The following is a 49,206-nucleotide window of genomic DNA, read 5'->3' on the forward strand; positions in this document are numbered from 1 at the left end:
CGGGCGCGTATCTGGATCGGCACGGGCTGCACGTCGACCCGAACGATGTTGTGATCACGACGGGTTCGTCAGGCGGGTTCCTGTTGACGTTCCTGGCCTGTTTCGACGTCGGCGACCGGGTGGCGATCGCCAGTCCCGGCTATCCGTGTTACCGAAACATCTTGTCGGCGCTCGGCTGTGAGGTCGTCGAGATTCCCTGCGGCCCCGAGACCCGTTTCCAGCCCACTGTGCAGATGCTCGAGGAGCTCGACCCGCCCGTGCGGGGCGTCATCGTGGCCAGCCCGGCCAACCCGACCGGCACGGTGATCCCGCCTGACGAACCCGTCGTGATCACAACATCGTTCGGGTCGACGTGCAGCCCGTGCCGATCCAGATACGCGCCCGCGATCGCGACCCGCAGTTCCGGAATGCCGAGCGCGACGGTGTAACCGAGCACCGTGGTGTCCAGCGCTTCCCTGGCCGCCGCCCGCACCGCCGCGGGCGCGCCGGCACTGGGCTGCCCGGCGGAGAGGTTGACCAGGTCGCCGTGGCTGCGCTGGCGTTCCGCGGCGGCCAGCCACACGTCCATCACGTAGAACGGCGGAACCCCGGACCGCAGCGAAGTACTCACGCTGTAACGCTAGAACACCTGCGACTCGAGCCGCCGCAGATATTCGCGCGGCGGCCCGAGCAGCTGCGCGCTGCCGTGCGCGCGCTTGAAGTAGAGCTGGATGTCGTGTTCCCAGGTGATCGCTATGCCGCCGTGCATCTGCACGGCTTCGGCTGCCACCTTTATGAGTGCTTCACTCGCCGAGAACCGGGCCAGCGCAGCAGATGTCGCCGACGGCGTCGCCATCGCCTCGTCGACGACGGCGCGTGCGGACTGCACCGCCACGTACAGGTCGGCCATCCGGTGCTTAAGCGCCTGAAAACTGCCGATCGGCCTGCCGAACTGCACCCGGTCCTTCGTGTACTGCACCGTGAGGTCGAGGCACCGGCTGGCCGCGCCGATCTGCTCAGCGGCGAGCAGCAGCGCGGCGGTGTCGGCCAGGCCGGGGTCGGCACCGATGTCGACGGTCTCCTGCGGCTCGACGCGTGCCAGCCGGCGCGTCAAGTCCATCGCCTCGACACGATGGGCCGTGAACTCCGTCCACCTGGCAAGCCGCTCACCGTCGGCGGCGATCACCACGTCGGCGACGTCACCGTTGACGACGTAGCCGGCGTCGAACACGACCGCGCCGAGCTTGACGCCCTCGGTCAACCCTTCGAGCGCGCCGGTATCCGGTTCGTCGGCCGCCAGCAGCGCGAGCTCGGCGAGCGTGGTACCGAGCAGCGGCGTCGGCACCAACGCCTTGCCCAGTTCCTCGAGTACGACGGCCGCGTCGGCGAGTTCACCACCCGCCCCGCCGAGCTCTTCGGGCACCACCAGCGCCGCCGCACCGACCTGCTCACACAGCAGCGTCCACAGCGATTCGTCGTATCCGCGTTCGGATTCCATCGCCTCGCGGACCGCGGCGGGCGAGGCATGTTTCTCGACAAGCGCCGCGACGGTCTCACGCAGAAGTTGCCGTTCTTCACTCACGAGAGGCCCTCCAATACTCGCCGACGGTGCACACTCGGGTCACCCCACGCCGAGCGCAAGGCCTGAACGCGCAGCAGCCACAACGACAGATCGTGCTCCTGGGTGAAGCCGATCGCGCCGTGCGTCTGCAACGACGAACGCGCTGCGAGCAGTGCTGCTTCGGAGGCGGCGACGTTGGCGGCGCTGACGTCACGCGCGGTGTCGGGCGACCCGTCGGCCAGCGACAGCGCCGCGCCGTATACCAGCGGGCGAGCCAGCTCCACCGCGATGTGCACGTCGGCGAGTTTGTGCTTGATGGCCTGATAGGTGCCGATGGCCTTGCCGAACTGGCTGCGCTGCTTGGCATATTCGACCGACATGTCCAGCATCGCCTGCCCGGCGCCGACCAACTGGGCGGCGATAGCAAGCACACCGAACTGGTAGGCGCGCGCTACATCGGCCGGGTTTGCGTCCCCGGACGCGTTGACGTCGAACAGCTTTCGGCTGGGGTCGACGGACTCGTGCTGGGCACCCGGGGTGGCGTCGCGCACTTGACCGTCGGCTGCCAGCAGGATCAGCCCCGCGGTGTCGGCGTCGACGGCACGCGGCACATGCGGCGGCATGGCCACGGTGGCGATCAGCTCGCCTGATGCCAAGGCTGCACTTCGTTCGTCCTCGCGCAGCAGCAGCGGTGCGACGGCGATCGATTCGGCAACCGGCCCGGGCACGCACCACCGGCCGAGCCGTTCCAGCGCGACCACCAGGTCGACCGGATGCGCCTCGATTCCGTCGTACTTCTCGGGGACGACGAGCGCGGTGACGCCGAGCTCCGCCAGCTGTGCCCACACCTTGCGGCCGGGAGCGGGGTCACCTGCGGCCCACGCCCGAACCGCCCCCGGCATGTCGGCGGCGCCCAGCGCAGCGTCGATGCTGGCGGCGAAGTCGCGCTGCTGTTCGTCAATCTCGAAGTTCATCTGTCTACTTTCGGGGGAGTCCCAGCAGGCGTTCGGCGATGATGTTGCGCTGAATCTCGTTGGTGCCCGCGTAGATCGGGCCGCCGAGAGAGAACAACAACCCTTCGGTCCAGCTATCGGCGAGCTCGGCGTCTGCTCCGCGCAGATCCAAGGCCGTTTGGTGGATGGCGACGTCGAGGTCCGACCAGAACACCTTGGTCACGCTCGACTCGGCTCCCAGCTCACCGCCTGCGCTCACTCTGGTGACCGTGCCGAACGTGTGCAGGCGGTACGCCTGCGCCTTGATCCAGGCGTCGGCGACCCGATCGGCGAACGCAGCCTTCAAATCGGTGTCCGGGCTCTGCTTCCATTGCGCGACAAGCCGTTCAGCCGGGGCGAGGAACCGCGCAGGGCTTCGCAGCGACATACCGCGCTCGTTGCTCGACGTGCTCATCGCCGCGCGCCAGCCGTCGTGGACCTCACCGATCACGTCGTGGTCGGGCACGAACACGTCGTCGAGGAAGATCTCGCCGAAGCCGGTGTCGCCGCCGAGCTGGGCGATGGGTCGCACCGTGATCCCGTCGGCCGCCAGATCGAACATGAAGTACGTCAGCCCCTTGTGGCGCTGCGCCTCCGGATCCGAGCGGAACAGACCGAACCCACGCTCACCGAACGGTGCACGTGAACTCCAGATCTTCTGGCCGTTGAGCAGCCAGCCGCCGTCGGTCCTGGTAGCGGTCGACCTGAGCGAGGCAAGGTCGCTGCCGGACTCCGGCTCAGACCACGCTTGCGCCCAAATCTCCTCGCCGCTCGCCATTTTCGGCAGTACCCGATCGAGCTGCTCTTCGGTGCCGTGCGCGAAGAGGGTCGGTGCCAGCATCGAGGTGCCGTTCGCGCTGGCGCGTCCCGGTGCGCCCGCCCGGAAGTACTCCTCCTCGTAAACGACCCACTGCAGCAGGCTCGCGTCGCGGCCGCCGTACTTCTCCGGCCACGTCACAACCGACAGTCCCGCGTCGAAAAGCACCTTGTCCCAACGGCGGTGCTGCTCGAATCCTTCGGCCGTGTCATAGGACTTTGTCGGGAAGGAGTCTTTGTTGCTCGCCAGGAACTCGCGTACCTCCGCCTGGAAGGCCAGGGTCGCGTCGTCGAAATTCAGGTCCACATCAGGCCCTTTCAGTCTGGTTGCGCAACAGGGGCTTGACCACCTTGCCGCCCGGGTTGCGCGGCAATGCATCGAGGAACTCCACCGAACGCGGTGTCTTGAAGTTCGCCAGATGCTGACGGGTGTAGGTGATCACTGTCTCTTCGTCGAGTTCGAAGCCGGGCTTGGTGACGACGAATGCCTTGCCCACCTCGCCGAGTCGTTCGTCGGGCACCCCGATCACCGCGGTCTCGGCGACGCCGTCGAGCCGGGCCAGCACCTGTTCGATCTCGGCCGGATAGACGTTGAAGCCGCCGCAGATATACATGTCCTTGAGGCGGTCGGTGATGCGCAGGTTGCCGTTCGCGTCGAGGGTGCCGACGTCGCCGGTGTGCAGCCAGCCATCGGAATCGATTGCGGCGCTGGTCGCGTCGGGATCGTCGAGATAGCCGAGCATCACGTTCGGTCCGCGCAGCAGCACCTCGCCCGCGTCGTCTTCGCCGGCTCCGTCGATGCGCAGCTCGAAATCCGCGATCGGTCGTCCGGAGGTGGTGGCGACGGTGACGGCGTCGTCGTCGGCGCGGCACATGGTGCCGAAACCGCTTGCCTCGGTCAGGCCGTACGCGGTCAGCACGATGTCGATGTCGAGTTCGTTTTGCATCCGCTCGATCAGCACGACCGGGATCGTCGCCGCGCCGGTGACCGCGAAGCGGAGCGAGGACAGGTCGTAGTCGGCGCGTTTCGGGTGGTCGAGCAGCGTCTGGTAGATCGTCGGTGGCCCGGGCAGCACCGTGATCCGGTGTTCCTGCACGGCGGCCATCGTCTTCTCGGGATCGAACGTCAACTGCGGTATGAGCGTCGCGCCGGTCTGCAGGCAGGCCAGGATGCCGGCTTTGAAGCCGAAGTTGTGGAAGAACGGGTTGATGCACAGGTAGCGGTCGTCGCTGGTGAGTCGCCCGCACTCCGCCCAGGCCGCGGGCGCGTCGAGCGATTGCCGGTGCGCGCACAGCACACCCTTGCTGCGCCCGGTGGTGCCGGAGGTGAACAGGATGTCGGACACGTCGTCGGGTTGGATTGCGGCCGCCCGCGTGTCGACGGCGTCGAGGTCCGTGCCGGCAGCGGTGAACTCGTCCCAGGTGCCGTCGTCCTTATCGACCGGTACCCGCACCACGTGGCGCAGGTCGGGCAGCGCGTGGCGGTCCAGGGATGCTGCCCTGTCGGCGCCGAGGAACTCGCCCGATGCGAACAGCAGGGGAGCGCGCGTCCGCCCGAGAATGTCGGTGGCCTCGCTGGCGGTGTAGCGGGTGTTGAGCGGGACCACGACGCCGCCGGCGTAGTGGGTGCCCAGGCAGGCGACGACCCAGTGCCAGGTGTTGGGTGACCAGATCGCGACGCGGTCCCCCGCGTTGATCCCGAGGGCGATCATCGCGGCGGCGACGCGTCGCACCTCGTCGCGCAGTTCGGCGTAGGTGATCCGACGATCGTCGGTGACCAGCGCATTGTGGTCGGAAAACTGGTCGGCGATCCGGTCCAAGACCCGGGGGACGGTCCGCCGATCGGCAATCATCGATGCTCCTCTAACAAAGCAAGTGCTTGGTAGGTTAGCCTACAAGGGTGATTGAGGTCGAGGAGTTCCGGGCCGAGGTCCGTCAGTGGCTCGCCGACAACCTGGTCGGCGAGTACGCCGCGCTCAAAGGGCTCGGCGGCCCGGGGCGCGAGGACGAGGCGTTCGAGGAACGCCTGAAGTGGAACAGGCACCTCGCCGAGGCCGGTTACACCTGTCTCGGGTGGCCGGAAGAGCACGGTGGCCGCGGGCTCTCCGTCGCGCACCGGGTCGCGTTCTACGAGGAGTACGCGATCGCGAACGCCCCGGCGAAGGTCAACCATTTCGGTGAGGAACTGCTCGGCCCGACGCTGATCGCGTATGGCACCGCCGAGCAGCAGCAGCGGTTCCTGCCGAAGATCCTCGATGTCACCGAGCTGTGGTGCCAGGGCTACTCCGAGCCGGGCGCCGGCAGCGACCTCGCGAACGTGTCGACGACCGCCGAACTCGACGGCGACGAGTGGGTGATCAACGGCCAGAAGGTGTGGACCTCGCTGGCGCACTGGGCGCAGTGGTGCTTCGTCGTCGCCCGCACCGAGAAGGGTTCCAAGCGCCACGCCGGGCTGTCGTACCTGTTGGTGCCGTTGGACCAGCCCGGTGTCGAGGTCCGTCCGATCGTGCAGTTGACCGGTGACTCGGAGTTCAACGAGGTCTTCTTCGACGACGCGCGCACCGAGGCTTCCCTGGTGGTCGGTGAGCCGGGTGACGGCTGGCGGGTCGCGATGGGCACGCTGACATTCGAGCGCGGAGTGTCCACGCTCGGTCAGCAGATCGAGTACGCGCGCGAGCTTTCCGGCGTCGCCGAGTTGGCGAAACGCACTGGCGCCGCCGATGACCCGCTGATCCGCGAGCGGCTAGCACGGTCGTGGGCGGGGCTGCGCACGATGCGGTCGTATGCGCTGGCGACGATGGACGTGGAACAACCGGGTCAAGACAATGTCTCAAAGCTGTTGTGGGCGAACTGGCATCGCGACCTCGGCGAGATCGCGATGGACGTGCTCGGCCGCGATGGTCTGACGCTGACCGACGGTGACTTCGACGAGTGGCAGCGGCTGTATCTGTTCTCCCGAGCCGACACCATCTACGGCGGCTCCAACGAAGTGCAGCGCAACATCATCGCCGAGCGGGTGCTCGGCCTACCGAGGGAGCCCAAGGGTTGAACCTGTCAGAAGCCCCGAAAGAGATTGCCGGACACGGTCTTCTGACCGGCAAGGTGGTCGTCGTGACGGCAGCCGCCGGCACGGGTATCGGCGCCGCGGTGGCGCGTCGGGCGCTCGCCGAAGGCGCCGACGTGGTGGTGTCCGACCATCACGAGCGGCGACTGAACGAGACGCGTGACCAGCTGGCCGAACTCGGCCTGGGGCGCGTCGAGAGCGTCGTGTGTGACGTGACGTCCACCGCCCAGGTCGACGCGCTGATCGCGTCGACCACCGCGCGGATGGGCCGGCTGGACGTGTTGGTCAACAACGCCGGACTGGGCGGGCAGACGCCCGTCGTCGATATGACCGATGAGGAGTGGGACCGCGTCCTCAACGTCACGCTGACGTCGGTGATGCGCGCGACGCGGGCAGCGCTGCGGTACTTCCGCGAAGCGGATCACGGCGGTGTGATCGTCAACAATGCAAGTGTGTTGGGTTGGCGCGCACAGCATTCGCAGTCGCACTACGCCGCTGCCAAGGCCGGGGTGATGGCGCTGACGCGGTGCAGCGCGATCGAAGCCGTCGAGTACGGCGTGCGTATCAACGCCGTGTCGCCGAGCATCGCGCGACACAAGTTCCTCGAGAAGACCAGCAGTTCGGACCTGCTGGACCGACTCTCGGAGGGTGAGGCGTTCGGCCGCGCCGCCGAGCCGTGGGAGGTCGCGGCCACGATCGCCTTCCTCGCCAGTGAATACTCCAGTTACCTGACTGGAGAGGTGATTTCGGTGTCGAGCCAACGAGCTTAGCGAGGGCGTCTCACTCAAGGTGTCGTCGTTGGTGTCGTCCATATGCCTGCCGTTTCACGAGCCAGCGTTTGCAGCCGTGATATGAGCCTAGGTACGCGACTGAGAAAATCCCCACTGTCATAACCGACAGTAGTCCGAATTGAACCTGCTGACCCGATGCAAGTCGCTGAGCCGTGGCTGCATCGCGGTATCCGAATGATAGTGCGGCACCAATGATTACGACACATCCCGCAGTCGGTACCCAAGCGCCGGCTCCGGCCACGTAGTACACGATGGCAATAAGGATGATCATGGCCACCCCGAGGGTCGCCAGCCACCACGCTTTTTTGGCTGTGAGTCCGCCGCCGTAATCATCGATGCGATGACTATCGGCGAAGAGAGTGTAGGTCTTGCCGCCAATCGAGATGAATTCAGTGTTGATGTATGCGGTGACAACGGTGGCGCATCCGACGAAAAGCGACATCAGAAGTCCCGACTGCCATTCGGGCGGATAAGTCATCAAGAAGACGGATACGCATGCACAAGCCGTACCGATCCAGAACACGACTCGACCGGTGGCCAAAGGCATCCACCGCGCAGAGATTGCGGCGCCGAGGCCGACGAAGGCAGAAAGCATGAACGCGTCGTTCATCAACTGCCCATGATCCACGTGTACGCGGCTTCTCCGCCTTCCTCGCCGGCGATGGCACCGATTGTGCCCAAAATGAAAGCGCCCGCGAACACGCCAACTGGTCCCCCCGGTGCACCGAGGTACGCCCCGAGCGTTCCCATTCCCGCAGCGCCGCCCATGCTGCCGCCTGTCTTGGCGATGACCTCTCCCGCCGGCGTGCCGGTTCGCCATTCGTAAACACCGACACCAACGTCGATCAGATTCCCGGCGAAGCCGAGGTTTCCGCCGACCTTCTTGAGCACCTCGATATCACTGGTTGAAAACGTGGCTATTTCCGGTCGCCAATGACTACCAGTCGGCAATGACTCCGCGAAATGGTTGAACGCCTCTTTCCCGCCCGCGATCGGCTTGCCGGCTGCAGAGGCAGCAGCGACAAGCTCCTGTGGAACGACGCCGTTTGCCATGCTGCTCGTCGCGGCGGCTGCACCTTCTGGCGACATTCCGAATCGCTGAAGCTCATCCTGGACACGCGAAATTACCAACGCCCGAGCTTCCGCCTCACTTCGATTGATCATCGCGGTGGCTTGATCTGGTGGCATCGGCGCCGTGTCGAGTAGGCCCTGTTCAAGCTTGGCCTGCATCTCCAACCGCGTTCGTGCTTGCGACCGTGCGTTACCGCCGAGCACCGGATCTGTTGGCAGCGGGCCGGAGGTCGTGGTCAGGTGGTAGTCGTCGAGTCGTTGTCCGGCATAGCGCACCTGATCGAGGCTTGCCGTCGGATCGTTGATCGTTGCGTAGTCCCGCAGACGGGCGGCGGCTGCTTTCTTCTCGGGAGTCCACGGTCCAGGAGCGTCTAGCAGCGCCTGATCGGCGTCTCGTTGGCCGCTGCCGTACCGGTCGGCGTCCTGATGCGCCTCCTGTACCGCCGGCGCTTCCTGTTGCCCCTCGCTGCCTCTCATCGCGTCGGGTGAGTAGCCCTCGGCGGCCATCTCCAGACGTGACCTGTCCAACTGCTCCGAGTAACTGTCTCGAACAGACTGCACGGCCTCGAGCGCCTCGCGCGTCCTATCCACCGCCGCCCTTTCGAGCTCTGAGATGTCGACGTGCTCACCGTTGGCCGATGCATTGGCGATCTCACGGTCGATCTGGTTGTCGATCGCCCGCAGCGCGGACTCGAGATTGCCGACCGCGATGTCGCCGCTTCGTTGGGCTTCGGCCAGCGATGCGGAAACGGTCTGGAGATCGACCGCGACACGAGTGATCTGTTCGCGGCTAAGGTGCAACGACTCGGTCGCACGCTGAACCTCTGCTGAGTCATTGATCGGATGTCCACCGCCGTCTTGACGATCCCACGCTGCCCCGAATCGCTGCTTCGCGCTATTGAACTCGTCGCTGGTCTCGCCGGTGCAGACTCCGGCCTTGTAGAACGCGGTAGCGAGTTCGCTGATCTCACCGGGAGATCCACTCTGCACCATGCGGTTCAGCTTCCAAGGGTCGCCACCGGCTCTCGAGGTCAGCTCTCCGACGTCAAGGTGCTCTAGTTCGACCGTCATCCTCGCTCAGTCGAAGCCTTCACCGGCTACGCGCACCGCCGCTGCACCCGCGTCATCCTGCTTTACGAAGTGTGCAGCGCCGTCATTTGCCTTCTCGGCCAGACCGCTCAGCCCGGCGTGGTGCGAATGCATCGTCGCGACCTGTGCCTCATGCGCGCGCCCGAGAGCATTGTGAAACGCGTGTGCAGCATCGAAGTCGCCGAAGATGCCAGCCGGTACGGGCGTCGATGCAAGTTCTGCAGCGCCCCGTTTCACAATCTCGCCGGCGCTCTTCGAGAAGTCGGCGCCCATCCGCAGCAAGTCGGTGTCGACGAACATGCCCCCAGCCTAGGGGAACGCGATGTTAGCTCGATGCGCCGAATTCCCGCTCTACCGGATGTGGAAGTCATAGCGTTGCAGCGGTGTCAGAGGTGCGGCGCTGTCCCCCTCGGCCAACACGAGCCAATGCTTGTCCATGTCGTCGACGCGAGTGGCATAGCGATGCGGAATGCGCAGGTCGGCGACATCGTCGTCGAGTGCCGAGCCGTCGTCGTACACACCTATCACCATCGAGGCGCCGCTGCCGGGCGCAAGGCACACCGCGTAGTCCTCTGCTCGCGGCAAGGGTGATTCGGGCAAGTCCTGCATGGTCATCGCGCCGCCGCACGCCGCGACGATCCATGCGAAACCATAGGACGTTTGAAGGGGTGACGGGGCCGCTGACGTCGTCGCTCTTGTCGGCGAGGCGTCTGACACGACCGGGTCGGGTCGGGATTTCTCCACGTACAGCGCGGCGACGCCGAGCAGGATCACCAGAATGCCCAGATCGGTGATGAGGACGATTTTCGTGCGTCGGGAGAGTCGACTCCAGGGTCCCGGCTTTTGTGGCGAGTCGGTCACCGTACATGTTTACCGAAGGACTAGCCGGCCGGCCCAACTGTTGTAGCCGAGCAAGCGCTTGGTTGATAGGCTGTCGGAGTGGGTCAGGCACCGCCGAGTCAGCCGGCGAGCAGACGTGACGAGCTTCTCGAGCTCGCCGCGACGATGTTCGCCGAGCGCGGCTTGCGGGCGACCACTGTGCGTGACATCGCCGACTCCGCCGGCATCCTCTCGGGCAGCTTGTACCACCACTTCGCCTCCAAGGAGGAGATGGTCGACGAGGTGCTGCGCGGATTTCTCGACTGGCTGTTCAAGCGTTACCAGGAGATCGTCGACACCGAACCCAATCCGCTCGAGCGGCTCAAGGGTTTGTTCCTCGCCTCGTTCGAGGCCATCGAACACCGGCACGCCCAGGTCGTCATCTACCAGGACGAAGCCAAGCGGCTGGCCGGCCAGGAGCGGTTCTCCTATGTCGAGAAACGCAACCAAGAGCAACGCAAGATGTGGCTGGACCTGCTCAACCAGGGCATCGAGGAGGGCAACTTCCGGCCCGACATCGACGTCGACCTGGTCTACCGGTTCATCCGCGACACCACCTGGGTTTCGGTCCGCTGGTATCAACCCGGCGGGCCACTGACGGCCGAAGAGGTCGGCCGGCAATATCTGTCAATCGTGCTTGGCGGCATCACTAGAGAAAAGGACTGACATGGCTGGCTCTTCTGAGGCATACGTCATCGACGCCGTACGCACCGCGGTCGGCAAGCGCAACGGGTCGCTGGCCGGTGTGCATCCCGTCGACCTGGGCGCCGCGGCGTGGCGCGGACTGTTCGAACGCGTCGACGTCGACCCGGGCGCGGTCGACGACGTCATCGCCGGATGCGTCGACGCGATCGGGCCGCAGGCCGGCAACATCGCGCGGCTGTCGTGGCTGGCGGCCGGCTACCCCGAAGAGGTGCCCGGCGTCACCGTCGACCGGCAGTGCGGATCCAGCCAGCAGGCGATTTCCTTTGGCGCACAGGCGATCATGTCCGGCACCGCCGACCTGATCCTGGCCGGCGGCATGCAGAACATGAGCCAGATTCCGATCTCGTCGGCGATGACAGCGGGCGAGCAGTACGGATTCACCTCTCCGACAAACGAATCCAAGAGCTGGCTGCACCGGTACGGGGACCAGGAGATCTCCCAGTTCCGCGGCGCCGAGCTCATTGCGGAGAAGTGGAGCATCTCGCGCGAGGAGATGGAGGAGTACTCGCTGGCCAGCCATCAGCGCGCGCAGGAGGCGATTCGTTCCGGCTACTTCGAGAACGAGATCATCCCGGTCGACGGCTTCGTCACCGACGAGGGGCCCCGCGACACCTCGCTGGAGAAGATGGCCGGGCTCAAGACGCTGGTCGACGGCGGTCGGCTGACTGCCGCGATGGCCAGCCAGATCTCCGACGGCGCCAGTGCGGTGCTGCTGGCCTCGGAGCAGGCCGTCAAGGACCACGGCCTCAAGCCGCGTGCCCGCATCCATCACATCAGCGCCCGCGGTGCCGATCCGGTGTTCATGCTGACCGGTCCGATCCCGGCGACCGAGTACGCGTTGAAGAAGACGGGGCTGACGATCGACGACATCGACACCGTCGAGATCAACGAGGCGTTCGCGCCGGTCGTGATGGCGTGGCTCAAGGAGACCGGCGCTGATCACGCGAAGGTCAATCCCAGCGGCGGTGCCATCGCGCTCGGTCATCCGCTTGGCGCGACGGGTGCAAAGCTCTTCGCCACGATGCTGAACACGTTGGAGCGCACCGGCGGTCGCTATGGCCTGCAGACGATGTGCGAGGGCGGCGGCACCGCCAACGTGACGATCATCGAGCGCCTCTGAGCCTCTGTTCTTAGCGCGAGCGTGCGCGAAATGCTGTGCGCGAGCGGCGTGTCGCCGACAGACACGCACGCTCGCGCTCAGGGGAGGGGCCTTCAGTGGTCGTGGATGATCACGCCGCGGATGTTGCGGCCGGCGAGCATGTCGTCGTAGCCGTCGTTGATGTCGTTGAGTTTGTATTCGGCCGTGACGGTTTCGTCGAGCAGCAGCTTGCCGTCGCGGTAGAGGTTGAGCAGACGCGGGATGTCGGCGCGCGGATTGGCCTCGCCGTAGAGGCTGCCCAGTAGCCGCTTCTGGAACAGCGTCATCATCGCCATGGACAGCGTCGGGGTCACGTCCGCCATCGAGGCGATCGCGGTCATCACCACCGCTCCGCCTTTTCGGACGATGTTGAGCGCCTCGTCGATCATCCGGCCCTCGAGCACGCCCATCGTCAACAGCGCGGAGTCGGCCATCACGCCGCGGGTCAGCTCGCCGACGATTTCCATGGCCTCGGCCATCGACGTCACGAAGTGCGTGGCACCGAATTCAAATGCCTTGTCCCGCTTGGTTTCCACGATGTCCACCACGACGATGTGTTCCGCGCCGGCAAGTCGCGCGCCCTGGATCGCGCCGCTGCCGATGCCGCCGCAGCCGATGATCACCACCGTGTCGCCCGGGCTGATGTCGGCGGTGTTGACCGCAGACCCCCAGCCGGTCATCACCCCGCAGCCCAGCAGGCACGCGCGCGCCAGAGGAAGGTCGTCGTCGATCTTCACGACCGACGCCTCCGACAACGTGCCCAGCTGCGAGAAGCTCCCCACGCCCGACAGGATCCCGACGTCCTTGCCCCCGACCTTGCGACGATAGGTGCCGTCAGCCTGCAGACCGACCAGGATGAGCGCGCCGAGGTCGCAGAGGTTCTGGTGCCCGCTGGCGCACCAGCGGCAGCGTCCGCACGCAGGCAGGAACGAGGTGACCACATGGTCGCCGACTTTGAGATCACGCACGCCGGGCCCGACGTCGGCAACCACACCCGCGCCTTCGTGGCCGCCGATGATCGGCAGCGGCACACCGGCGAAATCGCCCGTGACGACATGGTGATCCGAATGGCACAGGCCGGTGGCCTCGAACGAGACCAGGACCTCACCCTCCTTGGGTCCGTCGAGGTCGATCTCCTCGATGCTCCACGGCTCGTTGAGTCCCCACAGGACGGCGGCGTTGGTTTTCATGGCCGCGAGTTTAGGAAAAGCGCGGCTGGAATACGGGCGAATCGAAAGGCTTACCGTTCAGTGTGCGAGAGCCAAGCCGCCGAGCGCGACGATCCAGCTCGCGAAGCTTCCGACGAGGAAGTACTCCGTCACGTCGTCGATGCCGATCACCCCGTTCTCGCGGGCCTTCTGCGCGTTGATCTCCGGGAAACGGATGACACTTTTCGCGGCGACGACGGCGGTGGCGGCGGCGAGCTGGCCGGCCAGGCCGAGGCCGACGATCAGCACGCGCTCCATCGGCCCGAGCAGGCGGCCGCCCTTCAACCGGTCCGACGCCTGCGGCTGCCCGGCGGGCTTCACCGCTCCGACGGAACCGAGCACCAGTCGCACGAGCTGATTCCCCGTCACGAGTTGCATCAACGTCACGCCGACGATCATCAGCAGCCGATCCGGGGGCACTGCGATACCGACCCACGACGGCCACCGGCCCAGCACACCCGCCACGTCGGAATCCCAGCCCGACAACAGGATCAGCACCGCCAGCGCGGTAGCGAAGACGAGCAACGGCGCCACCTGACCCCGGCCCATCCGCTCGGCGCGCGCGCCCCACACCACCCAGCCGACGCTCGCCAGCGCCGCGAAGGTCAACAGCACGATGTCGCCCAACCGCCACAGCCCGGCGAGTGCCGCACATGCCACGACAACGACCGGCGCCGCCGAAGCGGACACCCACAGCCGATCGGTCACCCGGCGGAGAACATCGGCGATGCCCATCGCGATCAACATCACCGCGACCGCGCTCACGGGACGCTCCGCAGGTAGCGCGAGGCCACCACGATCAGGTCCAGCCCGTCGCGGCCCGCGCGTTGCGACACCGCCGAGGCGCTGATGTGCTCAGCGGCGGCGATGTCCTTCTTCGTTCGATCGGTCAACAAGCCCTGCACAATCCGTAGTGAGCGGTCATCGAGCGATCCAAGCAGATGGTCCCGACACAACAGCGCGGCATTGACGGCATCGATGTCCGACCGGGTGCCTGCGTCCGCTCGAAAGGACGTCCGCACCAACGCCAGGCCCGGTTGCCGCTGCGCGTCCGCGGTCCATTCGATCGCCTCCCTGGCCGCCCACCACCCCGGGCCGTCCTGGATGCCCGCCTCGGAATCCAGGACCGCGACCCTGCCCCAACCGATGCCGAACCGGACATCGATGGTCGGGCTCACCGCCAGCCGGATGGTCAGAGCCGCTTCGATCGCCGCGCCGACGCTCGGATAGCTCCCCTGGAACTCGTCGCCGACGGTGAAGGCGGGGGGATGGATCGCCTCGTGGGCGGCGCCGGCCAGCGCCTCGTTGATCGAGTGGTGCGCAGCGGCCCTGTCGGCGACACGGCGTGACCCCACGACATCGCCGATCAGCGTCGCCCGCGGCGCTGATGAAGAAGGACGCTTCACCTCCGGCATATGAAGAGTATAGCTTCACAACACCGAATTTAAGCTAGGAGCTTCACTCCACGTAGGACTGAGCTTGCCGCAGCTGTCTGACGGCGTCCGCGACGATCGTCTCGATCAGCTCCGCGCACGACGGCAAATCGTCGAGAATGCCCGCGACCTGCCCTGAGGCCAGCACGCCCGCGTCGGTGTTGCCTTCGACGAGACCGGCCTTCAACAGCATCGGGGTGTTGGCCGCCATCACGACCTGCGACCAGGTGAGCTCCTTGCCGTGGCGCATCTCGAGACCGTCATGGACCATCGACCGCCACGTCATGCCGGACATCTTCTTGAACTTCTGCGCGTTGTGCACGGCCGCCGAGAACCCGCGCAGCCGTGATCCGCTTTCCAGCTTCTCCACCAGCCCGGTGCGCAGCACCCGGTGCGGCATACCGTCGACGCGGGTCGAGACGACGGTGCCGTCCAACCCGGATTCAAGGTATCGCCGCTTGACTGCATCCGGCACGGTCGAGTCCGACGTCAGCAGGAATCGAGTGCCCATCGCGACACCCGCAGCGCCGTAGGACAGCGCCGCCGCGAGGCCGCGCCCGTCGAAGAAGCCACCAGCGGCGATCACCGGCATCCCGGTGTCGGCGACGGCATCGAGCACCGACGGCAGCAACAGCGTCGTCGCGATCGGCCCGGTGTGGCCGCCGCCCTCGCCGCCCTGCACGATGACGGCGTCCGCGCCCCAAGCCGCCACCTTCTTGGCGTGCTTGGCCAGCCCGACCGACGGAATCACCACGACGCCGGCCTCTTTGAGTCTGGCGATCAGGTCGGGCTTGGGCGCCAAGGCAAACGAAGCGACCTTGACGCCTTCACGGATCAGCAGGTCGATGCGCTGGTCGGCGTCGCCCGCGTCCGCGCGGATGTTGATGCCGAACGGTTTGTCGGTGGACGCCTTGACCTTCGTCACCGCGGTCTGCAGTTCCTCGAGCGTCATGGTCGCCGACGCGAGGATGCCGAGACCGCCGGCGTTCGACGTCGCCGAGACCAGGCGGGCACCCGCCACCCAGCCCATGCCGGTCTGGACCACCGGATGCTCGATACCGACGAGCTCGGTCAGCGGCGTACGCAGTTTGGTCATGACCGTATCTCCCTGTCCCGCAGGGATTTCGGATCGATCACCTCGCGGAGCAACTGCTGCTCGTCCGCGGTCGGCAACCGGCTCTCCTCGGCGGAGTCCAGGCCATGGACCTCGAACGAGGTGTTCTCGGCTACCTGTTCGGCCTGCACGCCGGGATGCAGTGACACCGCGCGCATCTGATGGTCGGGCCCGTTGAAGTCGAACACGCCGAGGTTGGTCACCACCCGGTAGACGTTGGCGAACCGGTAGGCGGGGTTGGCGGGATCAACCTTGTCCCAGCCGATCCCAGAGACTACGTCGACCGAGTCACCGAAGACGCGCTTCGAGTGGTTGCCGACCCAGTAGCTGGTCGCGTGGTTGATCGTGTTGCCCGGCGCACCGCGGACACCGAACATCTGGCGCGTCGGATGCTGCAGCGGCCCGAACGCCGAGAGATTCTGGTTGCCGTACCGGTCAATCTGGTTGGCGCCCATGACCACATGGCGCCGGCCCCATGCCAGCGTCTCGAAGACCCGGCCGAACGGCATCCAGCCCTCGATCGCACCGGCGGCACCGATGGCCGGCGTGTCGGCGAGCAGGCGCGCCTCGCCGTCGGTGAGCAGGATGTCGGGGGAGAAGGTCAAGCGGGCGAGCCGGGCACCGACCGACACCATCGTGGCCATCGGGCTGACCATGATCTCACCGGCGTCGCGGAACAGTTCGGCGCACGCCACAGCGCACACCTCGGCGCGGGATACCGACATCATTGCTGTTGCTCCTTGAAGTTGCGCACCGCCGCTTGATAATCGGCCTCGCTGCCCGACAGGTAGGTCTGCACGAACTGCTGCCACGACTCGTCGGAACCCGCCGCCTCGGCGTAGTGCCGCTGGAACTTCTCGTCGCGCCGGTAGTCCGGTTCGGCCGTGGTGAAGTGCGCGCCGTTGGGCGCTTCGACGACGGTGTCGACCATCATCCGGTTGATCAGCAGCGCCTGCGGCGGCACCGCCTTGATCAGTTCCTCGGTGGACACCACGCGTTCCACCGACAGGAACCGCTGCTCGGCCGCCATCAGGTAGAGGTCGTCGAAATACGGATCGATACCCGTGTAGGCCGCATTGCCCTGGGCGTCACCGAGATTCATGTGGACGAACGCGGCATCGAGCGTCAGCGCAGGCATCGCGATGAGTTCCTCGTAGCCGTCGCCCGTCGGGTACGGCGACCTCACCGTCTTGAGCTCGTCACCCCAGAACGCGCGGACGTCGCTGCCGAGGCCGGCCCGGATCGGCAGGAACGGCAGTCGCTGCGCCGCCGCCTGCAGGCCGCACCGCAGCATGCCCTCGTCCATCTCGCGGGCCTCGATGGCTCCGCTGGTCCGGGCTTTGGCGAACCACGGGTCGTAGAACGGTGGCGAGTCCAGCGATACGAAGCCGTAGTAGACGCGCTTCACCTTGCCGGCCGAACACAGCAGGCCGAGATCGGGTCCGCCATAGGTGACGACGGTCAGGTCGGTGACGTCGGTGCGCAGCAGCGCCCGCACGAAAGCCATCGGCTTGCGGCGTGAGCCCCATCCGCCGATGCCGATGGTCATGCCACTACGAACGGATGCGACGGCCTCGTCGAGAGTTGTTCGCTTGTCGCTCATTTCGCGCCCTTGTCCGTCCCCGCGAATGCATCGCGATGCTCGTCCGACACGCCCGCCAGGTTCAGCTCGAACGTGAAGCCCTGCTCCATGCGGTAGCTCGAGTTCACCTTCTGTACGTCGATGAGGTTCAGTGCCTCCTTGGCGGCCCGGATCACCCGGGTGTCCTTGGCGGCGATGTCACGCGCGACGCGTAGCGCGGCCTCGTCGAGCTGGTCGCGCGGCACCACCTCGTGCACCGAGCCGAAGTGGTGCAGGGTCGCCGCGTCGACGGTGGCGGCGGTGAAGAACAGCCGCCGCATCATGTGCTGCGGCACCAACCGGGACAAGTGTGTCGCGGCGCCCAGCGCACCGCGCTCGACCTCGGGCAGCCCGAACGTCGCGTCATCGGAGGCCACGATGACGTCGGCGTTGCCGACCAGGCCGATGCCGCCGCCGACGCAGAACCCGTTGACGGCAGCGACCACCGGGACCGCACACTCGTACACCGCCTTGAACGCGGCGAAGCAGCCGCGGTTGGCGTCGATCAGCGCGGTGAAGCCCTCGGTGCGCTGCATCTCCTTGATGTCGACGCCGGCGTTGAAGCCGCGACCCTCCGCGCGCAGGATCACGACGTGCGTCGAAGGGTCGGCGCCGGCCTTGGTGATCTCGTCGGCGAGTTCGAACCAGCCGCGCGACGGAATCGCGTTGACCGGCGGGTAGTCGACGGTGACCGAGACGATGCCCGGTTCGGTGAGGGTGGAATCGATCGTCATGGCACTTCCTGGGTCCGGTAGGAAAGCAAGCACTTGCTTGGTACGCTAGCACAGTGACCGACCGCCAAGACATGAAGCTGGGGCTCGAAGGCAGGGTCGTGCTGGTGACCGGTGGTGTGCGCGGGGTCGGCGCGGGTATCAGCGCCGTGTTCGCCGGCCAGGGGGCCGTCGTCGTGACGTGTGCTCGCCGGCCGGTGGACGGCCTGCCGTACGAGTTCCATCCGTGCGACGTACGCGACGACGACGCGGTGGCTGCGATGATCGCGGCGATCGCAGAGCGCCACGGTCGGATCGACGTCGTGGTGAACAACGCGGGCGGATCGCCCTACGTGCTCGCCGCCGAGTCGTCGGCCAAGTTCAGCAGGAAGATCGTCGAGCTCAATCTCCTTGGGCCGCTTTCGGTCTCGACACATGCGAATGCAGTGATGCAGAAACAGGATCAGGGCGGCTCGATCGTCAACATCGCCAGTGTCAGCGGTCGCAGGCCCACACCGGGGACCGCGCCCTACGGCGCCGCCAAAGCGGGGATGGAAAGCATCACCGCGACCCTGGCCGTCGAGTGGGCGCCCAAGGTCCGGGTGAACTCGGTGGTGGTCGGGATGGTCGAGACCGAGCAGTCCGAATTGTTCTACGGCGACGCCGATTCCATCGCGGCGATCTCGCGCAACGTGCCCCTCGGCCGCCTGGCCAAGCCCGACGACATCGGTTGGGCCGCGGCGTTTCTGGCCTCAGACGCGGCGTCCTACATCAGCGGCGCCTCGCTCGAGGTGCACGGTGGCGGCGAGCCGCCGCACTACTTGCAAACCACAACGGCAGACATCAAGAAATAAGGGAGACAGCAGATCATGGGATTGCTCGACGGCCGCGTGGTCATCGTGACGGGTTCGGGCGGCGGCATCGGGCGCGCGCATGCGCTCGCGTTCGCCGCCGAGGGCGCCCGCGTCGTGGTCAACGACATCGGTGTCGGCCTGGACGGCTCGCCGGCCGGCGGCGGTAGCGCCGCCCAGAGCGTCGTCGACGAGATCACCGCCGCCGGCGGAGAGGCCGTCGCCAACGGCGCCAACGTCGCGGACTGGGCGCAGGCCGAGGGCTTGATCCAGACCGCGGTCGACACGTTCGGTGGGCTCGACGTCCTGGTCAACAACGCGGGCATCGTCCGCGACCGGATGTTCGCCAACACGAGCGAAGAAGAGTTCGACGCCGTCATCGCCGTCCACCTCAAGGGCCATTTCGCCACCATGCGGCACGCCGCGGCGTACTGGCGTGCGCAGTCGAAAGCCGGCAACGCCGTTGACGCCCGGATCATCAACACCAGTTCCGGCGCCGGCTTGCAAGGCAGTGTGGGACAAGCCAATTACAGCTCCGCCAAAGCGGGGATCGCTGCGCTGACGCTGGTGGCCGCCGCCGAGATGGGCCGCTACGGCGTCACGGTCAACGCGATCGCGCCGTCGGCACGGACCCGGATGACCGAGACCGTGTTCGCCGAGATGATGTCCACGCAGGGCCAGGACTTCGATGCGATGGCGCCGGAGAACGTCTCGCCGCTGGTGGTCTGGCTCGGCAGCGTGGAATCGAGAGACGTCACCGGCCGCATGTTCGAGGTCGAGGGTGGCATCGTGCGGGTCGCCGAGGGCTGGGCGCACGGCCCGCAGGCGGACAAGGGCGCACGGTGGGACCCCGCCGAACTCGGACCCGTCGTCGCCGGCCTCCTGGACAAGGCGCGCCAGCCGGTTCCGGTGTACGGCGCCTAGCGGGAACTCCTATGCTCGGTCGATGGGCACACTGTCTGACACCGACCGCATCGCCGCCGCTGAGGCTTACATCGACGCACTGGTCAGCCATCGGGCCGACGACGTCGCCTTCGCCCCGGACTGCGTCCGGATCGAAAACGGCCTCAAGACCGGTTTCTCGGGAAAACATCTGCGGCGCAGCCTGGATCGCGGACCACAGTTCCGGATCATCGAGGCGATCGTCGACCGCGATTTCCGGGTCGACGGCGACGAGGTGCACGCGACGTTCACCGTCGTCACCAAGCCGAGGATCGTCGGGCGCCGCGTGGTCGCGCGCACCGAGGAGACCTTCCTCATTCCCGCTTCCGACGGGCAGATCCACCACATCAGGGCGCGCGTGCGCCCGGGACTGCAGCGCGCCTAGATCCGTTCGATGATCGTGCCGGTGGACAGCGCACCACCGGCGCACATCGTGATCAGCGCGGTGCTCTTGTCGGTGCGCTCCAACTCGTGCAGGGCGGTGGTGATCAACCGGCTACCGGTGCTGCCCACCGGATGCCCCAGCGCGATCGCGCCGCCGTTGACGTTGACGCGGTCCATGTCGGGTTCGTGCACCCGCGCCCACGACAGCACGACGGATGCGAACGCCTCGTTGATCTCGACGATGTCGATGTCACCCATCTTCATGCCGGCTTTTTCCAGCACCTTGGCCGTCGACTGAACCGGGCCGTCGAGGTGGTAGTACGGCTCGGCGCCGACCAGCGCCTGGCTGACGATGCGCGCCCGCGGCTTCAGGCCGAGCGCCCGTGCCTTGTCTTCGTCCATCCACAGCACGGCGGCGGCGCCGTCGGAGATCTGCGACGACGTGCCCGCGGTGTGGATGCCGCCTTCGAGCACGGGCTTCAGCGATGCCAACCCCTCGATCGTGGTGTCGCGCAAGCCCTGGTCGCGAGTCACGACATGACGCTCGCTGGTCGGTTGCTTCTGCTCGTCGAGCACCGGCGCCTCGATGCCACTGATCTCGCGGTCGAACCGGCCCTCGGCCCACGCCTGCTTGGCCTTGCGCTGAGAGTCGAAACCGAACCGGTCGATCTCCTCGCGAGTGATCCCGCGCCGCTTGGCGATCCGCTCGGCGGCGGTGAACTGGTCGGGCAGGTCGATGTCCCACGAGGCCGGCCGAAGGATGCTGCGGTCGGGCCCGGCGTTGGCGCCCAGCCCCACCCGGCTCATCGCCTCGATACCGCAGGCGATGCCGATGTCGATGGCGCCCGCCGCGATGAGACCGGCGATCAGTCCGTTGGCCTGCTGCCCGCTGCCGCACTGGCAGTCGACGGTCATCGCGCCGACGTGCTCCGGCAGCCCGGCCACCAGCCAGCTCACCCGCGTGATGTTGTTGGACTGCTCGCCGTACTGTGTGACGCAGCCTCCGACGATCTGCTCGACGTCGCCGGCGTCGATGCCGGCCTTGTCGATGAGCGCTTTCTGCGTGGCGCCGAGCAGTTCGGTGGCGTGCAGGCCGGACAGCCAGCCGTTGCGTTTACCGATAGGACTGCGGGTGGCTTCGACGATGACGGGGTTGCCCATTCGGTCAGGCTAGAACACGTTTCATTACTCTGACAAGCGAGGTTGGCGACCTGCCTTTTATCTGCGCAGAAGCCATGTTTTACTGGCACTAGAACACGTTGCAATTCTCGTCGCAGAGGAGCTTTTCCATGCCTTGCCCCAACATCCCTGACGGCTTCGACTTCCTCGACGCGAGCCTGAACCTCGAGCGGCTGCCGGTCGAGGAGTTGGCCGAACTGCGCAAGTCGGAGCCGGTGCATTGGGTCGACGTACCCGGTGGCACGGGTGGCTTCGGGGACAAGGGCTACTGGCTGGTGACCAAGCACGCCGACGTCAAAGAGGTGTCGAAGCGCAACGACGTCTTCGGCAGCTCCCCGGACGGCGCCATCCCGGTCTGGCCGCAGGACATGACGCGCGATGCCATCGACCTGCAGCGCAGCGTGCTGCTGAACATGGACGCGCCGCAACACACCCGGCTGCGCAAGATCATCTCCCGCGGCTTCACCCCGCGGGCTGTCGGCCGGTTGCAGGAGGAACTCGACCAGCGCGCGCAGAACATCGCCAAGCAGGCGGCCGCCTCGGGCAGCGGAGACTTCGTCGAGCAGGTGTCATGCGAGCTTCCGCTGCAGGCGATCGCCGGTCTGCTGGGCGTGCCGCAGGACGACCGCGACAAGCTGTTCCGGTGGTCGAACGAGATGACCGCCGGTGAAGACCCCGAGTACGCGCACATCGACCCGGCACTGTCCTCGGTCGAGCTGATCCAGTACGCGATGCAGATGGCCGAGGAGCGGGCCAAGAACCCGACCGACGACATCGTCACCACGCTGATCGAGGCCGACGTCGAGGGGGAGAAGCTCAGCGACGACGAGTTCGGCTTCTTCGTCGTGATGCTCGCGGTGGCCGGCAACGAGACCACCCGGAACTCGATCACCCACGGCATGATCGCGTTCTCGCAGAACCCCGAGCAGTGGGAGCTCTACAAGCGCGAGCGGCCCGAGAGCGCCGCCGACGAGATCGTTCGCTGGGCCACCCCCGTCTCGGCGTTCCAGCGCACCGCCCTCGAGGACGTCGAGCTCGGCGGAGTGCAGATCAAGAAGGGCCAGCGGGTCGTGATGTCGTACCGCTCAGCGAATTTCGACGACGAGGTCTTCGAGAACCCGCACACCTTCGACATCATGCGCAATCCCAACCCGCACGTCGGGTTCGGCGGCACCGGCGCGCACTACTGCATCGGCGCCAACCTGGCGCGGATGACCATCAACCTGATCTTCAACGCGGTCGCCGACCACATGCCCGACCTCAAGCCGATCGGCGAGCCGGAGCGGCTCAAGTCCGGTTGGCTCAACGGCATCAAGCACTGGCAGGTCGATTACACGGGCCAGTGCCCGGTGATCAAGTAGCTTAGCCACGGCGCAGATTTCCCGGTATCAAGGAGGATTCGGGTGGACTTCAGTCCAGACGAAGGGCAGCAGGCTGTCGCCGACGTGGTGACCTCGGTGCTCGGCCGCGACAACAGTTGGGACGCGCTGGTCTCCGGCGGCGTGACCGCGCTGGCCGTACCCGAGCGCCTCGGGGGCGACGGGGTCGGCCTGCCCGAGGTGGCGACGGCGCTCACCGAGATCGGCAGGCACGGCACCATCAGCCCCGCGTTGGCCACGTTGGGCCTGGGGTTGTTGCCGGTCCTCGAGTCGGCGACCGAAGAGCAGCAGGACCGCTACCTCGCCGGGGTGGCGAAGGGCGGCGTGCTCTCGGCAGCGCTGAACGAAGCCGGTGCGCCGTTGCCGGACCGGCCGGCGACCAGGTTCGCCGACGGCAAGATCAGCGGGACAAAGGTCGCAGTTCCCTATGCGGGACAAGCGGATTGGCTCGTCGTGACGGCGGACACCGCGGTCGTCGTGGTGTCGCCGAAGGCCGACGGCGTCGAGGTGACCAAGACGCCGACGTCGAACCACGGCGACGAGTACTCGGTGACGTTCACCGACGCGGCGGTCGACGGAGTGCTCGAGGGTGTCGACGCCCGCCGGGTCAACCAGCTGGCACTGGCGGCGATCGGCGCGTTCGCCGCCGGTCTGGTCGCCGGCGCACTGCGGCTCACCGCCGACTACGTCGCCACCCGCGAGCAGTTCGGCAAGCCGCTGTCGACTTTCCAGACGGTCGCCGCCCAGCTGGCCGAGGTCTACATCGCTTCTCGCACACTGACGTTGGTTTCGAACTCGGTGACCTGGCGGCTTTCGGAAGGCCGCGACGCGGACGACGACATCGATGTGCTGGCTTACTGGCTGGCCTCGCAGGCCCCTCCCGTGATGCAGCTGTGTCATCACCTGCACGGTGGCATGGGGATGGACATCACCTATCCCATGGACCGCTACTACTCCTCGATCAAGGACCTCGCCCGCCTCGTGGGCGGCCCGTCACACCGGCTCGACTTGGTGGGAGCTCAATGTTCATCGAACTGACGCCCGAACAACGGCAACTGCAAGCTGAACTGCGGGAGTACTTCTCGAATCTCATCTCGGCCGAAGAGGCCAAGGAGATGGAAAAGGACCGCCACGGCAAGGCCTACCGCACCGTCATCAAGCGGATGGGCTCGGACGGCAAGCTCGGCGTCGGCTGGCCCAAGGAGTTCGGCGGGCTCGGCTTCGGCCCGATCGAGCAGTCGATCTTCGTCAACGAGGCCCAACGCGCCGACGTGCCGCTGCCCGCGGTGACCCTGCAGACCGTCGGGCCCACGCTGCAGCAGTACGGCACCGACGCGCAGAAGAAGAAGTTCCTGCCTGCCATCCTCGCCGGTGAGGTGCATTTCGCGATCGGCTACACCGAGCCGGAGGCGGGCACCGATCTGGCGTCGCTGCGTACCACCGCCGTGCGCCAAGGCGACGAGTACATCGTCAACGGCCAAAAGGTGTTCACCACAGGCGGACACGACGCCGACTACATCTGGCTGGCTTGCCGAACCGATCCAGAGGCGGTCAAACACAAGGGCATCTCGATCCTCATCGCCGACACAAAGGATCCCGGCTATTCGTGGACGCCGATGATCCTGTCCGACGGTGCGCACCACACCAACGCCACCTACTACAACGACGTGCGGGTGCCCGCCGACATGCTCGTCGGCGAGGAGAACGGCGGATGGAAGCTGATCACCACCCAGCTGAACAACGAGCGCGTGATGCTCGGTCCGGCAGGGCGATTCGCCAGCCTGTATGACCGTGTGTACGAGTGGGCGTCCAGGCCGGGGGGTAACGGCGACATCCCGCTGGACCACGACGACGTCAAGCGTTCGCTCGGTGAGCTCAAGGCGATGTGGCGCATCAACGAACTGCTCAACTGGCAGGTCGCCGCGGCCGGGGAGACCATCGACGTCGCCGACGCCGCCGCGACGAAAGTGTTCGGCACCGAGCGGATCCAGTACGCGGGACGTCTCGCCGAGGAGATCGTCGGCAAGTACGGCAACCCGGCCGAACCGGAAACCGCAGAACTGCTGGAATGGCTTGACTCACAGACGAAACGAAACCTGGTGATCACGTTCGGCGGAGGTGTCAACGAGGTGATGCGGGAGATGATCGCGGCCGCGGGCCTGAAGGTCCCGAGGGTCCCCCGGTGAGTGCCGTCGACGACATCAAGGCCGCCGCGGAACGGGTCAAGGCCGAGGGCAAGAGCAAGCCCCGGGTCGGCAGGCACCCGGTGAACCAGCCGATGATCGACCACTGGCTCGACGCGATGGGTGACAGGAACCCGATCTACGTCGACGACGCCGCCGCCAATGCCGCCGGGCATCCCGGCGCGGTCGCACCTCCGGCGATGATCCAGGTCTGGACGATGATGGGGCTCGGCGGTGTCCGGCCCGACGACGACCCGCTCGGCAAGATCCTCGACCTGTTCGACGAGGCCGGCTATATCGGTGTCGTCGCGACGAACTGTGAACAGACCTATCACCGGTATCTGCGGGTCGGCGAGGAGGTCAGCGTCACCGCGGAGTTGACCGACGTCATCGGCCCGAAGAACACCGCGCTGGGCGAGGGCTTCTTCATCACGCAGAAGATCACGTGGTCGGTCGGCGATGAAGACGTGGCCGAAATGATGTGGCGCATCATGAAGTTCAAGCCGGCCGACGCCGATCAAGAGGGGTCGGCTGGCGCAACCGTGCCCGATGATCTGGACGCGGCCATGATGATGCGGCCCGCGTCGTCGCGCGACACCAAGTTCTTCTGGGACGGCGTCAACGCGCACGAGTTGCGCATCCAGAAGCGGGCTGACGGCACGCTGGTGCACCCCCCGGTGCCCGCACTGTGGCAAGACAAGAGCGAGCCCACCGACTACGTCGTCGCCAGCGGCAACGGCACCGTGTTCAGCTTCGTCGTGCACCACGCACCGAAGGTGCCGGGTCGCACCTTGCCGTTCGTCATCGCGCTCGTCGAACTCGAAGAAGGTGTGCGGATGCTCGGCGAGCTACGTGACGTCGACCCGGCTGCCGTGGAGATCGGAATGCCCGTTCGCGCAACATATATCGACTTCCCTGAAGGCGACTCCGGTCCGGCGTGGACGCTGTACGCGTGGGAGCCCGCCAAATGAGCGCCCCGGCTGTCGAGGTGGGCACCAAGCTGCCCGAACTCGCGCTGTACGGCGACCCGACTTTCATCGTGTCGACCGCCATCGCCACGCGGGACTATCAGGATGTCCACCATGACCGGGACAAGGCACAGGCCAAGGGCAGCAAGGACATCTTCGTCAACATCCTCACCGACACCGGTCTGGTGCAGCGCTACATCACCGACTGGGCGGGACCCGACGCGATCATCAAGTCGATCTCGTTGCGTCTCGGCGTGCCCTGGTACGCGTATGACACCGTGACGTTCTCCGGTGAGGTCACTGCTGTCGACGACGGCGTGATCACGCTGAAAATCGTTGGCAGCAACAGCCTCGGTGACCATGTGATCGCCACTGCCACCTTGACGATCGGAGGACGAGCATGAGTGGCAGCCCGTTGTCCGGCAGGGCCGCGATCGTCGGCATCGGCGCCACCGACTTCTCCAAGGACTCCGGGCGCAGCGAACTGCGGCTCGCATCCGAAGCGGTGCTCGACGCACTCGACGACGCGGGTCTCACGCCGGCCGACGTCGACGGCATGGTGACGTTCACGATGGACTCCAACACCGAGGTCGCCATCGCGAGGGCGACCGGCATCGGCGACCTGGAGTTCTTCTCGAAGATCCACCACGGCGGCGGGGCGGCCTGCGCCACCGTGCAGCAGGCCGCGATCGCGGTGGCGACCGGTGTCGCGGATTGCGTTGTGGCATACCGCGCTTTCAACGAACGCTCGGGTGTGCGGTTCGGCCAGGTGCAGATGCGGTTGGTGGAGAACGCCGACTCGACGGGCGTCGACAACTCGTTCTCCTATCCCCACGGGTTGTCCACGCCCGCGGCGCAGGTGGCGATGATCGCGCGGCGCTACATGCATCAATCCGGTGCGACCAGCAGAGATTTCGGCGCCATCTCCGTTGCCGACCGCAGGCACGCGGCCAACAATCCGAAGGCGTACTTCTACGAGAAGCCGATCACGATCGAGGACCACCAGAATTCGCGGTGGATCGCCGAACCGCTGCGACTGCTGGACTGCTGTCAGGAGACGGACGGCGGTGTGGCGCTGGTGATCACGTCGGCCGAGCGGGCCAAGGATCTCAAGCACCGGCCCGCGGTCATCGAAGCGGCCGCCCAAGGCGCCGGCCCCGACCAGTATTCGATGACCAGCTACTACCGGCCCGAACTCGGGTTGCCGGAGATGGGGCTGGTCGGCAGACAGCTGTGGGAACAGTCGGGGCTCGAGCCGACCGACATCCAGACCGCTGTCCTCTACGACCATTTCACCCCGTTTACGCTGATCCAGTTGGAGGAGCTCGGGTTCTGCGACCGCGGTGACGCCAAGGACTTCATCAAGGACGGGGCGATCGAGATCGGCGGAAGGCTGCCGATCAACACCCACGGCGGTCAGCTCGGTGAGGCCTACATCCACGGCATGAACGGAATCGCCGAGGGTGTGCGGCAGTTGCGCGGCACGTCGGTGAACCCGGTCCCCGACGTCGAGCATGTGCTCGTCACCGCCGGCACCGGCGTGCCGACATCGGGTCTCATCCTCGGTTGACCCAGCGGGACAGGATGCGGAACTCCGTCGCGCTGATCAGCGCAGTGGATCCCTATCCGAGCGACGCCGGCAAGAAGGTGGTGTTGGCCGGATTCGTGGAGTACCTGGCCGAGCGCGTGGGCAGCCGCAACGTTCATTACGTGCTGGTCGGCGAACCAGTGGACGGTCAGTTCCCGGTGACCGCTCACTGCGTGGCCAAGCCGGCGAAAGCCAGCGCAATGGGGAGCCTGCTCTCGCGCACCCTCACCGGTCGGTCGAGTATGCAGGAAGCGTTGCTCAACACTGCAGATCTGCGTGACGCGATTCACCGAACCCTGGCGGACGTCGAGCCGGACCTCACGATCTACGACACCGTCCGGATGGCTCAGCATGTGCGCGAGGGACACGGCGCGACGGTGTGCTACCTGGACGACTTGTTCTCCGAGCGCTACCGGGGGATGCTGCAAGCCGCCAAACGCAATGCGGACGTCGATCTGCAGGCGCTGGGCAACTTCGGCACCCATGTGCCCGCGGTGGTGCGTCCGCTGGCACAGTGGCAGCCGACCCAACGCGCGCTCCTGCGCTGGGAGCAGAGCCTGGTGCGGCGCAGTGAAGATCGGACGGTCCACCGCTTAGACACCACGCTGCTGATAAACGAGCACGAAGCGGCCCTGCTGCGCCAACGCTCCGGCCTCGGCCCGGACAGGGTGCGGGCGATACCGCCGTTGCTCGGTCATCGTCCACCGATTGTTCGCGAATATCGCGGTGCACCGGAATTCCTTTTCCTGGGCCAACTTTCGCTGACCCACAACGAAGACGGCCTGCGGTTCTTCCTCTCCGACATCTGGCCGCTCGTGCTCGCTGCGCGGCCCGACGCACGATTGACCATCGTCGGCCGAGACGCGCGCGCGGGATTGATCGCGTCGGCCAGGCGGCACGCCGACAGCGTTGATCTCCTTGGCTACGTACCGGAACTGACGACCGTCCTCTCCCGCACCGCTGCGTTGGTCAACCCGCTGCGCTTCGGGTCCGGCGTCAAGCTCAAGATGATCGAAGCGCTCAGCGGCGGCGTGCCGATCGTCTCCACGTCGATCGGCGCCGACGGCGTCACGGCGGGAGCCGAACACGGTGTCGTGTTGGGGGACACCCCGTCCGACTTCGCGCGGGCGATGCTCGAGACAACCGAACCGTCGCACAACATCGAGCTCTCCGAGGCCGCCCGCGAGCACTTCGAGGTGAGCTACTCGCGTCAGGCCGTGTTCACCCGCTACGACGAAGCGTTCGGGCTCGGCTGATTCGCGGCCGATCGGGGGATTCCGCGAAGGAAGCGGGCCGCGACCTCGTCCCAAGAGGATCGTCCGGAAAGCGCTTGTGCCCCCGCATCTCCCATCCGCCGTGCCGCCTGCGGATCGGTCAGGAGCCGGATCAGCCCATCCGCCAGCGCCGCCGGATCGTCCGGAGGCACCAGCACACCCGAGACGCCGTCGTCGACCGCGGACGGAATGTCTCCCACGCGCGACGCGACGACCGGACGCCCGAATGTGTGCGCCAAGTGCGCGACACCCGACTGACTGCTGCGCTTGTAGGGCAGAACGACGCACCGCGCCGGAGCGAAGTAGGACGGCACGTCCGCCGCGGCGACGTAACCCAGGTCCAGCCGTGCGCGCTCGAGGCGCGAAACCTGCGTGCGCAGCTCGCGCTTGTCGATGTCGGCGTCGGGCGCGCCGGCGATCACGAGCTCCGCGCGGGGAACTGCTGCCAGGACGAGAGGCCATGCCGCGCACAATGTGTCGACTCCCTTGTACCGGGTGATGGTCCCGAACGCGAGCACTACCTGACCCGTTTCGTCCGCCGGCGGGACCGCCTCGGCGAGGATGGCTTCGTTCCCGTGTGGAATGACGTGGATCGGAGCACTGACCGGCCACGTCTCGGACAGCGCCTGCCGAGCTGACTCACCGAGCACGAACGCCACATCCAAATCGGCGTACGCCTGCCTCAGCGCGTTGCTGGAAGACGCTGCCGTGTCGTACATCCCGGGTTGATCGCGGCGCCGGACCAAATGGCGTGGCTCATGGCAGATCAACGCCAGGACGGCATCCGGAAGTGCTCGGCGTACCGCGTGCACACCCCAGCCGTCGAGCGAGAACTGCCACAGCGACCAAACGACCACGGCCGGCCGCTTTCGGACCAGATAGGCGATCAAGACCGCCCAGGCGGCAGCGTGGCGGCCCGCCCGGATGCCACGCCGGGCGCGGCGCCACCAGTCCGGAACGTCTTCACCGGCGTTGGGATGCCATGTCGGCAGGATGCTGCGGACGCGGCAGCCGGGTTCGCGCGAAGCGAACTCGGGAGCGTGCCCGGTGATCACCTCGACGTCCGCACCCGCCCGGGCAAGTCCCTCGCCCAGCTGCAACGTGAAGTGGAAGAGCCCACCAGACGGCGGGAACTGTACCAGCACAATGCTTTTCGGGTCCGCGTTGTGTCCGGCCCGCCGCGCGATGGTCTGCTCGTACAACGTCCGCAGTCTGCGCGCCCACGTGTCGGCGCTGAAGGTCGATTCGTAGCGCTGCCGTGCCGCCTGCTCGATACGCAGTCGAGATGGACCGTCCTCGCGGACCGTTGCCGTCATCTCGGTGACGGCAGCAGCCAGGGCGGCCGGGTTGCCGGGTTCGACGAGCAGCCCGCACTCGGGCGAAACGATGTCGGTGATGCCGCCGGCGGTGGTCGCGACGATCGGCCGTGCGGCCGCCAAAGCGGAGATCAACGACGTGGGTAGCGCGTCTTCTCGGGAGGGGTGCACGACGAAGTCGCACGCGGCCATCAAATCGGCTACGTCGCTTCGGAACCCGAGGACCAGTACCCGATCTTTGAGCCGCGGATCGCCGTCGACGGCATCGGTGATCTCGTCCAGCAGTGGGCCGTCTCCGGCGAGCGCGAGCAGAACGGGAAGGTCCGGCGACGCGATACGCATCGCTTCCAGCAGGTCGGCGTGCCCCTTCTCCGGGCGCATCAGGCTGACGCACAGCGCGAGCGTCTGGTCCGGTGTCACCCCGAGCTCGGCGCGGACGGCTTCGCGGTCTCGTGACGCGTGTGGCTCGCCCACGCCGTTGGGCAGGACCGTGACGGGAGCGTGCGCACCCGCCAACTCCGCATACCAGCGCCGCTGGGCTTCGGAGAGCGTGACGACCGTGTCGGCCAGCCGGCTGCGGACGCTCAGGGCGGCGCGCACCCGCACCAGGTCGGCCCCGGATTTCGGCTTGTCGATCACGTGCAGGGTCGACACCGACGTCACGCCGGCCAGATGGGCCGCGACACCGCCGACCACATCGGCGTGCTTGAGATGCGTGTGGACGATGTCGACACCCTCCTCGCGCAGGATCCGCGCGAGCCTGCGTGCGACCAAGGCGTTGTAGCGCGACGAGCGCAGCTCGTGGACCACCACACCCAGCGCCTGCAGGGGGGCGACCACCCGGTTGTCGACGCCACCGGACGTATGGGCGTCCGACAGCCCGATCACGATCATGCGCAGACCTGCCGCAGGAGCGACGCGGGCCAGTTCGACGAGTACCGCCTCGGCACCCCCGGCGCCCAGCGAGTGGATGACGTGGGCGACTGTGAGCGGAGCGTCAGACGGCACCACGGACCTCCGCGTACAGATTGTTCAGGTTCTCGACCCAGCGGTCCAGCGAATACTTCTGTTCGACCAGGGCGCGCCCGGCCCGTCCGAAGCCGGCGGCGCGCACGGGGTCACCGATCGTGCTCAACAACGCTTCGGTGAGGGCGTCGACGTCGCGCAACGGAACGAGACGGCCGGTGACGTCGTTCACCACGATCTCGCGCGTGCCCCCGGCGTCGGTGGCCACCACCGGGAGACCGCAGGCGGCCGCCTCGATCAGCGCCGTGGGCAACGCCTCGTCGACAGACGCCGAGACGACGCCGTCGACCGTGGCCAGGATGTCGGCGACGTCTTCGCGGCGACCCAGGAGAGTCACCGAGTCGGCGAGGCCGAGTTCGGAGATCGCGCGTTCGATATCCGGGCGGGCGGGCCCGTCACCGACGATCAGCAGGGTGGCGTCGGGATGAGCGGCGACCACCGCGGCCCACGAGCGCAGCAGATCCCCGTGGTTCTTGTCGGGGCGCAGCGCCGCCACACATGCCCAGACAGGGCCGCCGGGCGAATCACCGGTGCGCCCGATGTTGAAGCGCTCGGTGTCGACGCCGTTCGGAATCATCCGCCAGGTACGCCGGGCAGGTCCGTGCAACCGCGCGTACTCGTCGAAAGCGTGCTGCGACACCAGCACCAGCCGGCCGAAACGCTCCGGCACCCGCACCGAGAGGCGCTCCTTCAGCCACTCCGCGCGGCTGCTGTGGCGCTGGGGGCTCAAGTGCAGGGTCGCGACGACCGGCTTACGCGCCAGGTAACTGGCGAGCGTCACGACGACGGCCGAATACCCGAGATGCGCATGAACCACATCCACGGGCGCGCGCCGCAGAGTGCGGACCAGACGCGCGAAGCCGACCACGTCGAGAAGCCGTGAGACGTTCAGGTAGGTCGGGTTCAGCCCGGCCTCGGCGAGGCGACCGAACAGCTCGGTGAGGTTGCGGGTCGGCGGCGCCAGGCTCGCGGCGGAGATCGACAGCGATGCGGGAGCGCGCAGTCCCAGCTCGGCGACGAGGTTCTCGGCGCCGCCGAAGCTGAAATGGTCGAGCACCATCAGTACCCGGGTGGGCCGCGACGGCGCCGAGGGGTGCGACTCTCGGACCGGCATCAGGCCAGGACCTGCAGGCGCTCCCAGGGAATGCCGTCGATACGGCTGTAATCCCACTGCAGGTCGTGTTGTTCGTACGTGGTTCCCGGTGACTCGGCGGCGGCGGTGAGATCGCGCTCGAACGCGACGCTGAGCGGAGCGCCGCCGGTGTCGACGACGTAGGCGCCGTACGTCTGCAGCGCCTGGGCGATCACCCGGTCAGCCGGCCCGAGATTCAGTTCGTCGATGTTCACATCCGGGTCCAGCCGGATGCGGGCACCTTCCGGCACGCAGTCCGGTCCGCGGTATGTCCCGTCGGTCTTGATGGCAGGCGACCGGAACACGTCGGCGCATGTGCTGTCGCTCTGCAGTGCCAGCGCATGCGGGATCTCGCCGCGGCGCATCTCGTCGACCCGGATCACTCCCGCCAGCCGCGACGCCCCCGAAGCGGTGCTGAATCCGTTGTCGTAGGTGCCCCAGCCGGAACCGTCGAGGTGATTGACTGCCCCGAAACTTGTTGTCCACTGGTTGTTTTCGTGTCGTGCCTGCCAGAATTCATATAGTAATCGGTTGTCGTGGTCGATCACGACCATGGCTCCGTCGGATCCGGGTGAGGGTTCTGCGCCGTCGGGAATCGGAACCGGGTGGCCGGCGAACGGACATGCGCCCCATTTGGTGATCCGGCACGTCACCGTCGTGCGCGGGGTGTCGCTGTCGGCCGAATAGACCGGGATGGCGAATTCCACGAGGTTGGCGTAGATGGCGGCGTCCCGGGTCATCCTGGCCACCATCGGGGCACTGTTGACGTCCACCGAAGCGCTGTCGGCCAGCGCTGTCCGGAACGGACTGTCCTCGGCGAACGGTTCGGCCGCTGCGCTCGAATGCCAGCCGACCGCGGTGATGCACAGCGCGGCGATGACGAGCACCGGCAACGCGACCGACAACATCCATCGGGGCATCTTCAGCGCCGACGGGCGCGGCTCGTGCTCGGTCGGTGACCGACCCAGGGCCTGCATGGTGTGCTCTCCTCAACCACACTGTCGTGTGGGTACCACCCTACGCATGCCCCCGCTGTGTCTTCGCCGTTGCAACAGCGAGAAGGCTGCGACGCCGACCGCCGTCCCAGCCGCCAGCGAGACCACCATGGCTGTCGCGGAATGCCGGTATCCGTCCTGCTGAACGACCGTGCCGACCGGGTAGAGCTCGTACAACGAGTCGGCACCGAACCGGGTGAGGTTGCTTCGCGCGCGCTCCACGGCGGCGTCGAGGAGATCGCGTGCGGCGGCGTGGTCGCGCGCGGTCACCGTGATCGTGACGACGCCGCGGACGGTGTCTGCGACCGCGGTGCTCTGGGCGCTGCCGGCGGACATCAATGCCGCGTAACTGGGCAGCACGACGTTGCGACTGCGCATGTCGAGGGCGTAGGCGTACCCGTAATCCGTCCCGGGGTTGGGCAGGATGGTGACGCGCTGACTCGCGGTATGGACACGGGTGGCCGTCGCGGTGAGGAACGCGGACAAGACGACAACTCCGAGCGCCACCGCGGCGGCGGCCGCACCGATGGTCCTCGGCCAGGCGCGCGTCGCTTCCTTCCAGTCCGGGCCGACCTTCGCGGCCATCGCACCGGCGAGCGCGAGGAGGATCCCGAAGGTTCGCAGGTAGGACAAGTGGATGAAGATGCTGGCCGTCGACCAACCGATGATCGCGGCAAGCGCGGCAGCAGCCAGGCAACGCTCGACGACGTCCGACCGCAGGGCCAGCTGTGACACCCGGACAGCGATGCACACGACGATGCCACCGACCAGGATCGCCCAACCGATGAGGCCGACGACACCGCCTTCGCAGGCGAGCTCGGCATACAGGTCGTGGGGTGCCGCTGTCGCGGGTTCGGTCACCGCCGTCGGCACGAGGCCCGAATAGCGGGGCACTTCCAGTCCGAAGCCGCCGAGCCCGAAGCCGAAGATCGGACGGTCGTCGAACATCGCCCACGCGACCTCTTGCGCTGCCATCCGCCCCGCGACGGACGGGTCGATGGTGTAGCCCGGCTGTGACCCCCAGAGATCGTTCATCAGTGCGACGAGTCGATTGCCGACGCCGGGCACCAACAGGATGAGCACCACGACCGGCAGCATCTTGACCGCCCGCCGCCGCGCGCCGGGGCCGCTTGCGACGGTCCAGACGATGAGCACCACCAGCGTCGAGATGAAGGTCCCCCGCGACTGGGTGAGGTAGATGCCGATCAGCAAGGCGAGCATCGCAGCGGCCCAGGCGACGACCACGCGCTGCTGCCCTGCGGCCCGGGCGCGCACGATCAGCGCGCCGGCCAACGGCAGTCCCATGATGAGGTGGCGACCCCAGAAGTTCGAGTCGGGCAGCGGCCCCCCGTAGCGCGGGGTGGTGACCAGTTCCCCGCTCGCTTCGGTGACTGTGGCGAACCCACCGAACGACGCGGCGCCACCGAAGAGCAACTGGTTGACCAACGTCAGGACGCTGAGAACGGCAAGGGGCACCACCACCGCTGCGGCGACCGCCCATGGGCGCTCGGTCACCTGGATCAGCATCAGCACCACGATGACGAAGAGGAAGTCGGCTACTTCGTTGGTCAGCAGACCGAGCGAGGCGCCGACATCCTGGGCGCCGATCGCGGAGAGCAACCGGGTCAGCAGAAAGACGCCGACCAGTCCGATGAACCCGGCTGTCCACCAATTCAGTCGAGCGCGGGCGACGGGGTCACGCAGCGCCAGTCCGAGCGCGACCAGTCCGAGCAGCAGCGAAAGGCGGAACACCGAGAATGGGCCCTTACTGCCCACCACGCCGCTGACGTTGGCCACCTCGCAGACGACCATCACGACCGTCACCAGAACTGTGCCCCGATGCCCGGACACCGCAACGCTGTCGGACACCGGCGTTCTCACCGAGACGGCGTCCCGGGCGGTGGTGAGCTGGTGTCGAGTTCCGCGGTGTCGGCGTCGCGCGTGCCGGGGGCGCTGCCGCTGCGGTCACGGTGCAGTCCCCGTCGAGGTCGGCTCCCGGTCCACCAGCTGATGAGAATTCCGATGCCCGCACCGAGCACCAGGCCGACGATTCCGGCGGTGCCCAGGACTTGAATGCCGCTGGGGCCCAACGGCTGTGCGCTACCGGCCGGCGGTTTGACCACTTCGAGGCGGAACGGACCTGATACCGCGGTCGCCGCGCCGTCCGCGTCGTACAAGACCGCGCTCAGTGCGGCTTCTGCGGCCGCTGCGGAGTTGGCGTCGATGGTCACTTCGATCAGCGTCGTGTCGCGCACCGCGCCGGCCGAAAGGGCCAGCTCCGAGGCGGGCACCCCGGCGGCCGCGGCAGCGGCCTGCAGCCACGTGGGTTGACCCAGGACGATCGCCGCCGAACGTGTCGCCTGGCCGTGGTTGAGCACCTCCCAGTAGCCGGCGGCGTCGCTGGTGGGTATGTAGGAAGCCGGCAACATCGCGAGCGTCGCCTGGGCCCGGAATTTCTGTAGATGCCCGACGAGAAAGAAGGCGACCAGAACGCTTGCGAGCATTCCGATCGCCGCGCAGACGGCCACGAAAAGCCACCGCCGCCCAGACAGGTTTCTGAGCACGGCGTCCCCCTTTCCGCGACCCTCAGTCGCGCCGCGCCGCATACGCCGGTCGCCGCAGCAGCGAGCGAATAGCTGACAACCCCTGATCGAAGAGCCCGCGTGCAGTGAGTCGTAGCACCAATAGGTAGCACACGATCCCGGCGAATGCGGCCAGCGTGAGTTCTATCGGGTCGGCCAGTTTCCTGGTGGCGTAGGTGATGCCCACCATGACGAGCGCCATCGCGGCCGCTGCCGGGATCGGCTGCAGAGTCGCCTTCGCCAGGCTGCTGATGGGCAGCCCCGTCACCACTCTCACCAACGCGAAGTTCGCCACGAGGGGAATGAACTCGGCGATCAGCAACACCAGGGCGACCATGACGATGCTCCGCCCAGCCGCCCAGTAGATCGGCCATGCGAGGACGAGCAGTTTCGCCGCGCCGGTCGCAGTGAGGAGCCCCGGGCGTCCGATCGCCTTGAAGACGTCGCCGGCGTGAAACGACGTCGAGTGGACCAGCCCGTACATGGACAGCACCGCCAGCACGGGCGCTGCCTCGGCGTATTGATGCCCGTAGAGAGTGCCGATCACGGCTGGGGCCGCGGCGGCCAGGGCAACGCAGATGGGTGCTGTGAGCGGAACGACGACGGACAGGACCTGCCGGTAGTGCTCGCCGACGTCGCGACGCTGCTCCTGCAGCCGGGAGAGCGAACTGAACAGCACCTCGCTGATGACCACGCACAGGTTGAGGACGAGCAGCTCGGGGATGCGGAACGCCAGGGTGTACAAGCCCAGCGCGGTGTCGCCGAGCCGCAATCCGATCGCCGCGTAGTCGACGTTCGCGATGCCGAACGCCAACAAGGTGACACCCGTGACGGATGCTCCGTACCCCACGAGATTGCGCGCCTCTGCGGCGTCGAAGCCGTACCGGAGTTTGGTGCGAGCGACCAACCAGTACAAGACGGTGAGCGCGACGGTGCCGGCGAGCTGACCGTAGACCAGGCTCCAGACGCCGAAACCCGCAACCGCCAACGCGATTGTGAGAGCGGCCTTGATGACGGCGGCGAAGAACTCCGGCCACAACCTTCTTCTGAAATCGAGCCGCCGGCGCAGGAACGAGTTCGGCAGGATGCCGATGGCGGAGATCGTGACCGCGACGGCGAGTACCCGCACGATGTTGGTCAGCTCGGGTTGTCCGAGAAGCGATCCGGCCAGCGGCGCGGCTGCGGCGAGTGCCCCGCCGGACAGCAGGCCGAAGACGGTGACGATGGTCAACCCCGTCGGCGCGAATCGGCTCCAGGAACCGGGGCTCTGCACCAGGGCGGCGCCGACACCGAGGTCTTTGATGTAGTCGAAAAAGTTGATGATCAGCAGCGCCAGCGCGAACAGGCCGAAGTCGGCGGGATCGAGCAGCCGCGCCACGACCACCGTGGTGATCAGGGCAGAGCTCTTGCTCAGGCCGAAGACGAGGTAGTTCCAGGCGGCCTGACGTCCCGTCGACGAGACGGCGGGGGGAGTCGGTTCGTCGACGTCGGGGCTCGCTGGTTTCTGTTTCCTCAGCCGCATGGCATCGGGTGGTGCTCAGCGCGTTGCGAACAGGTAGTCGCTTGCCCAGGGACGCGGGTCGTCATCGCGCCTGCGCACGGTGAAACCCGCGTCCACCAACAACTCGTACACGGCATCCTTGGTCCGGTAGGAACCGTCTCCCGTTTCCTCGGCCAAGAAGTCGTGGCATCCGATCGCCGCGTGACGCACCAGCGGCAGCACCTCGGAACCGCCTTGCAGCGCAGGCAATTCGGCGCCTTCGATGTTCATCTTGAGGAAGTCGATGCGTTCCAGACCATACTTGCCGACCAGATCGGTGAGGGTCAGCGCCGGCACCTCGACCCCGTCGGAACCGATTCTGTTCTCGTAGCTGACTTCGGTCGGCAGGTCGCTGATCATGACCGGTCGGTCGGAATCCATGACGGCCGCATGAACCAACTTCACGTTGGTCACCCCGTTGAGTTGGCAGGTGCGTTGCAGGGTGGCAAAAGTCGCGGGATGCGCTTCGACCGCAACGACATTGCCCGAGGGGCCCACCCAGCGGGCGAAGGGCAGTGTCTCCGAGCCGATTCCAGCGCCGATGTCGAGTACCACGTCGCCGGGCTTCACCGTGTAATGGGGAAGGAAGACGTCCCGCGTGAAAGCTTCGCTCTCCTCGATGCCCATTCCTTGTGGCCTCGGCAGCAGCGTGACCCCAGCCGGGGTGCGTTTCAGCCAGGACCCCGACGGGCGGTCGTACGTGAATCGTGCTTGTTCCCCTGCGGCTTTGGCTCGTCGATTCGCCACAACGGTGATCAGCGGTCGGCCGGGCCCACGGTTGAGCGCACGAAAAATCGCGTGTTTGAGGGCCACATCGCGACGATAACATCGCCGTAGTGGCCACACGGTCCATTGAAAGACAGCCGTATGACGGCATAGGAGTGTGCGGTGAGAGTTCTGGTTACGGGCGGGGCAGGCTACATCGGTTCGCACGTCGTGCGGTCATTGCAGAACAGTGGCCACACGGCCGCGGTCCTCGATGACTTCTCGACCGGCAGCCGAACCCGCCTGTCCGCCGAAGCCCCTGTCTTCGCCGGATCGTTACTGGACGCCGCCTTCGTCGAAGAATCGCTGAACGCTTTCTCTGCAGACGCCGTCGTTCACATCGCCGCCAAGAAAGCCGTCGAGGAGTCGGTCGCCAACCCGCTCTTCTATTACGAGGAGAACGTCATCGGGCTGCAACGTGTGCTCTCGGCGATGATCCGAGCCGGGACACGCCGGATCCTGTTCTCGTCCAGCGCGGCGGTATACGGGGCACAAGCCTGCAGCCCGGTCACCGAGACCTCGCCGACCGAACCCTCGTCTCCATATGGCTGGACGAAACTGATGTGTGAGCAGATGATCCGCGACGTCGCAGCAGCCCACGACTTGAACTGGTCAGCACTGCGTTACTTCAACGTCGCGGGCGCCGCCGACCCGCAACTGGCCGACCGCGGTGAGAACAACTTGATACCGAAAGTATTCAGAGCGATCAGTTCGGGTGTGCCGCCCCAGGTTTACGGAGACAGCTACCCGACGCCGGATGGCTCGTGCATCCGTGACTACATCCATGTCAACGATGTCGCGGACGCGCATACCGCTGTGCTGAACCAGATGGCGAACGCCCCACTGGGCAGTGTCTACAACATCGGAACCGGCACTGGCACAAGCGTTCTGGACATCATGGCAGCGGTTCGTCAGGTGACGGGCGTCGATTTCGAGTACGAGATCAGCGCGCCACGACCGGGTGATCCCGCAGACGTCGTCGCCGATCCCACCAAGATCCGCACCGAGCTCGGCTGGGCATCGACCCACGATCTGCACGACACCGTCGAGAGTGCCTGGCGAGCTTGGTCCGCCCCGCCAGCCTGACGACATGCATGCGGTGATCAGCGACCGATTGCGCTGGTGCAACGCTACTATCGGGTACCCGCATCGACCCATCTCCGCGGCGAAAGGCAGGCTGTGATCGGGCGAATCTGGTCAGCACTGATCGTCACGGGATGCCTCGCTGCTCTACAGGTGATCGGTGTTCCGAGTGCGGCGATCGGCCAGCCGCCCGGCGATGCCCCGCCACCGGACATCACCTTCAGCGGGCAGCAACTCGGCATGAGCCAGCAGCTGTCTTTCAGAGGTCACGACGCGACACAGAAGGTCTCGATCCCCGTGCCGGAGGGACTCTCGCCGACCACCTTCTCCGGAATGCTCGAATCGGCCAGCAACATACCCTCGGGCTACCTGGAAGCGCAGACCGTGGACGGACGGTCCCTGGGCTCGGTTCCGGTACCGAACTTCTCCGCTGAGCGGCCGGCGGCACCCTTCTCCTTCGACATCCGCTCCGTTCCGGTGGTGGGCCATCAGGCTCAACTGAATCTGGCCCTGCGGGTCTCCGGTACCGAGGCGGTGTGTTCCCCACCGCCGACCCTGACCGTGGGCAACTTCAGCACCGCGTTCACCGGGAACGCCCGGCCCCCCACGACGATCGAGGAATTCCTCCCGGCGATCGCACCCGTCTTCGACATCTACGTCGATCCGCAGCCGACCGACGCCGAGAAACTCACCGCGCTCAGCCTCGTTGCCGCGGTGACCAAGTACTACCAGCCGGCACCGGTCAAGATCGATCTTCGCCCGCTGCCCCGCGCCACCCCGGTGCCCCCGCCTGACCGCGACGTCTCGACCCGCGCCATCCTCATCCGTGACGTCGACGAGCCGAATCCCGGTGTGCGTCTGGTCACCGATGCGGGGCCGCCCTTCCTCGCCATGTCGGGACAAGGCGACGCCCTGACCCGGCAGGCTCGGCTGTTCCGGGACGGCCTGCAGAAAGTGGCACAGGCGGGCGAGGTCAGCGTCGAATCCGCCGATCCCCCGGTGGTTGACAAAACCAGCAGGTCGACCTTCGGTCAGCTCGGCATCACCGGTCGTACCTCAGTGCTGGGAGAGTCCTACATCTATCTGAATCTCGCTCCCGCGATGGCCACAGCGGGCAAGCCGAGCGTCCTCGACATCCGCCTGCTGGCGAACTACACGCCGGTCAGCGAAGACCAGAAGGGGACGATGATCGTCGCCATGGGCGACATCGTGCTCGCCACCGTGCGCCTCGACGCGTCCGGACGTGTGGACAGCCGCATCGCGATACCCGCCGACCTCTCCGCCCGCGATCAGGACGTGACCCTGACCATCAGGTACGAGCCCGACCCGCGCGCCTGCAGCCCACTGACCTTGCCGATGAACTTCGAGCTCGATCCCATGTCGACGACTTCCCTTCGGCCCGGCGGTCCCGTGGCGATGGGCGGCTTCGCTTCGCTTCCGCAGGCATTCGTGCCCAAATTCAAAGTGGCGTTCGACAACAGCGACCCCGACGAACTCGTTCACGCGGCGACGATCATCGGTCTCATCCAGCGGCTGTCGCCGACCGCGCTGACACCCGAGCTGGTGAGCCTCGACGATGCCGCGGCGAGCGACACCAGCGCGTTGATCATCGCCAGCGGGCAGTCGGTGCACGAACACGCCCTCGATCCACCGATTGACCCGACCGGTGACAAGTCCAAGATCGACCTGCCGTCTTCGGCAGTGGTCGACGTCGCCTCCGGGCTGGCCGCACTCCAGAGCTATGCGCAGAACAATCGGACGGTCGTGCTGTTGACCGCGTCGGGCCCGTGGACCCTCGCGACACCGCTCTTCGACTACTTGGCCAGGCTGAACCAGGGCTGGCGCGATCTGAGCGGCGATGTGCTCGTCGTCGGCCAGGGCGGGAACCCGCAAGACATCACGGTCCGATCCGATGGACCGGTGATGGTGGGCGCGAGCCAGCGTGCCGGTGCCTCGAGCTCAGGCGCCGAGCAGCCCGAGGACACGAGATTGCCCTGGTACGAGTGGATCCTGATCGGGGCGGGAGCGCTCATCGTCCTCGCCGGCGCAATCTATCTGGTCTCCAGAAGATTTCGCGAAGCCAACCGAGCGCCGCGGTAGCGGACAGTCGAACGGCCGGCGCCCACTCCTACTACTCTCTTGAAACGTGACCTCGTCTCAGCCACCGGACCGGTTCGACGCACCGCTGACGGTGGACCCGCGCCCGGCGCGGCGGCAGCGTGACCTCAAGCCCCTGATCGCCGGCGCCGCGGTCGTCGGCGCCGTGGCGGTGATAGTGGGCGGCGTTGTGCTCTGGTGGCCCTCCGCCGATGACACAGAACCGCATTCGAGCGCCGGCGAAACGTCGTCGGCGGCAACGGGATCGGCCGGCGGATCGGAACCCGCACAGGACGCAGAGCAAGCCCAGTTGTTGCGTCTCGTGCCGCGGGGGTATCCACCCGGGGCATGCAAGACCACCGCTACGCCGGAAAACGCACTGGCGCAGGTGGATTGCGATCGGAACAACGACCCGGACGGCCCGGTGTCGGCAAACTACCGCCTCTTCGGCGAAAAGGCTGCCCTGCAAGCCGAGTTCGACGCCGCGATCGCAACAGCCAGCCGGGTCAACTGCCCGGGCAATATCCAGTCTCCCGGGCCGTGGCGGCGCAACGCGACGCCCGACCGGGTGAGCGGGCAGTTGTTCTGCGGTCTTCAGGACGGCAAGCCGATAGTCGTCTGGAGCGACGAGCCCCGGATGACGGTCAGCGCCGTCCGAGCGGGGGCCGATGGCCCGACCTTCCCACAGCTGTACGCGTGGTGGTCTTCCCACTCGTGACGGCGCTGACCGTAAGCGCTATCCGTCAGGGAGTCGGCGCGTAGGTGTTCGGGGTCTGCACCTGGTCGCCCGTCGGCGCCGAAGTGCCGTGACTGGTCGCGGGCTGCGGAACACCCTGGGCACCGCTGGAAGCGGGCGTGGGCGTGCCGTGCGGCGTCCCCTGCGGCGCGATCGGCGTGCCCTGGCTGCCCTCGGGCAGCGGGGCACCCTCAGTGCCTTCCGGAACCTCGGCGCCGTTCGCGGCGGGAGCGGCCTGCGCGCCTTCGGGAGCCGCCGTGCCCGGAGCCTGCGCCGGGGCGGCGGTCGCCGGGCTGTTCTGCGCGCCGTACGCCGTCGACGGTGACGAGCTGCTCGAGCTCGAAGCCGGCGGCTGCGTCCACACCAACAGGTCCCGGCCGCCGGCGTTGTACACGACGCTGTCGGGGCTGGCGCCGGTGACGTCGAAGTACACCTTGCCCGACGTCTGCTGCCCCTGGGCGATCGTCGACGGGTTCACGCCCTGCGGCGTGGCGACGCCGAACAGCGCGCGGTAGGTCTGGCCATCGGCGGCCCTGGCGTTGAAATTGGACACGATCGGTGTCGCGGAGCCCTGCACCGCCTGGTCGGTCGCGGTCGCTTCCCACAACGTCCCGGCCGCGTGGTACGGAATGGCGTCGCTGCTCGGCTTGAGGCCGGTCACGGTCCAGCCCTGGACGACGGCCCCGTCGACCAGCTTGCCCTGGCTGCCAAGCGTCTGGGTCTGCGCGGCGGCCTCGCTCTGGGCGGCTTCGACTTCCGCGGCTGCGATCGGCGCGGCGATGAAACCCGCGGTCGCGGTTGCGGCAAATACGCTGGTGATCTTTGTCATCTTCATGATGTGCTCCTGACTCGTCCGACAATTGGGATGGTCACCGAAACCGAAGCTATCAGGTTGCTGTGAATTTGTGGATTCCGGATCAGCTGAAGCCATTGGGGTTCGGCGCCGTCGACTCATGCTGTGGCAATTGCCTTTTCGACAGCGCGATACAGCTGGCGTTGTGTTTCACGGAGATCAATGGGGAATAGCAAACGCGTATGCCGACCGGGGAGGCAATTAACCTCAAATCAAGCGGGAATCAATTCCACACTCGCAAGCGCCACAGCGTCGTCACGTTCGGGCGCCGTGACGGTCGCAACGAAACCATCGCCGTTCTGCCAAATTCGGGCCTTCAGCGTCTCGCCGGGAAACACGACGCCGGCGAAGCGTGCGCCGTAACTGCCGAGCCGAGCGGTGTCGCCGTCGAGCAGCGCGTCGACCATCGCCTTGCAGGTCATCCCATAGGTGCAGAGACCATGCAGGATCGGCCGGGGGAAGCCGGCCGCCGCAGCGAAGTCCGGATCGGAGTGCAGCGGGTTGCGGTCGCCGCACATGCGGTACAGCAGCGCCTGCTGCGGGGACACGGAAATCGACAATTCGTGGTCGGGTGCGCGCTGCGGCGGTTCAGACGACGTCGAGGGTCCGCGATCGCCACCGAAGCCGCCCTCGCCGCGGGCGAAGATCGAACGTTTCTGGGTCCACAGCGGTGTGCCGTCGGGCGCGGTCACCGTGGTCTCCGACCAGATCACCGCGGCCTTGCCCTTGTCCCAGATGTCGGTGAACCGGGTGACCGCGATACCGGTGCCGGCCGGGGGGATCGGTCCCGGAACCGACACCGCCTCGCTGGCGTGCAGCACCTTCGACAGTTCGATGTCGATGCCGGGGAACTTGACTGTCGGCGGCTCGGTCATGTGGAAACTCTGCGCGACGTTGCCGAATGTCGGTAGCACCTGCGGAGTTTCGTCGGTCAGGTAGCGCAGCTCGCGCTTGTCCATCGGGTCGGTGCCCGCGCCCAGCCCGAGGTGGTAGAGCTGAACGTCGCTGCTGGTCCAGGAAAACTCGGCGGCCGGAAGCTCGGCACCCAGTGCCTCGTCGAGATTGATGGGCACCGTTACTCCTTGCCGGCCAGGTGAAGAGCTGCCAGGTATCCGAACGTCATCGCCGGGCCGATGGTGCCGCCCGGACCGGGGTAGGTGTGTCCCATCACCGGCGCGCTGACATTACCTGCGGCATAAAGGCCTTCGATCACGGACCCGTCGTCGCGCAGCGCTCGTCCGTGCACGTCGGTGACCACACCGCCCTTGGTACCCAAGTCGCCGGGCACCATCTTGGCCGCGTAGTACGGCGGATGGCTGATTTCACCAAGGTTCGGGTTGGGCTTGTTGGTGGGATCGCCGTAGTAGCGGTCGTACGCGCTTTCGCCGCGCCCGAAGTCCTCGTCCTTACCGGAGCGCGCGAACCCGTTGAAGCGCTCGACGGTCGCCTTGAGCGCCTCGACCGGCAGACCGGTCTTCTCGGCCAGCTCCTCGAGAGTGCCGGCCGTGACGATGACGCCCGACTCCAGCCACTTCTTCGGAATACGTTGTCCGGCTTGCAGTCCGGCGAAGATGTAGCGGTCGCGGTACTGCTGGTCGAAAACCAGCCACGCGGGGATGTTCTCCCCGGGTCCCGGCCCCTGCCCGTATTGGCCGCCGTACATGTGGTGGCACGCCTCCACGTAGGGCATCGACTCGTTCATGAACCGCTTGCCCGCCATGTTGACGATGATCGAACCCGGCGAATTGCGTTCCGACAGCGCGAACCACGGCGCGTCCACCAGTGGCACCGTCGGGCCCCACCAGGCGTCCTCCATGACGTCGAGCGCGGCTCCCAGTTTCTCGGCGGCGATGATGCCGTCGCCGGTGTTGGCTTTGGCGCCGACGGTCCACTCGGTGGTGATCGGGGCGCGCTGGTACTTCACCCGCATCTGCTCGTTGTGCTCGAAGCCGCCCGAGCCGAGGATCACGCCGCGGCGCGCCCGAATCAGCTGCGGTTCAGCGCTTTCCGGCGCAGTGGCGTCACGGACGTAGATTCCCCGGACGACACCGTCCTCGACATACAGGTCGGTCATCGCGGTGTTCAACCGCACCGGCACACCGGCCTTCTGAAGCCCGATACGCAGCGGGGCGATCAACGCGCGGCCCATTCCGACCAGGTTCTTGCCGGTGGCATTGGCCCATACCGAGCGCACACCGACCTTGAGGCTGCGCAGCAGTCCGCGCGGGTGCCGCTTGAGCTGGTTGAGCCGGACGTAGTCCTGCTGCATCACGACCATGTTCAGCGGCACCTTGCCGTATGGCGGTTCCAGGCCCGCCAGGTCAGCGCCCAGCTTCTTGGCATTGAACGGCTTGGGTTCGACCGAGCGGCCCGTGGGCTTGCCGCCCGGCGTCTCGGGGTAGTAGTCGGAGTAGCCGGGCACCCAGCACAGCTTCAACGGCGAGTGCTCGAGCACGAACGACAGCATCTCCGGGCCGCGGTCGAGATAGGTGTCGATCTTCTCGGCGGGGACGACGTCGCCGATGATGTTGTGCAGGTACGTGCGGGCGGCCTCGGCGGTGTCCTTGACGCCGTCGCGCTCCAGAACCTCGTTGTTCGGGATCCACACGCCGCCGCCTGACCGCGCAGTGGAACCGCCGTAGTGCGGAGCCTTCTCGACGACTACTGTGGAAAGTCCCTGGTGGGCTGCGGTGAGCGCGGCGACCATGCCGGCCGCGCCGCTCCCCACCACGATGACGTCGTACTCCTGACCAGTCATGTAGAACACGTTATAGAATCGCCCGGCGGACCCACAACCGCGCCGGTCAATACGACGAGGGGACTTAACCAGGATGCTCAGCGACCAGGTGCGCCAGGAGCTCGCCGCCGACCTCGCACAGGCCGAGCGCAGCCGGGTCCCGATCGCGCCGCTGACCGACGGGCATCCGGACATCGACGTGGTAGACGCCTACGAGATCCAGCTGATCAACATCCGCCAGCGCGTCGCCGAGGGCGCCAAGGTCATCGGCCACAAGGTCGGGCTGTCGTCGAAGGCCATGCAGCAGATGATGAACGTCGACGAACCCGACTACGGACACCTGCTCGACGAGATGGCGGTTCACGAGCACACGCCCGTCAAGTCCGCGGACTACCTCTACCCCCGCGTCGAAGTGGAGGTCGGTTTCATCCTCGCCGACGACCTGCCCGGTGCGGGCTGCACCGAGGACGACGTGCTGGCCGCGACGGCGGCGTTCGCCCCGGCCATCGAGCTGATCGACACCCGCATCAAGGACTGGAAGATCAAGCTCTGCGACACCATCGCCGACAACGCCTCGTCGGCAGGGTGGGTGCTCGGCGAGGGCAGGGTCTCGCCCAAGGACATAGATATACGGGCCATCACCGCCACTTTGACCCGCAACGGCGAGGTGGTGGCGAAGGGCCGCAGCGATGCGGTGCTGGGGAATCCGGTGACGGCGGTGGCCTGGCTGGCCCGCAAAGTGGAGAGTTTCGGCGTCCGCCTCAAGGCGGGCGACATCGTGTTGCCGGGATCGTGCACGAAGGCGTTCGACGCCACCCCCGGTGCCGACTATGTGGCAGATTTCGCCGGGCTCGGCTCGGTGCACCTCAGTTTCGAATAGGAGCGTCATGCCCAAAGCAAGCGTCGCCATCGTGGGGTCGGGCAACATCAGCACCGACCTGCTCTACAAGTTGCTGCGTTCGGAGTGGCTCGAACCACGCTGGATGATCGGCATCGACCCGCAGAGCGAGGGACTGGCCCGCGCCCGCAAGCTCGGGCTGGAGACCTCGCACGAAGGCGTGGATTGGCTGCTGGCGCAAAGCGACAAGCCGGACATGGTGTTCGAGGCCACCAGCGCCTACGTGCATCGCGACGCGGCGCCGAAGTACGCCGAGGCGGGCATCCGCGCGATCGACCTGACCCCTGCAGCGGTCGGGCCCGGGGTGATCCCGCCGGCCAACCTGCGCGAGCACCTCGACGCGCCGAACGTCAACATGGTCACGTGTGGCGGGCAGGCCACGATCCCGATCGTGTACGCGGTCAGCCGCGCCGTCGAGGTTCCCTACGCCGAGATCGTGGCGTCGGTGTCGTCGGCGTCGGCGGGGCCGGGCACGCGCGCGAACATCGACGAGTTCACCAAGACCACCAGCAACGGCGTCCAGGTGATCGGCGGCGCCCAGCGCGGTAAGGCGATCATCATCCTCAACCCGGCCGAACCGCCGATGATCATGCGCGACACCATCTTCTGCGCGATCCCCGAAGACGCTGACCACGACGCGATCGCGCAGTCGATCCGCGACGTCGTCGCCGAGGTGCAGACCTACGTGCCGGGCTACCGGTTGCTCAACGAGCCGCAGTTCGACGAGCCGTCGGTCGTCAACGGCGGCAACCACGTCGTCACCACATTCATCGAAGTGGAGGGTGCGGGCGACTACCTGCCGCCTTACGCTGGAAACCTGGACATCATGACGGCCGCGGCCACAAAAGTGGGCGAAGAAATCGCCAAGGAAAGTCTCTCCATGACGGGAGCGCAGGCATGAGCACCGACGGCATCTACTTCAACCCGATCTGGGACGTCCGGATGACGGACACCTCGCTGCGCGACGGTAGCCATCACAAACGGCACCAGTTCACGAAAGAGGAAGTGCACGCGATCGTTTCGGCGCTGGACGCCGCCGGTGTGCCGGTCATCGAGGTCACCCACGGCGACGGCCTGGGCGGTTCCAGCTTCAACTACGGCTTCTCCAAGACGCCGGAGCAGGAGCTGATCAAGCTCGCGGCGGAGACGGTCACCGAATCCAAGATCGCCTTTCTGATGCTGCCGGGTGTGGGCACCAAGGAGGACATCAAGGAGGCGCAGAACAACGGCGGCTCCATCTGTCGTGTCGCCACGCACTGCACCGAGGCCGACGTGTCGATCCAGCACTTCGGGCTGGCCCGCGAACTGGGTCTGGAGACCGTCGGCTTCCTGATGATGAGCCACACCATCCCGCCGGAGAAGCTCGCGGCCCAAGCCCGCATCATGGCCGACGCCGGCTGTCAGTGCGTCTACGTCGTCGACTCCGCCGGTGCCCTGGTGCTCGAGGGCGTGCGGGACCGCGTCGCGGCGCTGGTCGCCGAATTGGGTGACGACGCGCAGGTCGGTTTTCACGGCCACGAGAACCTCGGCCTGGGCGTGGCCAACTCGATCGAGGCGGTGCGGGCGGGCGCCAAGCAGATCGACGGGTCGTGCCGCCGCTTCGGCGCGGGTGCGGGCAATGCGCCTGTCGAGGCGCTGATCGGGGTGTTCGACAAGATCGGCGTCAAGACCGGCATCGATTTCTTCGACATCGCCGACGCCGCCGAAGAGGTGGTCGCTCCCGCGATGCCGGCCGAGTGCCTGCTCGACCGCAACGCGCTGATCATGGGCTACTCCGGGGTGTACTCGAGCTTCCTCAAGCACGCGATCCGCCAGTCCGAGCGCTACGGCGTGCCTGCGCACAAGCTGCTGCACCGCGCCGGCCAGCGCAAGCTGATCGGCGGCCAGGAGGACCAGCTCATCGACATCGCGCTGGAGATCAAGCGCGAGATGGACGCCGCGGCGACGGCCGGCTGACCCGGCGGGCCTACCCTGCCGAACACGCCGTCTGTCCTGGGGCTTGTTTAGCCTTCCCCGGGGACCGGTTACGCCTTCTGAGAGCGGCCACCAGGTCGCAGACTGAAGGAGTGATTCGATGAACCTGTCCGCAACGACCGTGCGACGCGGCCTTTACGGCATGTTCGCAGGGGGCCTTCTCGCATTCGGTTCCGCCGCGATCATCGCGCCGGTTGCCAGTGCGCAGCCGGCCCCGACGCCCACCCACGACTCGTGCAGCGTGAGCGCGATCGCCAACACCTCGAGTACGGTGTCGGCGTCGACCAGCACCTACCTCGCCTCGAACCCCGAGGCCAACGAGGCGCTGACCAAGATCGCCACGCAGCCCCAGGACCAGGCCACGCAGGCTTTCCGCACCTACTTCGAGCAGAACCCGCGTGTCGAGTCCGAGCTGAAGGCGATCAACGAGCCGGCGGCGACGCTCTCCAGCCAGTGCGGCATTAAGGTGACGCCGACCCCGATCTCGGCCGCCTTGACTGACGTCTGATCGGCAACGCTCATCGCGCCGACCGTAAGGCCGGCGCGATGAGCG

Annotated in this window: 47 protein-coding genes and 2 pseudogenes; 22 read left to right on the forward strand and 27 right to left on the reverse strand. The window is 66.8% G+C overall.

From position 1 onward, the window contains the following. A pseudogene (locus A5663_RS22825) lies at window positions 1–338 on the forward strand (aminotransferase class I/II-fold pyridoxal phosphate-dependent enzyme); the annotation flags it as partial. Window positions 339–361: 23 nt separating this feature from the next. Here the strand turns inward: A5663_RS22825 and A5663_RS22830 are convergent. From A5663_RS22830 to fadD3, 5 genes and pseudogenes are all read right to left on the reverse strand, one after another. Beyond that, window positions 362–568, reverse strand: a pseudogene (locus tag A5663_RS22830) (aspartate aminotransferase); the annotation flags it as partial. Between the two features lie 51 nt (window positions 569–619). Beyond that, window positions 620–1,561, reverse strand: a complete 942-nt coding sequence (locus tag A5663_RS20160; RefSeq protein WP_068153320.1) for an acyl-CoA dehydrogenase family protein — start codon at window positions 1,559–1,561, stop codon at window positions 620–622. Then, window positions 1,558–2,514, reverse strand: a complete 957-nt coding sequence (locus tag A5663_RS20165; protein WP_068153323.1) for an acyl-CoA dehydrogenase family protein — start codon at window positions 2,512–2,514, stop codon at window positions 1,558–1,560. Before A5663_RS20165 ends, A5663_RS20160 begins: the two co-directional genes overlap by 4 nt. A gap of 4 nt (window positions 2,515–2,518) precedes the next feature. Then, complete coding sequence (locus A5663_RS20170) at window positions 2,519–3,655, reverse strand: acyl-CoA dehydrogenase family protein (RefSeq protein WP_068153327.1); 1,137 nt, start codon at window positions 3,653–3,655, stop codon at window positions 2,519–2,521. Between the two features lies 1 nt (window position 3,656). Further along, complete coding sequence (gene fadD3, locus A5663_RS20175; RefSeq protein WP_068153330.1) at window positions 3,657–5,201, reverse strand: 3-((3aS,4S,7aS)-7a-methyl-1,5-dioxo-octahydro-1H-inden-4-yl)propanoate--CoA ligase FadD3; 1,545 nt, start codon at window positions 5,199–5,201, stop codon at window positions 3,657–3,659. A 47-nt stretch (window positions 5,202–5,248) separates the two neighbouring features. Here fadD3 and ipdE1 point away from each other — a divergent pair, with 47 nt between their 5' ends. Both ipdE1 and ipdF read left to right on the forward strand, forming a co-directional pair. Then, a complete protein-coding gene (ipdE1, locus tag A5663_RS20180) occupies window positions 5,249–6,397 on the forward strand; it encodes an acyl-CoA dehydrogenase IpdE1 (protein WP_068153333.1) in 1,149 nt (382 codons plus the stop codon). Beyond that, a complete protein-coding gene (gene ipdF, locus A5663_RS20185; RefSeq protein ID WP_068153338.1) occupies window positions 6,394–7,182 on the forward strand; it encodes a (5R,7aS)-5-hydroxy-7a-methyl-1-oxo-2,3,5,6,7,7a-hexahydro-1H-indene-carboxyl-CoA reductase in 789 nt (262 codons plus the stop codon). Before ipdE1 ends, ipdF begins: the two co-directional genes overlap by 4 nt. 10 nt (window positions 7,183–7,192) lie before the next feature. On the opposite strand, the gene A5663_RS20190 is transcribed toward ipdF, so the two are convergent. From A5663_RS20190 to A5663_RS20205, 4 genes are read right to left on the reverse strand one after another with little or no spacing between them, the layout of a single operon-like run. After that, a complete protein-coding gene (locus A5663_RS20190; RefSeq protein WP_156744574.1) occupies window positions 7,193–7,813 on the reverse strand; it encodes a hypothetical protein in 621 nt (206 codons plus the stop codon). Beyond that, window positions 7,813–9,345, reverse strand: coding sequence for a hypothetical protein (locus A5663_RS20195; RefSeq protein ID WP_068153346.1), 1,533 nt, complete (start codon window positions 9,343–9,345; stop codon window positions 7,813–7,815). Before A5663_RS20195 ends, A5663_RS20190 begins: the two co-directional genes overlap by 1 nt. Window positions 9,346–9,351: 6 nt before the next feature. Beyond that, the gene (locus tag A5663_RS20200; protein WP_068153347.1) at window positions 9,352–9,663 is read right to left on the reverse strand and encodes a DUF2563 family protein; all 312 of its coding nucleotides are present in this window, start codon (window positions 9,661–9,663) and stop codon (window positions 9,352–9,354) included. 51 nt (window positions 9,664–9,714) lie between these two features. Then, window positions 9,715–10,224 carry a hypothetical protein gene (locus A5663_RS20205; protein ID WP_156744575.1) on the reverse strand — a complete coding sequence of 170 codons (510 nt, stop codon included), beginning with the start codon at window positions 10,222–10,224 and terminating at the stop codon, window positions 9,715–9,717. Between the two features lie 78 nt (window positions 10,225–10,302). On the opposite strand from A5663_RS20205, the gene kstR2 reads away from it, so the two are divergent. Both kstR2 and fadA6 read left to right on the forward strand, forming a co-directional pair. After that, window positions 10,303–10,908, forward strand: a complete 606-nt coding sequence (gene kstR2, locus A5663_RS20210) for a TetR family transcriptional regulator KstR2 (protein ID WP_082974270.1) — start codon at window positions 10,303–10,305, stop codon at window positions 10,906–10,908. A gap of 1 nt (window position 10,909) precedes the next feature. Beyond that, on the forward strand, window positions 10,910–12,067 hold the full coding sequence (gene fadA6, locus A5663_RS20215; protein WP_068153351.1) for a steroid 3-ketoacyl-CoA thiolase FadA6: 1,158 nt from the start codon (window positions 10,910–10,912) through the stop codon (window positions 12,065–12,067). Between the two features lie 92 nt (window positions 12,068–12,159). Here fadA6 and A5663_RS20220 read toward each other — a convergent pair whose 3' ends face one another. From A5663_RS20220 to echA20, 7 genes are read right to left on the reverse strand one after another with little or no spacing between them, the layout of a single operon-like run. Beyond that, window positions 12,160–13,275, reverse strand: coding sequence for an NDMA-dependent alcohol dehydrogenase (locus A5663_RS20220; protein ID WP_068153354.1), 1,116 nt, complete (start codon window positions 13,273–13,275; stop codon window positions 12,160–12,162). Between the two features lie 57 nt (window positions 13,276–13,332). Continuing rightward, window positions 13,333–14,058 (reverse strand): hypothetical protein, encoded by a 726-nt coding sequence (locus A5663_RS20225; RefSeq protein ID WP_068153358.1) that lies wholly within the window; start codon window positions 14,056–14,058, stop codon window positions 13,333–13,335. Then, window positions 14,055–14,708, reverse strand: coding sequence for a SatD family protein (locus tag A5663_RS20230; protein WP_068153361.1), 654 nt, complete (start codon window positions 14,706–14,708; stop codon window positions 14,055–14,057). Before A5663_RS20230 ends, A5663_RS20225 begins: the two co-directional genes overlap by 4 nt. Window positions 14,709–14,751: 43 nt before the next feature. Further along, window positions 14,752–15,822, reverse strand: coding sequence for a (3aS,4S,5R,7aS)-5-hydroxy-7a-methyl-1-oxo-octahydro-1H-indene-4-carboxyl-CoA dehydrogenase (ipdC, locus tag A5663_RS20235; RefSeq protein ID WP_068153365.1), 1,071 nt, complete (start codon window positions 15,820–15,822; stop codon window positions 14,752–14,754). After that, window positions 15,819–16,568, reverse strand: a complete 750-nt coding sequence (gene ipdB / locus A5663_RS20240) for a cholesterol ring-cleaving hydrolase subunit IpdB (RefSeq protein ID WP_068153367.1) — start codon at window positions 16,566–16,568, stop codon at window positions 15,819–15,821. The genes ipdC and ipdB overlap by 4 nt, the downstream gene beginning before the upstream one ends. Then, window positions 16,565–17,443, reverse strand: coding sequence for a cholesterol ring-cleaving hydrolase subunit IpdA (gene ipdA, locus A5663_RS20245; protein WP_068153371.1), 879 nt, complete (start codon window positions 17,441–17,443; stop codon window positions 16,565–16,567). The genes ipdB and ipdA overlap by 4 nt, the downstream gene beginning before the upstream one ends. Beyond that, window positions 17,440–18,195 (reverse strand): (7aS)-7a-methyl-1,5-dioxo-2,3,5,6,7,7a-hexahydro-1H-indene-carboxyl-CoA hydrolase, encoded by a 756-nt coding sequence (echA20, locus tag A5663_RS20250; RefSeq protein WP_068153373.1) that lies wholly within the window; start codon window positions 18,193–18,195, stop codon window positions 17,440–17,442. The genes ipdA and echA20 overlap by 4 nt, the downstream gene beginning before the upstream one ends. Window positions 18,196–18,266: 71 nt before the next feature. Between echA20 and A5663_RS20255 the strand changes: the two genes are divergently transcribed. The 3 genes from A5663_RS20255 to A5663_RS20265 are packed head-to-tail and all read left to right on the forward strand — an operon-like array spanning window position 18,267 to window position 20,349. Then, a complete protein-coding gene (locus tag A5663_RS20255) occupies window positions 18,267–19,025 on the forward strand; it encodes an SDR family oxidoreductase (protein ID WP_068153376.1) in 759 nt (252 codons plus the stop codon). Between the two features lie 15 nt (window positions 19,026–19,040). Then, window positions 19,041–19,946, forward strand: coding sequence for an SDR family oxidoreductase (locus tag A5663_RS20260; RefSeq protein WP_068153379.1), 906 nt, complete (start codon window positions 19,041–19,043; stop codon window positions 19,944–19,946). A gap of 22 nt (window positions 19,947–19,968) precedes the next feature. Next, entirely contained in the window at window positions 19,969–20,349 is a 381-nt protein-coding gene (locus A5663_RS20265; protein ID WP_068153384.1) for a hypothetical protein, read from the forward strand. Here A5663_RS20265 and A5663_RS20270 read toward each other — a convergent pair. Further along, window positions 20,346–21,509, reverse strand: a complete 1,164-nt coding sequence (locus A5663_RS20270) for a steroid 3-ketoacyl-CoA thiolase (protein ID WP_068153387.1) — start codon at window positions 21,507–21,509, stop codon at window positions 20,346–20,348. The two genes, A5663_RS20265 and A5663_RS20270, sit on opposite strands and share 4 nt — an antisense overlap. A gap of 128 nt (window positions 21,510–21,637) precedes the next feature. Here A5663_RS20270 and A5663_RS20275 point away from each other — a divergent pair, with 128 nt between their 5' ends. From A5663_RS20275 to A5663_RS20305, 7 genes are read left to right on the forward strand one after another with little or no spacing between them, the layout of a single operon-like run. Further along, the gene (locus tag A5663_RS20275; RefSeq protein ID WP_068153389.1) at window positions 21,638–22,888 is read left to right on the forward strand and encodes a cytochrome P450; all 1,251 of its coding nucleotides are present in this window, start codon (window positions 21,638–21,640) and stop codon (window positions 22,886–22,888) included. A 42-nt stretch (window positions 22,889–22,930) separates the two neighbouring features. Next, complete coding sequence (locus tag A5663_RS20280) at window positions 22,931–23,944, forward strand: acyl-CoA dehydrogenase family protein (protein WP_068153392.1); 1,014 nt, start codon at window positions 22,931–22,933, stop codon at window positions 23,942–23,944. Further along, on the forward strand, window positions 23,929–25,092 hold the full coding sequence (gene fadE29, locus A5663_RS20285; RefSeq protein ID WP_068153395.1) for an acyl-CoA dehydrogenase FadE29: 1,164 nt from the start codon (window positions 23,929–23,931) through the stop codon (window positions 25,090–25,092). Before A5663_RS20280 ends, fadE29 begins: the two co-directional genes overlap by 16 nt. Next, window positions 25,089–26,060 carry a bifunctional MaoC family dehydratase N-terminal/OB-fold nucleic acid binding domain-containing protein gene (locus A5663_RS20290; RefSeq protein WP_068153398.1) on the forward strand — a complete coding sequence of 324 codons (972 nt, stop codon included), beginning with the start codon at window positions 25,089–25,091 and terminating at the stop codon, window positions 26,058–26,060. Before fadE29 ends, A5663_RS20290 begins: the two co-directional genes overlap by 4 nt. Further along, entirely contained in the window at window positions 26,057–26,461 is a 405-nt protein-coding gene (locus A5663_RS20295) for a MaoC family dehydratase (protein WP_068153402.1), read from the forward strand. Before A5663_RS20290 ends, A5663_RS20295 begins: the two co-directional genes overlap by 4 nt. Next, window positions 26,458–27,627 (forward strand): lipid-transfer protein, encoded by a 1,170-nt coding sequence (locus A5663_RS20300; protein WP_068153405.1) that lies wholly within the window; start codon window positions 26,458–26,460, stop codon window positions 27,625–27,627. The genes A5663_RS20295 and A5663_RS20300 overlap by 4 nt, the downstream gene beginning before the upstream one ends. Window positions 27,628–27,641: 14 nt before the next feature. After that, a complete protein-coding gene (locus A5663_RS20305; protein ID WP_068153406.1) occupies window positions 27,642–28,901 on the forward strand; it encodes a glycosyltransferase family 4 protein in 1,260 nt (419 codons plus the stop codon). Here the strand turns inward: A5663_RS20305 and A5663_RS22835 are convergent. Genes A5663_RS22835 through A5663_RS20340 form a run of 7 tightly spaced genes read right to left on the reverse strand, consistent with a single transcriptional unit; the run spans window position 28,874 to window position 38,323 of the window. Then, entirely contained in the window at window positions 28,874–31,243 is a 2,370-nt protein-coding gene (locus A5663_RS22835) for a glycosyltransferase (protein ID WP_231976850.1), read from the reverse strand. The two genes, A5663_RS20305 and A5663_RS22835, sit on opposite strands and share 28 nt — an antisense overlap. Beyond that, window positions 31,233–32,375 (reverse strand): glycosyltransferase, encoded by a 1,143-nt coding sequence (locus tag A5663_RS20315; RefSeq protein ID WP_068153409.1) that lies wholly within the window; start codon window positions 32,373–32,375, stop codon window positions 31,233–31,235. The genes A5663_RS22835 and A5663_RS20315 overlap by 11 nt, the downstream gene beginning before the upstream one ends. Next, on the reverse strand, window positions 32,375–33,370 hold the full coding sequence (locus tag A5663_RS20320; RefSeq protein WP_231976851.1) for a hypothetical protein: 996 nt from the start codon (window positions 33,368–33,370) through the stop codon (window positions 32,375–32,377). The genes A5663_RS20315 and A5663_RS20320 overlap by 1 nt, the downstream gene beginning before the upstream one ends. A gap of 12 nt (window positions 33,371–33,382) precedes the next feature. Then, window positions 33,383–35,257 carry an O-antigen ligase gene (locus A5663_RS20325; protein ID WP_156744576.1) on the reverse strand — a complete coding sequence of 625 codons (1,875 nt, stop codon included), beginning with the start codon at window positions 35,255–35,257 and terminating at the stop codon, window positions 33,383–33,385. A gap of 8 nt (window positions 35,258–35,265) precedes the next feature. Continuing rightward, the gene (locus tag A5663_RS20330) at window positions 35,266–35,952 is read right to left on the reverse strand and encodes a hypothetical protein (protein WP_156744577.1); all 687 of its coding nucleotides are present in this window, start codon (window positions 35,950–35,952) and stop codon (window positions 35,266–35,268) included. 22 nt (window positions 35,953–35,974) lie between these two features. Further along, window positions 35,975–37,492, reverse strand: coding sequence for an oligosaccharide flippase family protein (locus A5663_RS20335; protein WP_082974272.1), 1,518 nt, complete (start codon window positions 37,490–37,492; stop codon window positions 35,975–35,977). Between the two features lie 15 nt (window positions 37,493–37,507). Next, window positions 37,508–38,323, reverse strand: a complete 816-nt coding sequence (locus A5663_RS20340; RefSeq protein ID WP_156744578.1) for an FkbM family methyltransferase — start codon at window positions 38,321–38,323, stop codon at window positions 37,508–37,510. A gap of 75 nt (window positions 38,324–38,398) precedes the next feature. Between A5663_RS20340 and galE the strand changes: the two genes are divergently transcribed. The 3 genes from galE (at window position 38,399) to A5663_RS20355 (ending at window position 42,173) form a co-directional block, all read left to right on the forward strand. Beyond that, entirely contained in the window at window positions 38,399–39,361 is a 963-nt protein-coding gene (gene galE / locus A5663_RS20345) for a UDP-glucose 4-epimerase GalE (protein WP_068153421.1), read from the forward strand. 93 nt (window positions 39,362–39,454) lie between these two features. Next, a complete protein-coding gene (locus A5663_RS20350) occupies window positions 39,455–41,458 on the forward strand; it encodes a cellulose biosynthesis cyclic di-GMP-binding regulatory protein BcsB (RefSeq protein WP_068153424.1) in 2,004 nt (667 codons plus the stop codon). A gap of 46 nt (window positions 41,459–41,504) precedes the next feature. Continuing rightward, window positions 41,505–42,173, forward strand: a complete 669-nt coding sequence (locus tag A5663_RS20355) for a hypothetical protein (protein WP_156744579.1) — start codon at window positions 41,505–41,507, stop codon at window positions 42,171–42,173. A 25-nt stretch (window positions 42,174–42,198) separates the two neighbouring features. On the opposite strand, the gene A5663_RS20360 is transcribed toward A5663_RS20355, so the two are convergent. The 3 genes from A5663_RS20360 to kstD form a co-directional block, all read right to left on the reverse strand. Then, complete coding sequence (locus A5663_RS20360; protein WP_068153427.1) at window positions 42,199–43,026, reverse strand: MPT63 family protein; 828 nt, start codon at window positions 43,024–43,026, stop codon at window positions 42,199–42,201. A 230-nt stretch (window positions 43,027–43,256) separates the two neighbouring features. Then, window positions 43,257–44,117, reverse strand: a complete 861-nt coding sequence (locus A5663_RS20365) for a MaoC family dehydratase (RefSeq protein ID WP_068153431.1) — start codon at window positions 44,115–44,117, stop codon at window positions 43,257–43,259. A 2-nt stretch (window positions 44,118–44,119) separates the two neighbouring features. Next, window positions 44,120–45,802 (reverse strand): 3-oxosteroid 1-dehydrogenase, encoded by a 1,683-nt coding sequence (gene kstD / locus A5663_RS20370; RefSeq protein WP_068153464.1) that lies wholly within the window; start codon window positions 45,800–45,802, stop codon window positions 44,120–44,122. Window positions 45,803–45,875: 73 nt separating this feature from the next. Between kstD and A5663_RS20375 the strand changes: the two genes are divergently transcribed. The 4 genes from A5663_RS20375 (at window position 45,876) to A5663_RS20390 (ending at window position 49,161) form a co-directional block, all read left to right on the forward strand. Continuing rightward, window positions 45,876–46,661 (forward strand): 2-keto-4-pentenoate hydratase, encoded by a 786-nt coding sequence (locus A5663_RS20375; protein WP_068153434.1) that lies wholly within the window; start codon window positions 45,876–45,878, stop codon window positions 46,659–46,661. Window positions 46,662–46,668: 7 nt separating this feature from the next. Continuing rightward, a complete protein-coding gene (locus A5663_RS20380; RefSeq protein ID WP_068153439.1) occupies window positions 46,669–47,580 on the forward strand; it encodes an acetaldehyde dehydrogenase (acetylating) in 912 nt (303 codons plus the stop codon). Then, complete coding sequence (gene dmpG, locus A5663_RS20385) at window positions 47,577–48,635, forward strand: 4-hydroxy-2-oxovalerate aldolase (RefSeq protein WP_068153443.1); 1,059 nt, start codon at window positions 47,577–47,579, stop codon at window positions 48,633–48,635. The genes A5663_RS20380 and dmpG overlap by 4 nt, the downstream gene beginning before the upstream one ends. A gap of 118 nt (window positions 48,636–48,753) precedes the next feature. Then, entirely contained in the window at window positions 48,754–49,161 is a 408-nt protein-coding gene (locus A5663_RS20390; RefSeq protein ID WP_068153446.1) for a hemophore-related protein, read from the forward strand. The last annotated feature ends 45 nt before the right edge of the window (window positions 49,162–49,206 follow it).

Origin of the sequence: Mycobacterium sp. E740, from assembly GCF_001672895.1 — a bacterium.
Classification (GTDB): Bacteria; Actinomycetota; Actinomycetes; order Mycobacteriales; family Mycobacteriaceae; genus Mycobacterium.

Excerpts from the sequence above, each read along its gene's own strand:
- fadE29 (WP_068153395.1), top strand. The coding sequence starts at position 23,929 with ATGTTCATCGAACTGACGCCCGAACAACGGCAACTGCAAGCTGAACTG.
- A5663_RS20220 (WP_068153354.1), bottom strand. The coding sequence starts at position 13,275 with ATGAAAACCAACGCCGCCGTCCTGTGGGGACTCAACGAGCCGTGGAGC.
- dmpG (WP_068153443.1), top strand. The coding sequence starts at position 47,577 with ATGAGCACCGACGGCATCTACTTCAACCCGATCTGGGACGTCCGGATG.
- A5663_RS20360 (WP_068153427.1), bottom strand. The coding sequence starts at position 43,026 with ATGAAGATGACAAAGATCACCAGCGTATTTGCCGCAACCGCGACCGCG.
- A5663_RS20265 (WP_068153384.1), top strand. The coding sequence starts at position 19,969 with ATGGGCACACTGTCTGACACCGACCGCATCGCCGCCGCTGAGGCTTAC.
- A5663_RS20275 (WP_068153389.1), top strand. The coding sequence starts at position 21,638 with ATGCCTTGCCCCAACATCCCTGACGGCTTCGACTTCCTCGACGCGAGC.
- A5663_RS20195 (WP_068153346.1), bottom strand. The coding sequence starts at position 9,345 with ATGACGGTCGAACTAGAGCACCTTGACGTCGGAGAGCTGACCTCGAGA.
- A5663_RS20390 (WP_068153446.1), top strand. The coding sequence starts at position 48,754 with ATGAACCTGTCCGCAACGACCGTGCGACGCGGCCTTTACGGCATGTTC.
- A5663_RS20295 (WP_068153402.1), top strand. The coding sequence starts at position 26,057 with ATGAGCGCCCCGGCTGTCGAGGTGGGCACCAAGCTGCCCGAACTCGCG.
- A5663_RS20190 (WP_156744574.1), bottom strand. The coding sequence starts at position 7,813 with ATGAACGACGCGTTCATGCTTTCTGCCTTCGTCGGCCTCGGCGCCGCA.
- A5663_RS20260 (WP_068153379.1), top strand. The coding sequence starts at position 19,041 with ATGGGATTGCTCGACGGCCGCGTGGTCATCGTGACGGGTTCGGGCGGC.
- A5663_RS20375 (WP_068153434.1), top strand. The coding sequence starts at position 45,876 with ATGCTCAGCGACCAGGTGCGCCAGGAGCTCGCCGCCGACCTCGCACAG.
- A5663_RS20320 (WP_231976851.1), bottom strand. The coding sequence starts at position 33,370 with ATGCAGGCCCTGGGTCGGTCACCGACCGAGCACGAGCCGCGCCCGTCG.
- A5663_RS20335 (WP_082974272.1), bottom strand. The coding sequence starts at position 37,492 with ATGCGGCTGAGGAAACAGAAACCAGCGAGCCCCGACGTCGACGAACCG.
- ipdB (WP_068153367.1), bottom strand. The coding sequence starts at position 16,568 with ATGATGTCGGTATCCCGCGCCGAGGTGTGCGCTGTGGCGTGCGCCGAA.
- fadD3 (WP_068153330.1), bottom strand. The coding sequence starts at position 5,201 with ATGATTGCCGATCGGCGGACCGTCCCCCGGGTCTTGGACCGGATCGCC.
- A5663_RS20165 (WP_068153323.1), bottom strand. The coding sequence starts at position 2,514 with ATGAACTTCGAGATTGACGAACAGCAGCGCGACTTCGCCGCCAGCATC.
- A5663_RS20300 (WP_068153405.1), top strand. The coding sequence starts at position 26,458 with ATGAGTGGCAGCCCGTTGTCCGGCAGGGCCGCGATCGTCGGCATCGGC.
- fadA6 (WP_068153351.1), top strand. The coding sequence starts at position 10,910 with ATGGCTGGCTCTTCTGAGGCATACGTCATCGACGCCGTACGCACCGCG.
- kstD (WP_068153464.1), bottom strand. The coding sequence starts at position 45,802 with ATGACTGGTCAGGAGTACGACGTCATCGTGGTGGGGAGCGGCGCGGCC.
- A5663_RS20230 (WP_068153361.1), bottom strand. The coding sequence starts at position 14,708 with ATGCCGGAGGTGAAGCGTCCTTCTTCATCAGCGCCGCGGGCGACGCTG.
- ipdC (WP_068153365.1), bottom strand. The coding sequence starts at position 15,822 with ATGACCAAACTGCGTACGCCGCTGACCGAGCTCGTCGGTATCGAGCAT.
- A5663_RS20255 (WP_068153376.1), top strand. The coding sequence starts at position 18,267 with ATGAAGCTGGGGCTCGAAGGCAGGGTCGTGCTGGTGACCGGTGGTGTG.
- echA20 (WP_068153373.1), bottom strand. The coding sequence starts at position 18,195 with ATGACGATCGATTCCACCCTCACCGAACCGGGCATCGTCTCGGTCACC.
- A5663_RS20380 (WP_068153439.1), top strand. The coding sequence starts at position 46,669 with ATGCCCAAAGCAAGCGTCGCCATCGTGGGGTCGGGCAACATCAGCACC.
- A5663_RS20305 (WP_068153406.1), top strand. The coding sequence starts at position 27,642 with ATGCGGAACTCCGTCGCGCTGATCAGCGCAGTGGATCCCTATCCGAGC.
- A5663_RS20200 (WP_068153347.1), bottom strand. The coding sequence starts at position 9,663 with ATGTTCGTCGACACCGACTTGCTGCGGATGGGCGCCGACTTCTCGAAG.
- A5663_RS20315 (WP_068153409.1), bottom strand. The coding sequence starts at position 32,375 with ATGCCGGTCCGAGAGTCGCACCCCTCGGCGCCGTCGCGGCCCACCCGG.
- ipdA (WP_068153371.1), bottom strand. The coding sequence starts at position 17,443 with ATGAGCGACAAGCGAACAACTCTCGACGAGGCCGTCGCATCCGTTCGT.
- A5663_RS20270 (WP_068153387.1), bottom strand. The coding sequence starts at position 21,509 with ATGGGCAACCCCGTCATCGTCGAAGCCACCCGCAGTCCTATCGGTAAA.